The organism is Rhodovulum sulfidophilum DSM 1374, from assembly GCF_001633165.1.
Lineage (GTDB): Bacteria > Pseudomonadota > Alphaproteobacteria > Rhodobacterales > Rhodobacteraceae > Rhodovulum > Rhodovulum sulfidophilum.
In genome coordinates this window covers 777501-834275 of sequence record NZ_CP015418.1, presented here as the reverse complement: position 1 = coordinate 834275, position 56775 = coordinate 777501, and the positions used below count along the sequence as shown (strand labels likewise).

Annotated in this window: 45 protein-coding genes, 1 tRNA gene, 2 rRNA genes, 9 pseudogenes and 1 riboswitch (2 of these 58 running past the window's edge); of the genes and pseudogenes, 19 read left to right on the top strand and 38 right to left on the bottom strand. The window is 62.9% G+C overall.

Going from position 1 to position 56775, the window contains the following annotated elements; translation table 11 throughout:
• Both A6W98_RS04115 and A6W98_RS04110 read left to right on the top strand, forming a co-directional pair.
• Positions 1-1145 carry the 3' portion of an NAD-dependent succinate-semialdehyde dehydrogenase gene (locus tag A6W98_RS04115; RefSeq protein ID WP_042458243.1) on the top strand. 325 nt of this gene lie to the left of the window's left edge, so the window shows 1145 of its 1470 coding nt (coding positions 326-1470); its start codon lies off the left edge, out of view; it ends in the stop codon at positions 1143-1145.
• Positions 1146-1353: 208 nt separating this feature from the next.
• Positions 1354-1473: pseudogene (locus A6W98_RS04110) on the top strand (transposase); the annotation flags it as partial.
• Positions 1474-1534: 61 nt separating this feature from the next.
• On the opposite strand, the pseudogene A6W98_RS20845 reads toward A6W98_RS04110, so the two are convergent.
• Positions 1535-1666 (bottom strand): annotated as a pseudogene (locus A6W98_RS20845) (IS481 family transposase); the annotation flags it as partial.
• 74 nt (positions 1667-1740) lie between these two features.
• Here A6W98_RS20845 and A6W98_RS20170 point away from each other — a divergent pair.
• Positions 1741-2067, top strand: a pseudogene (locus A6W98_RS20170) (transposase); the annotation flags it as partial.
• A gap of 131 nt (positions 2068-2198) precedes the next feature.
• Here A6W98_RS20170 and kce read toward each other — a convergent pair.
• The 5 genes from kce to A6W98_RS04085 all read right to left on the bottom strand — a co-directional run bounded on the left by kce (position 2199) and on the right by A6W98_RS04085 (position 8803).
• A complete protein-coding gene (kce, locus tag A6W98_RS04105; RefSeq protein WP_042458239.1) occupies positions 2199-3128 on the bottom strand; it encodes a 3,5-dioxohexanoate:acetyl-CoA acetone transferase in 930 nt (309 codons plus the stop codon).
• A 1-nt stretch (position 3129) separates the two neighbouring features.
• A complete protein-coding gene (locus A6W98_RS04100; protein ID WP_042458237.1) occupies positions 3130-4077 on the bottom strand; it encodes a 3-hydroxyacyl-CoA dehydrogenase in 948 nt (315 codons plus the stop codon).
• A 13-nt stretch (positions 4078-4090) separates the two neighbouring features.
• Complete coding sequence (locus tag A6W98_RS04095) at positions 4091-6601, bottom strand: branched-chain amino acid ABC transporter ATP-binding protein/permease (RefSeq protein ID WP_042458234.1); 2511 nt, start codon at positions 6599-6601, stop codon at positions 4091-4093.
• A 6-nt stretch (positions 6602-6607) separates the two neighbouring features.
• Complete coding sequence (locus A6W98_RS04090) at positions 6608-7483, bottom strand: branched-chain amino acid ABC transporter permease (protein WP_042458231.1); 876 nt, start codon at positions 7481-7483, stop codon at positions 6608-6610.
• Positions 7484-7558: 75 nt separating this feature from the next.
• Complete coding sequence (locus A6W98_RS04085) at positions 7559-8803, bottom strand: ABC transporter substrate-binding protein (RefSeq protein ID WP_042458228.1); 1245 nt, start codon at positions 8801-8803, stop codon at positions 7559-7561.
• Between the two features lie 171 nt (positions 8804-8974).
• On the opposite strand from A6W98_RS04085, the gene A6W98_RS04080 reads away from it, so the two are divergent.
• Both A6W98_RS04080 and A6W98_RS04075 read left to right on the top strand, forming a co-directional pair.
• Positions 8975-9715 carry a GntR family transcriptional regulator gene (locus A6W98_RS04080; protein WP_042458224.1) on the top strand — a complete coding sequence of 247 codons (741 nt, stop codon included), beginning with the start codon at positions 8975-8977 and terminating at the stop codon, positions 9713-9715.
• A complete protein-coding gene (locus A6W98_RS04075) occupies positions 9712-10479 on the top strand; it encodes an SDR family oxidoreductase (protein WP_042458221.1) in 768 nt (255 codons plus the stop codon). The genes A6W98_RS04080 and A6W98_RS04075 overlap by 4 nt, the downstream gene beginning before the upstream one ends.
• Before the next feature lie 266 nt (positions 10480-10745).
• On the opposite strand, the gene A6W98_RS21820 is transcribed toward A6W98_RS04075, so the two are convergent.
• The gene (locus tag A6W98_RS21820) at positions 10746-11285 is read right to left on the bottom strand and encodes an ATP-binding cassette domain-containing protein (protein ID WP_052677914.1); all 540 of its coding nucleotides are present in this window, start codon (positions 11283-11285) and stop codon (positions 10746-10748) included.
• Between the two features lie 169 nt (positions 11286-11454).
• On the bottom strand, positions 11455-13119 hold the full coding sequence (putP, locus tag A6W98_RS04065; protein WP_207759088.1) for a sodium/proline symporter PutP: 1665 nt from the start codon (positions 13117-13119) through the stop codon (positions 11455-11457).
• A gap of 770 nt (positions 13120-13889) precedes the next feature.
• Between putP and A6W98_RS04060 the strand changes: the two genes are divergently transcribed.
• Complete coding sequence (locus A6W98_RS04060; protein ID WP_042456325.1) at positions 13890-14909, top strand: IS110 family RNA-guided transposase; 1020 nt, start codon at positions 13890-13892, stop codon at positions 14907-14909.
• Between the two features lie 547 nt (positions 14910-15456).
• Here A6W98_RS04060 and A6W98_RS04055 read toward each other — a convergent pair.
• The 4 genes from A6W98_RS04055 to A6W98_RS04040 are packed head-to-tail and all read right to left on the bottom strand — an operon-like array spanning position 15457 to position 19825.
• On the bottom strand, positions 15457-16749 hold the full coding sequence (locus A6W98_RS04055) for an NAD(P)/FAD-dependent oxidoreductase (RefSeq protein ID WP_042458214.1): 1293 nt from the start codon (positions 16747-16749) through the stop codon (positions 15457-15459).
• Between the two features lie 3 nt (positions 16750-16752).
• The gene (locus tag A6W98_RS04050; protein ID WP_042458211.1) at positions 16753-17172 is read right to left on the bottom strand and encodes a Rid family hydrolase; all 420 of its coding nucleotides are present in this window, start codon (positions 17170-17172) and stop codon (positions 16753-16755) included.
• A 47-nt stretch (positions 17173-17219) separates the two neighbouring features.
• On the bottom strand, positions 17220-18359 hold the full coding sequence (locus tag A6W98_RS04045; RefSeq protein ID WP_042458208.1) for an ornithine cyclodeaminase family protein: 1140 nt from the start codon (positions 18357-18359) through the stop codon (positions 17220-17222).
• 35 nt (positions 18360-18394) lie between these two features.
• Positions 18395-19825 (bottom strand): APC family permease, encoded by a 1431-nt coding sequence (locus A6W98_RS04040; RefSeq protein WP_042458206.1) that lies wholly within the window; start codon positions 19823-19825, stop codon positions 18395-18397.
• A gap of 91 nt (positions 19826-19916) precedes the next feature.
• Between A6W98_RS04040 and A6W98_RS04035 the strand changes: the two genes are divergently transcribed.
• Complete coding sequence (locus tag A6W98_RS04035; protein ID WP_168161808.1) at positions 19917-20990, top strand: AraC family transcriptional regulator; 1074 nt, start codon at positions 19917-19919, stop codon at positions 20988-20990.
• Between the two features lie 174 nt (positions 20991-21164).
• Here A6W98_RS04035 and A6W98_RS04030 read toward each other — a convergent pair whose 3' ends face one another.
• Positions 21165-21653, bottom strand: coding sequence for a phosphoribosyl-AMP cyclohydrolase (locus tag A6W98_RS04030; protein WP_042458203.1), 489 nt, complete (start codon positions 21651-21653; stop codon positions 21165-21167).
• 125 nt (positions 21654-21778) lie between these two features.
• On the opposite strand from A6W98_RS04030, the gene A6W98_RS04025 reads away from it, so the two are divergent.
• Entirely contained in the window at positions 21779-22030 is a 252-nt protein-coding gene (locus tag A6W98_RS04025; RefSeq protein ID WP_042458200.1) for a hypothetical protein, read from the top strand.
• Here the strand turns inward: A6W98_RS04025 and A6W98_RS20835 are convergent.
• The 4 genes from A6W98_RS20835 to A6W98_RS04010 are packed head-to-tail and all read right to left on the bottom strand — an operon-like array spanning position 21999 to position 24374.
• Positions 21999-22313, bottom strand: coding sequence for a hypothetical protein (locus tag A6W98_RS20835; RefSeq protein ID WP_155734716.1), 315 nt, complete (start codon positions 22311-22313; stop codon positions 21999-22001). The two genes, A6W98_RS04025 and A6W98_RS20835, sit on opposite strands and share 32 nt — an antisense overlap.
• Positions 22314-22366: 53 nt before the next feature.
• Positions 22367-23167 (bottom strand): metal ABC transporter permease, encoded by an 801-nt coding sequence (locus A6W98_RS04020; RefSeq protein WP_042458197.1) that lies wholly within the window; start codon positions 23165-23167, stop codon positions 22367-22369.
• A complete protein-coding gene (locus A6W98_RS04015) occupies positions 23164-23892 on the bottom strand; it encodes a metal ABC transporter ATP-binding protein (RefSeq protein ID WP_042458194.1) in 729 nt (242 codons plus the stop codon). Before A6W98_RS04015 ends, A6W98_RS04020 begins: the two co-directional genes overlap by 4 nt.
• Entirely contained in the window at positions 23892-24374 is a 483-nt protein-coding gene (locus A6W98_RS04010; RefSeq protein WP_042458191.1) for a Fur family transcriptional regulator, read from the bottom strand. Before A6W98_RS04010 ends, A6W98_RS04015 begins: the two co-directional genes overlap by 1 nt.
• A gap of 86 nt (positions 24375-24460) precedes the next feature.
• Between A6W98_RS04010 and A6W98_RS04005 the strand changes: the two genes are divergently transcribed.
• The 3 genes from A6W98_RS04005 (at position 24461) to A6W98_RS22105 (ending at position 26779) form a co-directional block, all read left to right on the top strand.
• Complete coding sequence (locus A6W98_RS04005) at positions 24461-25468, top strand: zinc ABC transporter substrate-binding protein (RefSeq protein ID WP_042458188.1); 1008 nt, start codon at positions 24461-24463, stop codon at positions 25466-25468.
• Positions 25469-25658: 190 nt separating this feature from the next.
• Positions 25659-25994, top strand: a complete 336-nt coding sequence (locus A6W98_RS21815; protein ID WP_231098360.1) for a phosphoribosyl-AMP cyclohydrolase — start codon at positions 25659-25661, stop codon at positions 25992-25994.
• 653 nt (positions 25995-26647) lie between these two features.
• The gene (locus A6W98_RS22105) at positions 26648-26779 is read left to right on the top strand and encodes a hypothetical protein (RefSeq protein ID WP_264580117.1); all 132 of its coding nucleotides are present in this window, start codon (positions 26648-26650) and stop codon (positions 26777-26779) included.
• Positions 26780-26894: 115 nt separating this feature from the next.
• Here A6W98_RS22105 and A6W98_RS03995 read toward each other — a convergent pair whose 3' ends face one another.
• The 8 genes and pseudogenes from A6W98_RS03995 to A6W98_RS20820 form a co-directional block, all read right to left on the bottom strand.
• Positions 26895-28526 carry a hypothetical protein gene (locus A6W98_RS03995; RefSeq protein WP_042458182.1) on the bottom strand — a complete coding sequence of 544 codons (1632 nt, stop codon included), beginning with the start codon at positions 28524-28526 and terminating at the stop codon, positions 26895-26897.
• A 61-nt stretch (positions 28527-28587) separates the two neighbouring features.
• Entirely contained in the window at positions 28588-30345 is a 1758-nt protein-coding gene (locus tag A6W98_RS03990) for a PhoX family protein (protein ID WP_042458179.1), read from the bottom strand.
• A gap of 254 nt (positions 30346-30599) precedes the next feature.
• A complete protein-coding gene (locus tag A6W98_RS03985; RefSeq protein ID WP_155734714.1) occupies positions 30600-30857 on the bottom strand; it encodes a hypothetical protein in 258 nt (85 codons plus the stop codon).
• 160 nt (positions 30858-31017) lie between these two features.
• Positions 31018-31478, bottom strand: a pseudogene (locus tag A6W98_RS03980) (transposase family protein); the annotation flags it as partial.
• Between the two features lie 275 nt (positions 31479-31753).
• Positions 31754-32131 (bottom strand): annotated as a pseudogene (locus tag A6W98_RS20155) (transposase); the annotation flags it as partial.
• 378 nt (positions 32132-32509) lie between these two features.
• Positions 32510-33397, bottom strand: a complete 888-nt coding sequence (locus tag A6W98_RS03970; RefSeq protein ID WP_042458169.1) for an SAM-dependent methyltransferase — start codon at positions 33395-33397, stop codon at positions 32510-32512.
• A gap of 24 nt (positions 33398-33421) precedes the next feature.
• Positions 33422-35422 (bottom strand): PatA/PatG family cyanobactin maturation protease, encoded by a 2001-nt coding sequence (locus A6W98_RS03965; protein WP_063491304.1) that lies wholly within the window; start codon positions 35420-35422, stop codon positions 33422-33424.
• Positions 35423-35453: 31 nt separating this feature from the next.
• Positions 35454-35600 carry a hypothetical protein gene (locus A6W98_RS20820; protein ID WP_155734713.1) on the bottom strand — a complete coding sequence of 49 codons (147 nt, stop codon included), beginning with the start codon at positions 35598-35600 and terminating at the stop codon, positions 35454-35456.
• A 590-nt stretch (positions 35601-36190) separates the two neighbouring features.
• Here A6W98_RS20820 and A6W98_RS20150 point away from each other — a divergent pair.
• Positions 36191-36681 (top strand): annotated as a pseudogene (locus A6W98_RS20150) (transposase); the annotation flags it as partial.
• Positions 36682-37449: 768 nt separating this feature from the next.
• Here A6W98_RS20150 and A6W98_RS03950 read toward each other — a convergent pair.
• A complete protein-coding gene (locus A6W98_RS03950; protein ID WP_081251758.1) occupies positions 37450-39579 on the bottom strand; it encodes a TonB-dependent siderophore receptor in 2130 nt (709 codons plus the stop codon).
• 131 nt (positions 39580-39710) lie between these two features.
• Here A6W98_RS03950 and A6W98_RS03945 point away from each other — a divergent pair, with 131 nt between their 5' ends.
• The 4 genes from A6W98_RS03945 to A6W98_RS20145 all read left to right on the top strand — a co-directional run bounded on the left by A6W98_RS03945 (position 39711) and on the right by A6W98_RS20145 (position 43662).
• Positions 39711-40841: an ABC transporter substrate-binding protein gene (locus tag A6W98_RS03945; protein WP_063490875.1), complete on the top strand. Its 1131-nt coding sequence runs from the start codon at positions 39711-39713 to the stop codon at positions 40839-40841.
• Between the two features lie 9 nt (positions 40842-40850).
• Complete coding sequence (locus A6W98_RS03940) at positions 40851-41828, top strand: extracellular solute-binding protein (RefSeq protein ID WP_052677909.1); 978 nt, start codon at positions 40851-40853, stop codon at positions 41826-41828.
• An 89-nt stretch (positions 41829-41917) separates the two neighbouring features.
• A complete protein-coding gene (locus A6W98_RS03935) occupies positions 41918-42892 on the top strand; it encodes a FecCD family ABC transporter permease (protein ID WP_081252024.1) in 975 nt (324 codons plus the stop codon).
• Positions 42889-43662, top strand: coding sequence for an ABC transporter ATP-binding protein (locus tag A6W98_RS20145; RefSeq protein ID WP_072071645.1), 774 nt, complete (start codon positions 42889-42891; stop codon positions 43660-43662). Before A6W98_RS03935 ends, A6W98_RS20145 begins: the two co-directional genes overlap by 4 nt.
• 353 nt (positions 43663-44015) lie before the next feature.
• Here the strand turns inward: A6W98_RS20145 and A6W98_RS03925 are convergent, their stop codons facing one another.
• From A6W98_RS03925 to A6W98_RS03910, 4 genes are all read right to left on the bottom strand, one after another.
• Complete coding sequence (locus A6W98_RS03925) at positions 44016-45062, bottom strand: homocysteine S-methyltransferase family protein (RefSeq protein ID WP_042458154.1); 1047 nt, start codon at positions 45060-45062, stop codon at positions 44016-44018.
• A gap of 120 nt (positions 45063-45182) precedes the next feature.
• On the bottom strand, positions 45183-45485 hold the full coding sequence (locus A6W98_RS03920) for a hypothetical protein (RefSeq protein WP_042458151.1): 303 nt from the start codon (positions 45483-45485) through the stop codon (positions 45183-45185).
• 102 nt (positions 45486-45587) lie between these two features.
• Positions 45588-45795, bottom strand: a riboswitch (cobalamin riboswitch).
• A gap of 439 nt (positions 45796-46234) precedes the next feature.
• Complete coding sequence (locus A6W98_RS03915) at positions 46235-47461, bottom strand: MFS transporter (RefSeq protein ID WP_052677908.1); 1227 nt, start codon at positions 47459-47461, stop codon at positions 46235-46237.
• A gap of 2 nt (positions 47462-47463) precedes the next feature.
• On the bottom strand, positions 47464-49539 hold the full coding sequence (locus tag A6W98_RS03910; RefSeq protein ID WP_231098359.1) for a TonB-dependent receptor: 2076 nt from the start codon (positions 49537-49539) through the stop codon (positions 47464-47466).
• Positions 49540-49714: 175 nt separating this feature from the next.
• Here A6W98_RS03910 and A6W98_RS03905 point away from each other — a divergent pair, with 175 nt between their 5' ends.
• Positions 49715-50662, top strand: a complete 948-nt coding sequence (locus A6W98_RS03905) for a helix-turn-helix domain-containing protein (RefSeq protein WP_168161806.1) — start codon at positions 49715-49717, stop codon at positions 50660-50662.
• 383 nt (positions 50663-51045) lie between these two features.
• On the opposite strand, the pseudogene A6W98_RS22280 reads toward A6W98_RS03905, so the two are convergent.
• Positions 51046-51171 (bottom strand): annotated as a pseudogene (locus tag A6W98_RS22280) (IS3 family transposase); the annotation flags it as partial.
• 66 nt (positions 51172-51237) lie between these two features.
• On the opposite strand from A6W98_RS22280, the pseudogene A6W98_RS21435 reads away from it, so the two are divergent.
• A pseudogene (locus tag A6W98_RS21435) lies at positions 51238-51405 on the top strand (transposase); the annotation flags it as partial.
• 36 nt (positions 51406-51441) lie between these two features.
• Here A6W98_RS21435 and A6W98_RS22100 read toward each other — a convergent pair.
• From A6W98_RS22100 to A6W98_RS20810, 4 genes and pseudogenes are all read right to left on the bottom strand, one after another.
• A pseudogene (locus A6W98_RS22100) lies at positions 51442-51543 on the bottom strand (hypothetical protein); the annotation flags it as partial.
• A gap of 125 nt (positions 51544-51668) precedes the next feature.
• Positions 51669-51962, bottom strand: a complete 294-nt coding sequence (locus tag A6W98_RS03900) for a transposase (RefSeq protein WP_042458148.1) — start codon at positions 51960-51962, stop codon at positions 51669-51671.
• Positions 51963-52255: 293 nt separating this feature from the next.
• Complete coding sequence (locus tag A6W98_RS20130) at positions 52256-52504, bottom strand: GNAT family N-acetyltransferase (protein ID WP_196760241.1); 249 nt, start codon at positions 52502-52504, stop codon at positions 52256-52258.
• A gap of 188 nt (positions 52505-52692) precedes the next feature.
• Positions 52693-52851: a hypothetical protein gene (locus A6W98_RS20810; RefSeq protein ID WP_425600702.1), complete on the bottom strand. Its 159-nt coding sequence runs from the start codon at positions 52849-52851 to the stop codon at positions 52693-52695.
• Between A6W98_RS20810 and A6W98_RS22275 the strand changes: the two genes are divergently transcribed.
• Complete coding sequence (locus A6W98_RS22275) at positions 52850-53887, top strand: recombinase family protein (RefSeq protein WP_414478771.1); 1038 nt, start codon at positions 52850-52852, stop codon at positions 53885-53887. The genes A6W98_RS20810 and A6W98_RS22275 overlap by 2 nt on opposite strands.
• Here A6W98_RS22275 and A6W98_RS03890 read toward each other — a convergent pair.
• The 3 genes from A6W98_RS03890 to A6W98_RS03880 all read right to left on the bottom strand — a co-directional run.
• Positions 53844-53920: transfer RNA gene (locus A6W98_RS03890), tRNA-Met, on the bottom strand. The two genes, A6W98_RS22275 and A6W98_RS03890, sit on opposite strands and share 44 nt — an antisense overlap.
• A gap of 96 nt (positions 53921-54016) precedes the next feature.
• Positions 54017-54131: ribosomal RNA gene (rrf, locus tag A6W98_RS03885) — 5S ribosomal RNA — on the bottom strand.
• Positions 54132-54210: 79 nt separating this feature from the next.
• Positions 54211-56775, bottom strand: a 23S ribosomal RNA gene (locus A6W98_RS03880) (it continues 261 nt past the right edge of the window).

Sequence of the window (56775 nt, the reverse complement as noted above, 5' to 3'; positions counted from 1 at the left end):
TGTCCGAGGCCCGCGGCGAGATCGACTATGCCGCCTCCTTCATCGAATTCTACGCCGAGGAGGCCAAGCGCCCCAATATCGAGGGCGTCACCTCGCATCTGCCCGATGCCGAGGTCGAGCTCTGGCTGGAACCCGTCGGCGTGGTGGCGCTGATCACGCCCTGGAACTTCCCGGCGGCGATGCTGACCCGCAAGGCCGCGGCGGCGCTGGCGGCGGGCTGTTCGGTACTGGCGCATCCCTCCGCCGAGACGCCGCATTCGGCCCTGGCGCTGGCCGAACTGGCCGCGCGCGCGGGCGTGCCGCCCGGGGTCTTCAATGTCGTGACCGGCGATGCCGCCACCATCGTCGGCCCCTGGACCGAGGACCCCCGCGTGCGGGCCCTGTCCTTCACCGGCTCGACCGAGATCGGCCGGCTGCTTTACCGCCAATCGGCCGCCACCGTGAAACGGCTGGTGCTGGAGCTGGGCGGCCATGCCCCGGTGATCGTCTTCTCGGGCGCCGAGCTCGATCATGCCGTGGCCGAGACCATCAAGGCCAAGTTCGCGACCTCGGGGCAGGATTGCCTGGGCGCCAACCGGATCTATGTCGAGCGTCCCGTCTATGACGAATTCTGCCGCCGCTTCACCGCGGCCACCCAGGCCCTGACCGTCGGCCGCGGCATGGACGATCCCGATATCGGCCCGCTGATGAACGAAGGTGCCGTTGCCAAGCAGGAGGAGCACGTGGCCGACGCCCTTGCAAAGGGGGCCAGGCTCGCCTGCGGCGGCTCGCGCCTGCCCCTGGGCGATCTGTTCTACGCGCCGACGGTGCTGACCGACGTGCCCCATGATGCGAAGATCATGCGCGAGGAGACGTTCGGACCGGTTGCCGCGCTGACCCCTTTCGACACCGAGGACGAGGTGATCGCCCGCGCCAATGACAGCGAGTTCGGTCTTGTCGCCTATGTCCACAGCCTGAATCCGCGCCGGATCTACAGGGTCTCGCGGGCGCTGCAATACGGCATGGTCGCGGTGAACCGGACCAAGGTCACCGGCGCGCCGATCCCGTTCGGCGGCATGAAGCAGTCGGGCATCGGCCGCGAGGGCGCCCGACGCGGCATGGAGGCCTTCATGGAAATCAAATATGTCTGCCGCGACTGGCACTGACACGGCCGCCGACCGGCCGACGGGGCGGCGCCAGGGGCGTGGGACGGCACCGGGATACTTGCCCTTCGGACATGAGGGCTGCTGATTGGGCGAAATGACGGTGTCCGCGGCCGGAATGATCCTGCCTGCTGTCGGGGATGGGTAATCCCCCCGGTCTTAGGTGGATGGGAGATAGAGTTTTCTCGTCAGGATGACTGAGGAGCTTCCGATGAAGAAGACTCGTTTCACCGAGGCCCAGATCATGGGCGTTTTGTGTCAGATGGAAGAGGGCGTTTCTGCCGCCGAGCTGTGCCGCGCACATGGCATGAGCAGCGCCACGCTATACAAGTAGCCGACGAAGTCCGGCGGCATGGACGCGAGCATCATCAACGGCACGGCCTGCTTAGCGCCTAGGTGTTCAGTCCCGGCATCTGTTGAATCGGATCGACATTGAATCTGTCTGGCTCTGAAATCCGGAGTTTGCAGATGTACTCGTAGGGCGTGAGACCGCTGAAGGTCTTGAGGCAGCTTGCGAATTTGTAGGTGAAAAGGGGTCTTGTTGCACAAAGCCTTAATGATGATTAACTTAGCAAATCCAACGTGTTAAATCCTCGGCATACCGAAGCCCCCTCCCATTCGATATCACATGACGAACTGGTCCGACGACAATTTCGCGCTCCGCCAGCGAGGCGCACTCTCTGTCTGGTTTGATCGCGACACAGTCTGGCACGCCGGAACGACCGGTAAGCCTGGGCGGTCCGAGAGGGTCTCTGATGCAGCGGTCCAGGTACGCCTCACACTGAAAGGGCTCTTCGGCCTTCCGCTTCGGCAAACGGCCGGGCCGGTCGAAAGCCTGATCCAGATGGCCGGGCTCGACCGGCTGGTGCCGGATCATTCGACGCCGGGCCGACGCCAGGCGCGGCTCGGGTTGCAGATCCCGTACATACCCTGTCCCGTCCGAGGGCGTTTTGCCGGACCGTGAAGAGATGATGCTCCGGGCCAGCCAGTCCAGCCTCGCGGCAAGAAGCGCGGCGCCGCCCGAAGAACTGGCCCGAGGCGCCGACCCGACCGAGCCTAGAAGCCGACCCTTTCCGCGCCCTTGAGGGCCAGCATCTCGCGGGCCTCGTCGGGCGTGGCGGGGGCGAGCCCCAGGCCCTCGATGATCTGGCAGGCCTTGGCGACCTGCTCGGCATTGCTCTGCGCGAACTGGCCGGGGCCGATCCAGAGCGAATCCTCGAGCCCGACGCGGATATTGCCGCCCATCGCGGCCGCCATCGCGGCAATCGGAAGCTGGTTCTTGCCGGCGCCGAGGACGGACCAGATATACCGGTCGCCGAACAGGCGGTCGGCCGTGCGCTTCATGTGCATGACATCGTCGGGATGCGCGCCGATCCCGCCCATCAGGCCGAAGACCGTCTGGATGAACAAGGGTCCCTCGACCAGGCCTTCGTCGAGGAAGTGCTTGAGATTGTAGAGATGGGCCGTGTCGTAGCATTCGAACTCGAACTTCGTGCCAAGCGGTCCCAGCGTCGTCAGGATGTACTCGATCTGTCCGAAGGCGTTGTTGAAGATGATGTTCTTGTTGCCGACATAGTCGCGCTCCCATTGATGTTTCAGATCGGGAAAGCGCTTGAGCATCGGGAAGAGCCCGAAATTCATGCTGCCCATGTTGAGCGAGGCGATCTCGGGCCGGTGGGTCTCGGCCGGGCGCACGCGTTCCTCGATGCTCATGGTCGGTGCGCCGCCGGTGGTGATGTTCACCACGCAATCCGAGGCCTGCTTGATGACCCCGAGAAAGGGCGCGAAGGCTTCGGGCGACTGGTCGGGACGGCCGTCCCCGGGGTCGCGGGCATGCAGATGCACGACGGCCGCGCCGGCCTTGGCGGCCCCGATCGCGGCATCCGCGATCTCGGCCGGCGTGACCGGCAGGAACTCGGACATTGACGGCGTGTGGATCGCGCCGGTGACGGCACAGGTGATGATCACCTTGCGGGGTTTGGCCATTCTACGCTCCTGAGGTTTGGGTCGTTTCGGAAGCAAGGTGCCGGCGCAAGGCGGCAAGCCGCCTGTCGCGCCGGTCCTGGCGTCTGCGGATATCCTGCGGGTCGCGATCCCGGGCCCAGGACGCCGCGATCCGGCTGGCGGTCTCGACCGAGAACACCTCGCGTCCCAGCGGCTCGGCCACGATATCGGCATAGAAATCGCCATAGCGGGCGACATAGTCGACAAGCCCGTCCGGCGCGTTCAGGTCGATGGTCTCGATCGGGCCCATCAGCGCCCAGCGCAGGCCGAGCCCATGCCGGATCGTGGCATCGAGCCCCTCGACGCCGACCACGCCTTCGCCCAGAAGCCGCAGCGCCTCGCCCAAAAGCGCGCCCTGCAGCCGGTTCAGCACGAACCCGTCGCGTTCCCCGGTCATGCGCACCGGAACCTGTCCGATCCGGGCATAGATCGCCTCGGCCCGGTCGAGGGTTTCCGCCGCGGTCCAGGGGGCGGGACAGAGCTCGACAACCGGGATCAGATGCGGCGGGTTCACCGGATGGGCGACCAGACACCGGGCCCGCCCCCCCAGATCGGCGGTGAAGCGGGAGGGCACGATGGCCGAGGTCGAGGAGGCGATGACCGCCCCCTCCGGGCAGGCCGCGTCGAGCCGCGCGAAAAGCTCCTGCTTGACCTCGATCCGCTCGGGCCCGTTCTCCTGCACATGGACAGCCTCGGCCACGGCCTCCTCGAGCGTCGGACAGACCCTGACCCGGGCCAGCGTTGCGGCCGGATCGTCCAGCATGCCCTCGGCCGACAGTGTCTCGCAGAGCGTTTCGGTGTCGGCCCGAAAGCGGTCGAGAACCTTTGCATCCGGGTCCCAGACCCGCACCTCGTACCCGCCCCGGGCGAAAAGCGCGCTCCAGGACCGGCCGATCAGACCCGCGCCGATGATGGCCACCGTTTCCGTCATGGGTTTTCCTTTCTCAGAGCCAGAGAACCTTGCGGCGAAGGTCGATATCGGTCGCCAGCGCAGCAGAGGGGCCTTCATGGATGATGCTGCCCCGTTCAAGCGCCACCGTCCGGTCCGACAGGGTCAGCGCGAGATCGAGATTGTGATCGACGATGATGATCGACACTTCCTGCCGCAGGCGGTCGAAGGTCTCGAAAAGCTGCTCGACGACGGCGGGAGAGAGCCCCTCGAACGGCTCGTCCAGCAAGAGAACGCGGGTGTCGCCGGCAAGCGCGCGCGCCACCGCGGCCATCTGCTGCTCGCCGCCCGAAAGATAGTCGGCGGGCGTGTCGATCCGTTCCTTCAGGCGCGGGAAATAGGAAAAGATGCGCTCGTCGGTCCAGTGAACGCCATGGCCCTTCCGGCGCTTGATCCGGCCGAGCTCGAGGTTCTCGCCCACCGACATGCCGGCGAACAGGCCCCGCCCCTGCGGCACGTAGGAAATGCCCGAGCGCGCCATCTCTGCCGAGGACAGGCCGGAAACGACCGTGCCATCCAGCCGGATCTCGCCGCTGCCGACCGGCGCGATGCCGATCAGGGCCTTCAGCAGCGTCGACTTACCCGCGCCGTTCCGGCCCAGAAGGGCAAGGATCTCGCCCTGCCGCAACGCGCAGCTGACATCGTGGAGGATATGGCTCTTGCCATAGCTGACATTCACCCCGTCGAGGGAAAGCAGAACCTTGTCATGCGCCGCGCTGACACGGGGCCGCGCCGCCACCGCCGATGTGCCCGAGCCGATATAGACCTCCTGCACGCGCGGATCGGACCGGGTCTCTTCGACCGTTCCGTCGAGCAGGACATGCCCCTCGTTCATCACCGTCACGCGGTCGGCCAGCTCGAAGACACGGTCGATGTCATGTTCGACCAGCAGGACCGGGATGTCGGCCGACAACGCCTTCAGCAAGCGTCCGATGCGTTCGCGTTCGGCCACCGACAGCCCCGCCAGCGGCTCGTCGGCCAGCAGGATGCGGGGGTGGTTTCCAAGCGCAAGCCCCAGATCCAGCAGCCGCTGACCGCCATAGGACAGCGACGCGGCCTCGGCCGTTTCCATGCCTGCCAGCCCGGCATAGTCGAGGATCTGCGCGGTCTGGTCGTTGACCTCCTCGAGCCCCTCGGCGCGGATCAGCGGGTTCATGCGCCGGGGCGAGGCCGCCTGCACCGCGAGGCGGATGTTCTCCTTTACGCTGAGCGACGGAAACAGATTGGTGATCTGGAAGCTTCGGCCAAGCCCGGCCGCCGAGACCTCTTCGGGGGTGCGGCCCGACAGGGGGGCGCCGGCAAGCGTCAGGCTGCCCGCACTGGGTTCGTAAAGACCCGAAAGCAGGTTGAAGGCGGTGGTCTTGCCCGCGCCGTTGGGCCCGATCAGCGCATGAAGCGAGCGGTCGCGAACCGCGATGCTGACCTCGTCCACGGCCTTGAAGCCGCCGAAATATTTCGAGATGCCATCGGCCACCAAAAGCGGCCCGTCGACATGGTCGCTTGGCTTCAGGAAGGCCGGAAGCGGATGGGTCTCGGCCTTGCGCCCCGCCATCGCGGCATGGCTTTCGGGCGGCGGGCGCAGATGGCGCCGGATCTGGCCGGGAATGCCGATCAGGCCGTCATGGGCGAAGAGGACGAAGCCCACGAAGACGAGACCGAACCAGAACAGCCAGTTGTCGGTGTAGATCGAGAGATATTCGCGGAAGAGGATATAGAACAGCGCGCCCAGCGCCGGGCCGAGAAAGCCGCGCATGCCGCCGATCACGACCATGGCCAGCAACTCGCCCGAAAAGACCACGGACATGGGTTCGGCCGAGGTCATGCGGTTCTTGTAAAGCAGAAGCACGCCCGCCAGCGCGGTGATCGAGGCCGACAGCACGAAGGCCGCCAGCTTGTAGCGGTCGACCCTGTAGCCGAGGAAGCGCGTGCGCTGCTCGTTTTCGCGGATCGCCCTGAGGACGGTTCCGAGGGGCGAGTTGTTGACCCGCCAGAGCAGGACCAGCATGGCAAATGCAATGGCCGCGACGAGCCAGTAATAGGGCTCAGACATCTCGAAATCGAGGCCCGCGAAAGACGGCCGGTCGATCCCGCCCAGCCCGTTCTCGCCCCCCGTCACCTCGGTCCAGCGGAACGCGATCGAGAAACCCAGCGCGGACAGCGCCAGCGTCATGAGCGAGAAATAGACCCCCGAGCGCCGCAACATGACAGAGCCGAACCCCGCCGCGATCAGCGCCGTCGCGCCGACCGAGATCAGCAGGGGCAGCCAGAAGGCGCCTCCCATCGCCAGCGAGCTGAGCCCGGCGACATAGGCCCCCAGCCCGAACCAGGCGCCATGGCCGAAGCTGAACAGGCCGGTCCGCCCGGCAAGGACGTTGAGCCCCATGCAGGCCAGGCCGTAGACCACGACCTCGGTTGCCGATGTGAATGTCAGGCCCGCGGCCTGGATGGCGAAGGGCAGCGCGATCAACGCGGCGCCCGCGATCAGAAGCGGATGGATGCGGGTCATGGGGATCTACTCGAAACGGAGGATGCGTTCGCCCAGCAGGCCGCGCGGGCGCAGCATCAGGACGACGAACATCAACAGATAGATGGCGGCGGTGGACCAGGAGGACAGCCCGACGGCGACCAGCAGGCCCTTGGTCAGCCCCACCAGCACCGCGGCGATGATGACCCCCCAGAAGGATCCGAGCCCGCCGATCACCACCACGACGAAGGCCAGCGTGATGATCTCGGCGCCCATCGCCGGATGGATCGTGTAGATCGGCGCCAGCAGCACGCCCGCGAGACCGGCAAGCCCGATCCCGATCCCGGCCACGACCGACAGGTAGGGACGCAGCGAGATGCCCAGCGCGCCGACGATTTCGGGGTTCTGCACGCCCGCGCGCACGATCCGGCCGAAGGCGGTCCGGTTCAGCAGCACCCAGAGCGCTCCGACCGTGACCACGGCCACGACGATCAGGAAGATCCTGTAGCGCGAATAGATGAAGTCTCCGAAGAAGACCTGCCCGCGCAGGATCTCGGGCATGTTGAAGCTTTGCGGCGAGGCGCCGAAGATCCAGCGCAGCCCCTGCTCGATCACCATGGCGAGACCGAAGGTCAGCAACAGCGAATAAAGCGGATCGGCCCGGTAGAACCTGGTGAAAAGCGTGCGCTCGGTCGCCATGCCAAGCCCCGCCACGAGAAGCGGCACCAGCACCAGCGCCCCGAAGAACCCGGCGAAGGGCGCGATCGTGATCGCCAGATAGGCGCCGATCGCGAAGAAGGCCCCATGCGCGAGGTTGATGATCCCTCCCAGCGAAAAGATCAGCGACAGCCCCAGCGCGATCAGCAGATAATAGGTCCCGTCAAGCAGCCCGTTCAGCACCTGAGCAACGAATAGCCCCAACATGGCGGTGCGATACCTCCCCGTGTCCTGTCCCGGAAAAATCGGGCGGGCGGCCGATGCCTCCCGCCTCTGGCGCGTTCAGAGCGAGCAGGTCCCGCCGGTGACGCTCGTGGCCAATGTCTCGAGCGGCTGATCGGGTCCGGGCAGCGGATCCGAGGTGGTGAAGATGTCCCACTTGTTCTGCACCTCGTCCGCGGGCAGCGCCGTGATGGCGTAGATCTCCTGGATCAGCTGGTGATCCGACGGGCGGAAATAGCCCTTGCGGGTCTTCATCAGGTCGAATTGCGCCTCGGGGCTTTCCAGATAGTCGGCCAGCGCGTCGCCACCGGCATCGCCCGCCTCGGCAACGGCCCTGGCCATGATCAGCCCGGCATTGTAATCGCCCCAGGCCTGGTTTTCCGGAGGCTTGCCATAGGCGTCGACAAAGGCCCTGACGAAGGCCTGGCTGGCATCGTTCGGCACAAGGTGGTTCCAGACATTCGGCCAGGTGCCCCTGAAGTTCCGCGCCCCCGCCGCCCAGGCGGAAACCGTGTCGAAGCCGAAGCCGCCCAGCGTGAAGTCGAGCCCGAATTCGCCGTATTGCTTCAGGAAGTTGGTGATCTGGGTCCCGGCGAGGTTCAGCGCGACGACATCCGGTTCGGCCTGACGGATCTTCAGCAGATAGGACGAGAAATCGGTGGCATCGGTCGGCACCAGCTCGTCGCCGATCAGATTGCCGCCATTCGCATCGAGGAAGGCCTTCGCCGCCGCCAGAAGATCGTGGCCGAAGGCGTAATCCGCCGTCATCGTGTACCAGTTCTTGCCGTCGACAAGCCCCTTCCCGTCAAAGAACTGGCCCTCGGCATTCACATACATCGAGTTCTGGGTCTCGACATGGAACATGTAGCGGTTGCAGTCCTTGCCGCGCAGGCTGTCGGAATTGCCGCCGGTATTGACGAAGCACTTTTTGTAGCGCGCGGCGACCTGGCTGATCGTCAGGCAGGAGGCCGACGAGATCTCGCCGACGATCATGTCGACCCGGTCGCGTTCGAACATGCGCTCGGCCTTGGTCGAGGCGGTCTGCGGGTTGACGCTGTCCTCCATGATCAGCTCGACCTGCCGCCCGCCGGCGCCGCCATTGTCGTTGATATGCTGGACCGCAAGCTTGATCCCCATCTGCGCATATTCGCCGAGAGGGCCGAGGAAGCCGGTCGTCGGCGTCAGGTGGCCGATCTTGAGCGGCGCGGATTGGGCACGCAGATAGGTCGGGGCCGCCACGCCCAGCGCCAGACCAGCCGCACCTGTCCGCAGGAAGCCCCTGCGGGTCGAGTTCGTCGTCGTCATGGTTTCCCTCCCTGGAACCGTTCGTCGGATCACAACGGATCGGGGAACCGGTTCGATGACCGATATTCCGCCTCCTCCTCAGATCGAAGTTGCACTTCGTCCCGATTCGTTGTGATCTGAGATCACAGTTGCAGAGCAAACATCGAACCGTCAACCGGAGTGTTCGGATTTATGACCCAGCCGCTTGATCGAATCCGCCCGGTTCGTCGAAAGACGCTTTCGGATCAGGCCTTTGATACCCTGAGCGAGATGCTGTTATCCGGGGCGCTGCGTCCGCGCGACCGGTTGTCGATGCGCGATCTCGCGGACCGGCTCGAGGTCTCGATGATGCCTGTCCGCGAGGCGGTGAGTCGCCTGGCCGCCAGCGGAGCCCTCGAGGTCAGCCCCAAGCGGGCGGTCATGGTGCCCCTGATGACGGCGGCCGAATTCGCGGATCTGACCCTGGTCAGGATGCTGAACGAGGGCCAGGCGGCCCGGCTGGCCGCCGAGCGAAGCTCGAAGACCGAGATCGCGGGCATCATCGCCCTGGCCGAGCGGTTCGAGGAAGTGCTCGACCGCGCCTATGGCAGCGCGGCGGCCGTGGCGGCCAACAAGGATCTGCATTTCGCGGTCTACCGGGCAGCGGGCTCCGAAACCCTGATGCAGCTGATCACCATGCTCTGGCTCAAGGCCGGGCCGATCATCAATTTCGACATCGGCGTCGAGGCAGGCCTGCCCGCCGAACAGCAAAGCGCGCATTCGCGCGGCCACCATTCCCGCAGGCATCACCGGATGCTGTGCGAGGCGCTTCTGGCCCGCGACGGAGACACAGCGGCCCAGGCGATCTCGGAGGATATCCGCTTCGCCTCGGAATTCATCCGCGCCCATGCCGGGATGGATCAGCAGGATAGCAGGAGGAGGATCATATCATGAAACTGGATCTCGAAGGCGCGCGGGTTGTCGTGACCGCGGGCGCGCAGGGCATCGGCCGCGCCATCGTCGAGGCCTATCTGGCCGAGGGCGCCCGCGTGGCGACCTGCGACATCGACGCGACCGCGCTGGAAACGCTTCCCGACGCGGTCTTTCGCCAGAGAACGGATATGGGCGATGCCAGTCAGATCGCGGAGTTCATGACCGCCGCCCTCGATCATCTGGGCGGGCTCGATGTGCTGGTGAACAATGCCGGGATCGCGGGCCCCACCGGTCCGGTCGAAGACATCGACCCTGCCGATTGGGAGACATGCCTGTCCGTCTGCCTGACATCGCAATTCCACTGCGTGCGTCATGCCGTTCCGGCGCTCCGGCAAAGCGCCAACGCCTCGATCATCAACCTGTCCTCCCTCGCCGGCAGGGTCGGGTTTGCGCTTCGAACGCCCTATTCCGCCGCGAAATGGGGGGTGATCGGCTTCACGAAATCCCTTGCGATCGAACTGGGCCGTGACGGCATCCGCTGCAACGCCATCCTTCCCGGCATCGTGGCCGGAGATCGTCAGCGCCGCGTTCTGGAAGCCAAGGCACAGCGGCGCGGCATAGCCTTCGCACAGGTGGAGGAAGAAGCGTTCTCTCACACCTCCCTCAAGGAGTATGTTCAGCCCGAACAGATCGCCGACCAGATCCTGTTCCTGACCAGCCCGCGGGGGCGCACGATTTCCGGACAGGCGGTCTCGGTCTGCGGCGACTGCCAGATGCTGACCTGACCGGCGCCCGGGCCGAAACAGGGAGGCCGGCGGCAAGAGGGGGTCCCTTAGGCGGTCGATCGGCTTTCCGCGCGCCGTAACACCCGGATCCAACGCGCCCGGACCCTCTGCATCAGGCGCGGGGCGATTGATGCCGCAGGCGAAACTCTCTTGCGGGCCGAACCTGCGCCGCGCCGGTCATCAGAGTTCCCTTCGCGCGCCGGTGCTATCTTTCCCCCGGGTGGTGGAGCGACAGGCACCGCCTCTGAAACAGCCGCCATGCCGGGTCATGCGTGACCTCGATAACGGCGCCCCCGGATTGCCAAGCATTCGCCGTCAAGACCGCCGAGGGCCTCGTCCAGGAGCAAGATATCGGGCCTGACGCTCAACGCGCGCAAGAGCGCGATGCGCTGAGCCTGCCCTTTCGACAGGGTGGCCGCCGGTCGGTCCGCCATGCCCTGAAGCCCGAACCGTCGCCGAAGCAGCACGCGGAACGGTCGGGTCATCTCGTCGAACTGCGGATCGACCGCGCAGAATCCTTCGGTAACCGCGACCTGAAAGACCCGCACAAGCAGGGCCGCGACGCTGAAGATCACCGTCCAGATACCGCCCTGCGTCCAGAGAATGGCCAGAACCGGCCGGGGTATTCTCATGGGCAGCAGGCGCAAGGGAGCCAGAAATGCTCCGGCCCCGGGCGACCGGTGCATGATGATCCCCAACGGAGCGCCGACCCCGGTCGCAAGCGCAAGCCCGCCGACCATTCGCAAAAGGCTGGTGGCGAGGGTGCCGTTCCAGCACGCGGGATCGATCAGGAAGGCCCCGGCCACCGCGCCCCGACCGTTACCGGGTCGGGCGACAGAGCGGGCAGGCTGTGCCGGGCTGTCACCTGCCATGCAGTCACCAGCAAGATGCAGCCCGGCATCAATCAACTTGCCCACCGTCGGTAGGGCGCTGGCCCAAAGGCAGAGGCCGATTTCGGGCCTCTGCCTGCAGGTCTCATTCAGCCGGTGCAGATATCGTCGAGCGGAACTCGCCCCGATCCTTGGTCGCGAGGCTGACGACGTAGATCGCGAGCCATGCGAGCACAAAGCCGGGGATGATCTCGTACAGGCCGGTGGCCGCTTTCAGACCGGTAAAGATCCAGAGCCCGACGGTTGCGGCGCCCACCACAAGGCCCGCCACGGCGCCGGCTCCGTTCATGCGCGGCCAGGTCAGGGACAGGATGACCAACGGACCGAATGCCGCTCCGAAGCCCGCCCAGGCATTGGCGACAAGGTCCAGCACCTCGCTCTCTGGATCGCCTGCAATCAGTGCGGCGACAGCCCCGACCGCAACCACGGAAATGCGTCCGATGGCGACAAGGGTCTTCTCGGAGGCGCCCCTGTTGAGCACGAGCTTGTAGAAATCCTCGGCCAGGGAGGAGGACGAGACCAGAAGCTGGCTCGATACCGTCGACATGATCGCGGCCAGAAGTGCTGCCAGAAAGAAGCCCGTGATCAGCCCGGGAAACAGGTTGTCGGCGAGATAGATGAAAATCGTCTCGCTATCCTCGATCACCACGCCGTTGCGCTCGACATAGGCGCGACCGAAGATGCCGACGCCCACCGCACCGATGAGGGCGATGCCCATCCATGCCATGCCGATATTGCGCGCGGTCGCGACTGCGGCGACGCTCTTCACCGCCATGAAGCGGACGATGATGTGCGGCTGGCCGAAATAGCCAAGGCCCCAGGCCAGCAGCGAGATGAACCCGATGAGCGTCATGTCGGGGGTCCAGAGATCCAAGGAGAACCCCTCGACCCCGGAGAGCGTCTCCTGGACCTGGGCGAAGCCCGCGCCCTTTCCGGAATACAGCACGATCGCGGGCATGATGATCAGCGCCAGCATCATGATCAGGCCCTGGCAGAAATCCGTGAGAGACACGGCCAGGAAGCCGCCGACCACGGTATAGGCAAGCACGACGCCGAGGGTCAGCCAGACGCCGAACTGGTAGCTGCCATCGAAGGCGCTCTGGAAAAGCTTGCCGCCTGCGACGAGGCCCGAGGCCGTGTAGACGGCGAAGAAGACCACGATGATCACCGCTGAAACCATGCGCAGCATGACGCCCCGCGACGGGAAGCGATTGGCCAGGAAGGCCGGGATTGTCAGCGCGTTGTCATAGCGTTCGGTTTGTTCCCTCAGGCGCGGCGCCACGACGATCCAGTTGACGAGCGCCCCCAGGAAGAGGCCGATCCCGATCCAGGCTTCGACGAGACCCGCGGCATAGAGCGCTCCGGGCAAGCCCAGCAGCAGCCAGCCGGACATGTCGGATGCCCCGGCGGAGAGTGCGGCGACGGCGGGAGGAAGGTTTCGTCCGCCAAGAATGTAGTCCGCCGACGTCGCTGTCGACTTCCTGTAGGCGTAGATCCCGATCCCGATCATCAGGATGAAATAGGTCGTCAGACTAATGATGGCTCCTATGGACACGTGTTCTCCGATCCCTGTTTTATATAATCGTGGGGCCCTATCCGATCCCGTCGCGCACAAGCAATACGGGTCATGGCTTCCGACCAGGCTTGCTATGCACGTCACGGCTGGCTCGATCTCTTGTCGTACAAAAATCTCCGCAGGGTCGAGGGCTGGTTTGCCGCGGTGCAGGTCTTCCGTAGCAAAGGTCCGCATCTGCAATCTAGGAGCGAGCTGATGCAGACGCGGCGACCTTCCGGGATTCGCTCTTCTTATGGGCGGCTGGTTGGATGCTGCGCCCAGCATCAGTGCATTCAAAGGGCTGCCCGCTGCCCGCCGGCTGGCTCGCAATTCGCCAGGGAAGGAGGGATGCGGCACCGCCGCAGGGCGGCACGGGGCGCTAGCGGGACGAGGCCCCGATCCTCGCCTGGCGGCGGCTCGAGAAACACCGGGCGGCGCAAAGTGCCGGGCGCGCGACAGTATTTAGTGACTATCGCCTGCGGGTCGCCAAGGTGAAGCGCGGCTACGGCATGAGGGCCCGCGATCAGGCCCCGCCGGACTCGCAAGCTCACCATGTCTCCGGGAAGGACGCGGCATGATGGCGTGATGATCGAGCTTCGCGGCGCGCTTGCGGCTCTGCTTCGGCTTGCGACAAGTGCGGAGGGACTGCCGCAAACAACGACTGCCGCGTCCCCTGGTGTGGTGCGGCTAGAAGGCACTGATAGTATTGGGGTTCGGGGGCTCGCAACCGCCGCAACTTACCGGAGCTCAGCTACGCCGTCTGACTCCTTTTCCAGAAAATCAACACAGGTCGAATACTGTTGAAAAACGCGTTTTCGTGGCCGCAGAGTACCAGTTCGTTGGAAATCATTCCGATTTTCGGTGATCTCGCCTCTTAAGCGGATGATGTGGATGGCCCCTGCTCCCCCGGCGTCGCGATGCGCCATAGTGCAGTTGTCATCGACTGCTGAGAGAGGAGCCACCCAATGACAGTCAATACGGTCGGCCTGGATTTGGCCAAGGATGTCTTTCAGGTTCACGGGATTTCCGCGAATGGGCGCGTCATTTTCAACAAGACGGTGAAGCGCGCCAAGCTTCTGCAATTCTTCGAGGCCCTGCCGCCCTGCGTCGTCGGGATGGAGGCGTGTGGGTCCGCCCATCACTGGGGCCGCGAATTGGGCAAGCTCGGTCACGACGTCCGGCTGATGCCTGCGGGCTATGTGAAACCCTATGTGAAGCGGGGCAAGACCGACGCGGTCGATGCCGAGGCGATTTGCGAGGCGGTGCGCCGACCCACGATGCGCTTCGTCGAACTGAAGACGGAAGATCAGCAGGCGATCCTGGCGATCCACCGCACCCGCGATCTTGTGGTCCGGCAGCAAACCCAGATCGTGAACATGATCCGCAGCATCTTGCGCGAATTCGGCCACATCCTGCCGACCGGAGTGGGCGCCATCCTCACCTTTGCCAAACGCCACCTCGGCGGGGACCATCCCGACATGCCGGAACTGGCCAACGGTATTCTCGGGACGCTGTGCCATCAGCTGGTGGGCCTCAACACCCGGGTCGTCGGCTACACCAGGATGATCGAACAGCACGCCATGATGACGGCAGATGCCCGGCGGCTGATGCGCATACCCGGGATCGGTCCGATTACCGCCTCGGCCATCATCGCCACGATCGGCGATGCGAAACAATTCCGGACCGGGCGCGATCTGGCGGCCTGGCTGGGTCTGCCCCCCCTGAACAAATCCAGCGGCGGCAAGGAGCGGCTCGGGAAGATCACCAAGAAGGGCGACCGCTACATCAGGAAGCTGCTGATCGTCGGCATGACGTCGCGCGCCTTGATGGCCAGGAAGCATCCCGAGCGTGCCGATCTCTGGACGGCGAAGATGCTGGCCCAGAAGCCGTTCCGGCTGGCCACCGTCGCCATGGCCAACAAGGCCGCCCGGATCGTCTGGGCCATGCTGACGAAGCAACAGGACTACCGCCAGCCGGGCACCTGACCGCCCGGCCGGCACGAGTTGCAAGACGCTTGGACCGTGATGATGCGGAACGAAGTCAACCAAAAGCAAGGACACTCCGTGAATGTCAGCGGCCCGCGAGGTCGCTAAGCCGATTGGAACCTCGCTTGCGGAACTCATCAGGGCCAGTGGCATCCCGAAGGTGTCACGCAAACAGGCCGGACAGACGACTGTACTGACAATGGCGCCGCAAAATCACAATAAAGCTCTTGCAAAGCAGGGGCCATCCACAGAAGATATCTTCCTCCTCTGTGAAGGATAATGCTCCAAATTCAGGCTACCTCTTAACCGCTGCCGGAGTTTTTCAACACAATCGGCGGCAAGCTGCCGTTCGGGGTATTCGCAAGGCCTCGCCTGGACTTTCCCGGAGCGGAGGCGAGGCCCCACTCTGACGGCGGCCCGGCCGCAGGTGCCACGCGGCCATGTACACCTTGCGGGCAGGGCCCGCGCCGCCGCCGCTGCCCGGGCCGGAGCCACCGCCACCACGGGACCTGAACCGTCCGCTGCAGCGGCGTTTGCGGGCCTGCTCTCAGAACCGCGAGAACCGGTAGGGGGCGGGATCGACGAGCGGCACGGCGCCGGTTGCCAGATCGGCGGCCAGTTGCCCCGCCGCCGGACCGGTACCGAAACCATGGCCGGAAAAGCCGGTGGCGACTGTCAGACCGGGCAGCCGGGCCACGCTGTCGATCACCGGATCGCTGTCGGGGGTAACGTCGATCATGCCCGCCCAGGCCGCAGCGGTGCGCGCATTCTCGAAGACCGGCCAGGCCTTGCGCAACGCGGCAAGGGCCTCGGCGTTGAGCCCGGCATTGACCGGCGGATCCATGATCCGGCACCGCTCGAAGGGAGTGATCCGGCCCTCCCGCCAGCGTGTTTCCGAAAGCAGCTCGTTCAGGAAATGCCGTCCGAGCCCCGTCTGCACCGCCCCCTTCTGCGTCCGCAGGACAGGCAGGTAGCGCAGGCCGAGCCGCAGATGGTCGGGCGTGAGCGGCGCATCGAGCCGGCCTCGCTGGGTGATGGTAAAGCCGCCGTCCAGCCGCTTGCGGAAGGAGAAGTCCGGGCCGCCCACGGCGGTCTCGCAGGGCCCCTCCATCGGCGCGGTGCGCAGGACCGAGCAGACCAGCGGCAGCGTCGGAAGGAAGAGGCCGAGGTTGCCCAGAAAACGCCGCGACCAGAGACCTGCGGCCAGGATCACCTGATCGCAGGCGATCTCGCCGCGTTCGGTGACGACGCCCGAGACCTTTCCGGTGGCGGTCGACAGCGTGCGGACGGCGCAGTGCTCGACAATCTGACCGCCCTTTGCAAGCACCGCCCGGGCCAGTGCGGCACAGGCCATCGACGGTTCCGCGCGGCCGTCCGAGGCCGTGTGCAGGCCGCCGGTCCAGCCGCCCGTGCCGCCCGGCACGAGGTGGTCGATCTCTGACGGAGAAAGCGCCCTTGCGCCCAGATCGAGGGGCGCGACGGCCTTCAGCCAGTCCTCGTAGACCGCCATCTGTTTCCGGGAACGGGTGACGAACAGGATCCCCGCCTGCCGGTAACCGCAATCGGATCCGGTCCGCGCGGGCATCGCGACCCAAAGCCGGTCGGCGGCCTGCGCGAGCGGCACATCGGCGGGCGCGCGCGAGGTCTTGCGCACCCAGCCGAGGTTGCGGCCCGATTGCTCGGCCCCGATCCGGCCCTTGTCCAGCACGCAGACGGGAATGCCCCGCTCGATGAGCGTCAGCGCGGCCGAGAGCCCGGCGATCCCCGCACCGATCACCACGACCGTGGTTTTCGCGGGAATGTCGAGGGTGGAAACGGGAAGATCTGCAAGCGGTTCCATCCCTCAGCCCTCCAGCGTGATCTTCTGCGCCCCGTTCGAGGCGCCGCGGAAGGCGGTCACCTCGATCTCGACCTTGTAGGCGGTCGAGCCGAGCGGCGGGCAGGTGACGGTCAGCGCGGGATCGATGCCGCGGAACATCTCGGCGAAGATCTCCATCACGGCGGGAGTGTCGGCCGGTTCCTGGATGAAGACCCGTGCCGAGACGGTATCGCCAAGGCAGGCGCGAGCGCCTGCGAGCGCGCGCGAGATATTGGCAAAGACCTGGCGGGTCTGCCCGGCCACGTCTTCGGGGATCAGCTTCGTCTCCGGGTTCCGCCCGGCGGTGTTCGAAACGAAGATCCAGTCGCCCGCCGCGACGAGGCGGGAATAGCTGCTCTTCTCTTCCAGCGCATTGCCGGATTTCAGTTTCAGGATCTGTGTCATTTGCATTCCATCGGGTCAGGCGGGGGGCGGCGGCCCCCCGGAAAATATCAGCGCAGGACCGGTTCTTCCCAAAGGTTGAGCTTTACGCCGATGCCGCGTTCGACCGCGTTGCGGTAAACCACGGTGCCCCAGGCCACATCCTCGACGGGCATGCCGCCTACCGACATGATGACGATCTCGTCATCGGTCCTGCGGCCGGGAGCGTCGCCCGCGACGATCGCGCCCAGATCCTCGAGATCGCTCCGGGCCATCTTTCCCTCGGCGATCATGTCCATGAACTTCACGCCGATCACCGGGATGGTGGCATGGGCGGGCTTCGGCACTTCCTCGTACCACGCCTCGTAAAGCCCGGTATTGTCGAGCACCTTGCGGATGTCCCGGGCCTGCATCCCCTCGTCGATGTTGCAGACGGCGGGCATGGCCAGGAAGGCGCCGGGCTTCACCCAGTCCCGCCTGACGAGCGGATAGGTGGACGGATCCCCGGTTTCGCCGGAATTGCAATAGCTTACCAGGTCCGAGCCGCGCACCACCTCCTCGATGCTCTCCACGACGGTGACCGAGGTGATCTGCGGGAAAGCGTCGGCCACCCATGCGAGGAAGTCGTTCAGGCTCTTTTCGCCGCGCCCCTTGACCTTCAGCGTGTCGATCCCCGGACAGGCGGCCATGAAGGCCGAAAGCGTCGTCTTCGCCATCACCCCCGGGCCGAGGATGCCTGCAATCTTCGCGTCCTTCCGCGCCAGGTGCCGGGCGCCCACCCCCGGCACCGCGCCGGTGCGGTAGGCGGACAGGAGGTTTGCCGACATATGCGCCAGAGGCGCCCCGGTCTCGGTGTCGTTGAGCGTGAACATCAGGATCGAGCGCGGCAGGTCCTTCTCGCGGTTCGCGACGTTCGAGCCGTACCACTTGACGCCGGTGGTGCAGAACCGGCCGCCAAGATAGGCGGGCATCGCCATGAAGCGGCGGTCGGCGGTGGGCTTGGGCATCGTGGGAAACGGGCTTTCCGCAGGGAACATCACCATCGCGCCGTGGCTGTCATTGTTCGCCCCGGCCATCCGGTAATCGCCGGCATGCAGCAGGCCGAACATCTCCTCCATGCAGTCGACGCATGCGGCCATGTCGGTGACGCCCGCCTTGATCATGTCGGGTTCGGACAGGTACAGGAAGTCGATACGCGTTGCGGCGTTCATATCAGTATCTCTCTGTTTTGAAATGGAAAGTGGGGTCAGTCGAAGGCTTGGCCCAGGCGGGCGTAGATCTCGGGTTGCAAGCGCTTGATCCGAAGCGCCAGAAGCCAGCCCGACGCGGCAGTGCCGAGAACGATCACGGGGAAGGCCCGCACGGCCGGGTTTTCCGAGCCGGTCAGCATCGGCAGGTTCGACCAGACGAGACAGAAGGCAGCGGCCAGTCCGGCCGTGGCCAGCGCCGGGGCGACCAGGGTGACGAGCGGCGAGCGGCCGAAACTGTCGCGCCGGAAGAAGGCGATCACGGCGGCCGAGACCATGGTCTGCACCGCGACGATGGACAGGACCGCAAGCGCCGACATCCACGAAAAGACGACGCCGTAGGGGTCGGCTCCGAAGAGCGCGAAGAGACCGAGGATCGAGACGACCAGCGCCGCCTGGACAAGTCCCGCCACATGCGGCGAGCCATGATCCTGGTGGACCTTCGCCACATGGGCCCAGATCAGCCCCTCATGCCCCAGCGCATAGAGATAGCGGTTGAGCGTGTTGTGGAAGGACAGCAGGCAGGCAAAGAGGCTGGTGATGAGCAATATGTAGGCAAGCTTCACGACCCAGCCGCCCAGAAGCGCCTCCATCGCATTAAAATAGAAGCCTTCCAGCGAGGCGGCGGCCGCGGCCTGCGCGTTTTCCGGGCCGTAATACTGCACGATCGACCAGGTCGAGAAGGCATAGAAGGCGGTGATCAGGATCACGGCCGTATAGGTGGCCCGCGGAATGGTGCGGTCGGGGTTCGAGGCTTCCTCGCCGAAGATCGCGGTGGCCTCGAAGCCCACATAGGACCCGAGCACGAAGACCATCGTCACGCCCAGCCCCGGCACCAGCACGTCTGAGGGCCGGAACCCCGCGGCCGAGATCCCGTCCGGGCCGCCCCCATGCGCCAGGATGGCGATGTCGAGGACCAACAGGATCACGAGTTCCGCGATCATGCACACGCCGAGGATATGCCCCGAAACCGAGATGTGCCGCCGCCCCAGAAGCACCACCGCGGCGAGCCCGGCGAAGGCCCAGACCCACCAGGGCAGATCGAGACCCAGCGATGCGGCAAAGCCCGAGACGAAGACCGCGAAGAGCGCGAAAACGGCGATCTGGATGGCGAAATAGGCCAGAAGCGCCGTCAGCGCCCCGCCCAGCCCCGCAGGCGAGCCGAGGCCGCGCGTGATATAGGTGTAGAACGCGCCTGCGCGGGGCACATGCCGGGTCATCGCGGTGAAACCGGCAGAGAAGATCAGGTAAAGGATGCCCGCCAGGATGAAGGCGCCGGGGACGCCCGCGCCATTGCCGAAGGCGAAAGCGGGCGGGGTTGCGCCGACGACAGCGGTCATGGGCGCGGCCGCCGCGACAACGAAGAAAACGATATGCGCAAGCCCTATCGAATTGGCCTGAAGGCGGTTCTCGCCCTGTCCTTTTTCCATTCTACCGATCCCTGTTGTTGTGTTCTTAGGATCGGTCTGCAAGCCGCCGGACAATAGCGGCCATTGCAATCCGCGCCAAAAATCCGATAGTTTGCGCCAAAGCCGCCGCATTGGCCGCAATTGCAGAAATAAGTCCCCGATGAGCACCCCGCTGCCCGGAATGCTGTCTGTCAGGGCCCTGATTTTTGGGCCAATTTTGGAATGCTTTGCTGACGATCCGGGCAGTTTGGAAGCTCTGCTCGCACGCGAAAAACTCTCGCCAGAGATCCTGGCCGACCCTTACGCGGCGATTCCCCTGCAAAGTTATCTCTCGATCATCGAGGCCGCGGCGGATCTGGCGGGCGACCCGCTCTTCGGCGCCCGGCTGGGCTTTTCACTCCGGCCCGGCAATCTTGCGCCGATCGGACTTCGCGCGGTGCAGGCGGGCACGATCCGCGGGGCGCTTTCGGCTTTCGCGCGCTGGTCGGGGGCGCTGCAAAGCGCCACCCAATCGAGCCTCGAGAGCGAGGATGGAAACCTCGTTTTCACATACCGGATCACCGCGCCGGTCGTGGCGCCGTCGCGTCAGGATACCGAATTCAGCCTCGCGGGCATCTGCCGACTGATCCGCGGCGCCTTCGATCCGCGCTGGCGGCCGTCCGAGATCCGCCTCAACCATCCGCCAATCCCCGAGAAGACCCGGCTCGAGGCGCTCTTCCGTGCCCCGGTGATCTATGCTCATCCCACCAATGCGATCGTCTTTTCCGCCGCTGCGGCCGAGCGGGTGCATCGCACGGAAGATCCCGACATGATCGCGCTGATCGAACGGCATCTGCAGGATCTGACAGCCGGCGCCAGCCGTTCCGAAAATATCGTCGACCAGGTCGAGGCGCTGATCGATCTCTATCTCGGGGTGCGGCCGGTCGATCTGCGCACGATTGCGGCAGCGCTCCGGATGCCCCCGCGCAGCCTGCAGCGACGGCTGGCGGAAGAAGGGCAAAGTCTGAGCGCGCTCCTGCGTCTGCACCGGCAGAGGCGTGCCCGGAGTCTGCTTGCCGAAAAGGGCATGAGCGTCGAGGCGGTGGCGACGGCTCTCGGTTACTCCGACGGCACGAGCTTCTGGCGCGCATTTCGCAGCTGGACGGGCGATGCGCCGAGCCTCGGGCGAGAAACGCGGTGTCGTTGATCCATGCCCGGGGCAATTGCTCAGGTGGCAAGGCATCGACCCAGCGCTGAAAGCCGGCGAGCGGCGCGCGCTGCCAGACCGTCGCAGCGATGCGGGGCCAGTGAATGGCCTCGAGACAGGCAGCGTTCGAGGCAAATTCCATGCATTTCTTCAGTTCTTCGGTCGTCCCCAGGATCATCGGTTCAGCTCCGGCGGCTGATAGGGCAGTGACGAGTGGTGCAGGACAATGCGCAGAGTGCCGGTATCGTCCTTCTTGTAGCCAAAGCTCTTGTCGACCGTCGTGATTGCCCCGTGCCTGTTGGTCAGCCTGATCCAACCCATCCACATGGCGACATCCCCCTGAAGAAACGTGGCCGAGTTGATGTGCTGCATTGCGCGCCAGCCCATGATCGCGAAGCCGTTGTCGCGTGGATACTCGGAGGAATGGCCGCAGAAATAGGCCAACGCACCGGCCTTTGTCGGGCGGAAGGTCTGTTCGCCGCTGGCCATGGTCGGCTTGAACAGCACCGGCCCCAGATTGTAGCCATAATAGGCGTCGAGGTTGGCCGAGGCGACCTTGCCGGCCGCCTCGATGCCGCCCTCCTCGAAGGCCTTGGAAATGGCGATCTTGCCATTGCCCCAGGTCACGAGGGCCTGCTTGATGTCATCTTCGGTGATCGTCATGTGGGAATCCTCCTGTCCGAATGTCTTGCGGCCGGCCGAGGTCAATCGGCGCCCGGTGCCCGAGCCTCGGCAACCAGTTCCTGCACGCCATCCTCAACCGAAACCGTCCGGGCCTTCTGCGCGCCATGGCGGCGGATGGTGACCGCGCGCTCTTCGGCCTTCGTATTTCGCTGGCAGGCATTCTTGCGACCCTGGCCATGGGGGCGGGCACGGCCGCCCTCAACGCGATTGCCATTTTCGGCGGCAATGCCATCGGGCGCATGTCGGCGCTTGAGACCCGCCTTGGCCTGGCCGCCGCGCCTGGCATCTCCGGCGCGGCCCTGCGGATCGCGGGCGGCCTAATCATCATCGTCCTGACCCTTGGCTTCGGTCTTTGAGGCGGCGTTTGCCCGGATCAAAGGCGGCGGGCGCGCGGCCGGGCACCAAACTCTGGCACGATGGCGTGCGTACCGCTTCGGTCGCGACCTCGACCTCATCCGTTTCCGGGGCCTCGACAAGACGAACCGGAACCCCGGCGCTGTCGTGATAGATGTTGAAGATCATGGGCAGGCCGGATCTGGCGAACGCCTCTTTCACGACCTCCCCCACAGGCCCCGCCCCGATCGCACCCCAAAGATGCCAGTTCAGGGCCTTTCGGCTGTCGCGGTCGATGATCAGCACGAGAGCTGCCGTCGCCTTGAAAACGCGCCCTGGCAGGACTGCTCCTGCCCGCCTCAGTGCTGCCGGACCATGCGCGACACCGAAAGCGACAGCATGAACAGAACGGCGACGACGCAGACGATGGTCGGCCCGGTCGGCGTGTCGAAGCTGTAGGACGCCCGGACACCCCCGATCACGGCCCCGGCGGCCAGCACCATGGCAAGCAGCGCCATCTGCAGCGGCGACCGGCTGAACGGGCGCGCCGCGGCGGCCGGAATGATCAGCATGGCGGTGATCAGCAGCGCCCCCACCACCTTGATCGCCACGGCGACCGTGATCGCCAGGGCCAAGGTCAGGACCAGTTGCTCACGCTCCGGGTTCACGCCCTCGGCGCGGGCAAGATCGGGGTTCAGCGTCGCCGTCAGCAGCGCGGACCAGCGCCAGGCGATCAGCCCCGCGACCAGGACGGCCCCCGTCCAGATCACCGCAAGGTCGCCCGGCATCACCGCCAGGATATCCCCGAAGAGATAGGCCATGAGGTCGATCCGGATGCCCGTCAGGAACGATGCCGCCACCAACCCGAAGGCCAGCGCCGAATGGGCGAGCACGCCCAGCATCGTGTCCATGGCAAAGCCGCGCCCGCCCAGAGAAGATACCGTCAGTGCCATCGCCAGGGCCACGACCATCACCCCTCCGAAGATCGACACCGAGAAGGTCAGCGACAGCGCCACCCCAAGGATCGCGGCATGGGCCGTCGCATCGCCGAAATAGGCCATGCGGCGCCAGACGACGAAGCAGCCCAACGGGGCTGCCGCGACCGCAAGCCCCAGCCCCGCCAGAACGGCGCGCATCATGAAATCGTCGAGAAGGCTCATTCGGCGGCCCTTGTCCTGTCATGGTCGTGATCGTGGTGATGGGTGTAAAGTGCCAGTGCCCCCTGCGTGCCCTCGCCGAAGAGCGCCCGGTATTCCGGGGCCGAGGCGACATGGTGTGGCGCGCCCTGGCAGCAGACATGGCCATTCAGGCAGATGACGCGGTCGCTGGCGCTCATGACGACGTGCAGATCGTGGCTGACCATCAGCACCCCGCAGCCGCGGCGGCGCCGGACCTGCTCGATCTGACGATAGAAGGCGGCGACGCCCGGCTGGTCCAGACCCTGCGTGGCCTCGTCGAGGACCAGCAGCCGCGGTTCGCCCAGAAGCGCCCGGGCCAGCATCACGCGCTGCAACTGGCCGCCGGAAAGCGCGCTGATCTGGCGTCGCTCCAGCCCCGCGACGCCCGCCTCTGCCAGCGCCTGCGCGATCTGCGCGGGCCGCACCTTCCGGCGCAGCGACAGCAGGTCCGCAGCTGTCATCGGCAGCGTCGGGTCGATGGCAAGCCGCTGCGGCACATAGCCGATCCGGAGCCCGCGATCGCGCGAGATCCGCCCCTCCGAGGGCGTCAGCGACCCGATCAGCAAGCGCAGAAGGGTCGACTTTCCCGACCCGTTCGGCCCGACGATGGTGACGATCTCACCCGGCTCCATCCGCATCGAGACATGGGACAGGATCGTGATATCCCCGATGCGCAGGGAGACGTCGGCGAATTCGAAAAGGTCCATCACACGGCCCCTGCCGCGCGGCAATTTGCGCAGACACCGATGGCCTCGACCACGGTCTGTTCGATCAGGAATCCGGCATCGCGCGCCGCGGCGCCGAGCATGCCGCGTGAGGGTGCAAAGGTGGTTTCCTCGACGCTGTCGCAGATACGGCAGATCATGACGGCGGGATCGTGGGTTTCGCGGGGTTGAAGGCAGGCAACATAGGCGCTCAGCCGCTCGATCCGTCGAACAAAACCATGTTTCACAAGGAAATCCAGCGCTCTGTAGGCGATGGGCGGCTGGGACCCGAGACCATCGGCGTCGAGCCGTTCGAGAATGTCATAGGCGCCAAGCGCCTTCTGCTCGTCCAGAAGGATCTCGAACACGCGGCGCCGGGCTGCCGTGAAGCGCAGCCGGTTCTCGGCACAGAAGCTTTCCGCACTGGCCAGCCTTTCGGCCGTGCTGGCCTCTCGATCATGCCCGACTGTTCCGACTGCCTTCATCCTGTGCTCCGGGAAATGCCTATTGATATGTTATAGTATTGCATATACGCGTCGGACCGATGTTACAACATTACATGGAGCGCCACATGCGTCGCAATCTGATCCTCGGAACCGTTTCCGTTCTCGGGCTGGCCACGGCCGCCAATGCCGAGGTGCCGTCGGTTGTCGCGGACATTCCCCCGGTCCACTCCCTCGTCTCCATCGTTATGGGCGATCTGGGCACGCCGGGTCTGCTGGTGCAGCCCGGGGCCTCGCCGCATGGCTATTCCCTGCGGCCCTCCGAGGCTGAGGCGCTGGACGATGCCGATGCCGTCTTCTGGGTCGGCGAGGCGCTGGAGCCCTGGCTGGAAGGCCCGCTGGACGCTCTGGCCGCAGATGCCCATGTGGTGGAGCTGATGGAAACCGACGGCACCACCGAGCTGGAGTTCCGCGAAAACGCGACCTTCGAGCCCCACAGCCATGACCACGGTGACGAACATGCCGAGGCTGGGCATGACCATGACCACGAGCATGCGGAAGATCACGACCATGATCATGAGGAGCACGACCACGATCATGACCATGAGGGGCACCACCACCATGGTCACGACCCGCATGCCTGGCTCGACCCGGAGAACGCCAAGGTCTGGCTGGGTGCGATTGCCGCAGAGCTTTCTGAACTGGACCCTGAAAACGCGGCCACCTATGCGGCGAATGCCAAGGCGGGCCAAGCGGAGCTGGATGGCCTGATCGGCGAGATCTCGGCCGAGCTGGCCCCGGTGCGCGGCAAGCACTTCATCGTCTTCCATGACGCCTACCACTATTTCGAGAACCGTTTCGACTTCCCTGCCAGCGGCTCGATCACCCTGAGCGACGCCTCGGCCCCGAGCCCGGGCCGCATCGAGGAAATCCAGAACAAGGTCCGCGAACTGGATGTGACCTGTGCCTTCAGCGAACCCCAGTTCAATCCCAAGCTGGTCGCCACCGTCTTCCGGGGCACCGATGCGAAAGCGGGCGTGATGGACCCGCTCGGCGCGGATCTGGCCATCGGTGCCGATCTCTACCCGCACCTGCTGCGCAACCTTTCCAGCAGCCTCACCGACTGCCTGGAATGAAACCCGGCGGGCACCACGGCGACGCGGTGCCCGCCTCCATTGATCTGGCAGCGGCCCGGCGTTCGCCCCTGCCGCGATAGCCATGACCTCGGCACGGCAAATCCGGACAGCCGGTTTCCAGCGTCGCATCCGGATCGCGGTGCCACGTGCCCCCCGGGTAGCCCCCACTTGGAAGCACCTCTGACCGGCCATGGCATCCTGCCGCCCATCTGCGGCACCATGGCCGTGGCTCCGGCCGCAGCGCAAGGCCAGCCAACCGCTTGCTTGGCGGCAATCCGCAGCGTCTCATCCGGCGTGGTGCGATCCCTCAGGAGCTCCCCCCAAGTCCCGCTTCTGTTCGCCCCGCCTCAACCTCGACCAGATCGAGGAAGGCAACGACCTGGCCCCGCGCTTTGACGCTGACGGCCTGCTGCAGGTTATCACCACCGATGCCGACAGCCGCAAAGTCCTGATGATGGGCGCCCTCACCCGCAGCATCGAGACCGGCCGGGCGCATTTCTGGAGCCGCTCGCGGCAATGCCTCTGACACAGGAGGACACCAGCGGTCTGGTGCATCACATCGTCGGGATGCGGATCGACGACGATCAGGATGCGGCCTGGCTGCGCGTCCGCACCGATGGCGACGCCAACTGCCATTTCGACGATCGGTCGCGCTTCCATCGCAGCGGGCCAATGGGTCGACCCGAAGGAGGTCTATGGCGATGCCCTGCCGCCCACGCAGCTCTGACGCGGATCGCCGCTGGATGGAACGCGCTCTGCCCCTGGCCCGCAGGCGGATCTGGCCCCCTCTCCGGTCGGCTGCGTCCTTGTCAATGACAAAGCGTGGCAGGCAGAGGCCGAGACCCAGCCTAGCAGTCGGCTCCATAACAAGGCGCGGACGCACCCACGGCCGGGCGCGGAACTGCACGGTCTACGTGATGCTGGAGTCGTGCACCAACTGGGGGAGAACGCCGCCCTGTGCGGAGGCGATCATCGCGACAGGCATGGCGCGGATCGTGGTCGCGATGATGCAGGCCCCGTATCCGCGCATGCGCGGGTAGGGCCTTGCGCGTCTGCGGAAGGTGGGCATCGCCGTCGACATCGAAGAGGGGGCGGAAGCCGCGCGCGGGACCATCGCCGGTTTACTTCAAAGGGTGACGGCAGGACGATTTCGAGGTTGATCCCCACATCACCCACAACATGACGCGTGAGCAGATCAACACCGCCTTCGACCTGCTGCATGCGGGCAAGTCGATCCGCTCGGTCATCCACTTCCAGCGGGACGAAACGACGAAGACAAACAGCCTGCCCGGGATCATCGTCCCGGCCTGAACGTCATCGCAAGGAAAGAGAAAGGCCCGCCACCGGGGCGAGCCTCTTGCGGTTCTTTCTACCATGGTCGGCGGCATGACCGGGACAGAGAAGCTGCCCGCCCCCCCCCGGGGATCTACCAGCGTGAGGCGCCGACCGGTATTTCGATGCCCGTGGGCTGGTTCTGGTCAACCTCTTTCAGGACGTGGCTTGCGGGTTCGGCCACGGCATCGCGGCCTTTGGCAAAGCTCTGCTCGAGGACGATCTCGCGATAGGCCTTGTTCAGCGTCCGGGCGCGTTCGGGCGAAGGCATGATCAGCGTGGTGATGTCGTCCCGAAGGGCTGCCGCTGCCTCGGGCTTCACCGAACCGTCGGAGGCGATGAAACGCGCCTTGACCTCGGCGTTGTTGCGGAATTCGTCACCCGCACCGTTTTCCTGCAAATAGGTCAGCAGCTCGCGCCGGCCATCGGCCCGGACCGGGTCGGGGGTGCCTGCCAGCGACTTCTGCGACCAGTGATACCAGCCGCCCGCATGGGCATCGGCCACACCGAGCTTGCGCGGGAAGGAAATCGTGGCGTCGTCGGTCAGCCCGATCCCGCTGTGGCAGCCGATGCAGAACACGGTTTCCTCGAAGCTTTGAGGGCGCAGATCGCCCGAGGCATCCTCGATGAAGGCCTGATAGCGCCAGCCCATGCCGTTGGCGATGCCGGTTTCGAGGCCACCGTCGAACAGGTCGATCCGGTCGGGGAAGTCGTAGCGTTCCTTGGCCTCTTCGAGCCCGCCTTCCTCAAGGTCGGCATAGGTCTGCCAGCGGGTCTTGATACCGTAGCGGACCTCTTTCATCCGCGGCGCCATCACGGCCTCGCCCGAGGAAACGTCGATATAACGTACCGTGTGCAGGAACTCGGTCCCGACCGGGAACAGGCCCGCGGCCAGCATCTCGCCCTTCGCGGCGCCCACCCAGGACATGTCGCGCCCCTTCAGCGGCGCCCAGTCGAAGGTGACCTGCGTCGCGGTGCCGAGGGCACCGTCGCGGTCCAGATCGACGCCCAGACGGGCTTCATCGACCGGCGCAACCGGCACGTCGGCGCGCTTGATCAGCGCCTCGGCGATGGCAAGGTTCACCTTGTAAATCGTGGGATCGTAGCTGCCGTCCGTAGTGCTGCGGAAGGGGGCGGCCAGACGGATCAGCACGTCGTCGGTCGATCCGTTGGTGGGCCAGAAGACGCCCGGCAGGGGCACATAGGCAAAGGCGCGCCAGCCGGTGGGGGTGCCATCGGAAGCGTGATCGAATCCTTCCGCGTCGAAATCATAGTAGCAGTCGGGCACATAGCCCGCCCAGGCGCCATCGCCATCCTCGTCCCAGGCGGCCGGGGGAGGGGCAAGCTTGCGCGCCAGGGTGATCGTGCCGTCGGGATCGAAATAGTTGTCTTGCGCGACATAGGCGTCGATCTCGGCATCGGGGATCGCCGAGATCCGGGCCGAGCGATCGACGAAGAGGTTCGTCCAGGGGTTCTTCAGCGCCGGCCCCGGCAGGCTGTATTCGGTCTGCAGGTCGGCATCGCCGATGATGTAGTTCGGCGCGCGCGCCCGGACGTGGCAGGTGAAACAGGGGTTATGCGCATTGCCCTCGGCATCCATGGTGTCGGTATAGCATTGCGGCGGGATGTAGGCGGTCGGGTTCGACAGCCTGTGGCTGGCCAGATCCGCGGCGGCAACCGGGGTGGCGGCCAGCAGGGCGGCCAGGGCGGAAGAGAGGCGGCGCATGAAATACCTTTCAGCTGGAAAGGGAGAGGCGCGGCCGCCTCTCCCGAACTTGGCTCTGGCCTTACTTGCTGGCCGGGAATGGACCGAAATAGCCCGCATAGGCCATGGCGTCGGCCGGATCGGCCAGCTTGTCCGCGTCGGATTCGCCATAGGGGTGCTGGATCACGCCCATCAGGTAGCCGAAGCCGTTGATGTCGGGGTACCAGTAGGGCGAGGTGGTTTCCGAGCCGTAGGGCGTGGTGAAGATCCGGGTCAGCGCGCCCGAGGTCATGTTGTAGGCCCAAATCGCGTCATTCTGGTGGCCCGAGCCGGTATCCTCGCCGATGATCAGCGTGTCATGGCCGGTCATGTAGGTGAGGTTGTCAGGATTGGCGATGCCGTCGATTTCGCAGGTATTGCCCGCGAATTCGCTGTCGGCGCCATATTCGGTGGGCGTGCCCTCGACCAGCGGGGCCATGTCCTGCAGGACGAAGTCCGAGCCGATGGCAGCATCGGGGGCCACGCTCAGCTGATAGACGGCGCCGCACTTGTTCTCGGCCACCTGCACGCTGTCGGGACCGCCGATGTCGTATTTCGTTTCAGGCCCCATGCCCTTGGCGACCTCGGACATGGCCAGGAACATGCGGTTGTTCTCGGGGTCGAAGGTGATGCCCTCTTCCTTGCGCAGCTCGGTCGTGGCGCCCATCATCGCGGCATAGCGGCGGGTTTCCAGGCGCGAGGCGGCCAATTCCATGCCATCGCGGATCTTCAGGCATTCATGCCCCGAGGTGGTGTTGATCGAGGTGAAACCCTCGCCGCAGGTGCCGCCCTCGGCCGGATCAGCAGCTTCGAAGATGTCGAGGAAGCCGGGCTTGTCATCAATGATCTTCTTCACCGCGTCGCTGGTGGCATGGCCCAGATCGACCCAGTCCAGATCGAAGGCCCCGGCGCCCTCGTCCGAGGTCTGGGTCAGCTTCGCGGCATAAAGCGTGCCGGCGTCCAGATTGCCCGCCTCGTCGGCCACGAACATGTAAAGGCCCACATTGGTGCCGTCGTCGGTGATGTAGGTCGTCCTGCTGTCGGGCATCACATAGGGCAGCTCGATCGAGAGACGGCCCATGGCGTAATGCTTGGCGGCGGTGGCATTGCCGTCCTCGGTGACCGTCACCTCGGTCGGATGGCCGAAGCTGTAGGGATTGAACGCCGCGCGGAACTGGTCCAGCGTCATCTCGGACGGGCTCAGGCCGAAATAACGGGCCATCGGATAGAAGTAGTCGTCGATATCGGCCAGCTCTTCGGCCGCCGCAACCTCGCGCGCGTCGGGTTCGTATTCCTCGGATCCGATATGGGTGCCCCAGGGCGTCACCGACCCCGCGCAGGGAACCCAGAGCCCGCCCACATCCGAGAAATCCACCGGCTTGGTCGAGACCGGGGTCAGAACACCGGTTTCGGGGTCCTGAGACAGTTCGGTCAGGTACATCGCGCCGGGACGCGATTCGAAATGGCTGATCGAGAACAGCTTCTTGCCCACCGGCAGCAGCGACGAGAAGTCGGTATCGACCGAGATATGTTCCGAGCCGTCCTCGCTGCGCACCGGCTTGCCGGTCTTGTCGACCAGCAGCCCCCAGGTGCCGTCCCCGATTTTCTGCCCGCTGCGGGCAAGGATGTGATAGCCGATCTTCACGGTCTCGCCGCCGATGGTGACGCTGTCCGACGCCTGAACCGCGCGTTTCTGTGCGTCTGTCGTCGGGGCGGAAACGGAAGAGAATTCGAAGCTGTCGGCGAAGGCCGGGGTTGCAAGCAACGCAGTCGTCGCCAGCAGAAAAGTGATACGGGTCATCGAGGGAACCTCTGGGTTTGCATGAATGCCTTGAGGCGCGGCAAGAGGGTGCCACACACCGCCCCATGGACGGATGCCAGAAGTCTAGAAATGAGGGTTAACGAATTTGTGACGTTATAACCTGCGATCCCGCCAAGGGGGCATGACGGTACCGCAGGTGCGTCCTGTAAGTCATTGAAATCAAACTTTTTATTCTGGAAGGGCGTCGGTTGCGACCGGTTGGCTCAGCCTGGGCGGTCGGCATCGCCGGCCAGTCAGTCACCGGGCGCGTAGGGCGGGAAATGCTCGGCCAGATAGGCCACCACCACGTCGAGATTTTCCGGGCGGTTTTCCAGATCAGTCATCCGGACAATGAAGTCGCGCCATTGGGGCGCGGTGAGCCCGTCGCTGTCCACGATGTTCCGCAGGGGGTGGCAGCGGGTACATTCCTTGCGGATCACCTTGAGCCCTTCGCCCTTTGGCAGGGGGGCGGCCGCCCCGCCCTCCGCCAGCGCCCCGATTGCGCCAGCCATCGTCGCATATCGCCACAGTATCATCCGAGTCCCTCGGGGCCGTCCTACTCCGCGGAAGATGTCACCGGTTCATGACAACCTTCAGACATTGCGCACAGTAAAGCGCCTCAGTTGTCCACTTAACTTTCTTGAGTAACGAATGACATGACGGTTTCGATGGGGCATCGGGCTGCTTGGAGACGTGCAGGGAAGCCGAAGGCATAGCTGCCGAAGGTGTCGACGACCGCGTGCAGGTAGACCTTGCCGATCCCTTTCAGCGTGCCGACAAATAACGTGTCCGCAGAAAGGAGCTCGCCGGGAGTGCCTGATTCAACGTGTCTTTCCCGGAAGCAGGGGGTCTGCTTCTCGAGGAAGGCAGCCTGCGCGGCGGTGATCTCGATGGCCTTGCCCGCATGGGCCTCCTCGAGCGCCAGCCAGCGATCGTAGCGCGTGCCCAGAGCGTCGCCAGCGACTCGGACCGGTGGCGCCACGCTGGCGACTATTGAGTATCTTCTGGATGGTGATCGAGGAGACCCGCACGCCCTCGAGCGCCAGCATTGCCTCGAAGCGGTTGCAGCCATGGGCCGGACGTTCGAGCGCCAGCGCCTTGATCCGCTCGACTGTCTCGGCCGGGCTCGTTTGCGATGGCCACGTTCGATTTCGGGATGGTATTGCTGCATGACTTCCGCAGCGAGATCCTGCAACCGGGCCATGGTGCCGCGCCTGGACGCCTCGCTGACGGCCAACCCTATGTTCGTGTAGTTCCTGATCGTGAAATGCGCGTGGATCGTGCTTTCATCGAGGAGAACAACCAGAGCCTCAAGCGCGGTGTTCAGCTCTGCCGCGATGGCTCTAGCGAGGTCCCGGAAGACGGTATCGTGCCGGTCCGGCGGCAGGGTCCCGAACATCTGCGCCGCCTTGTGGCCGGTGCTGTCCACAAGCAGGTGAAGCGCGCCTCTGGAGCCGCGGTACGGGATGGTCATGTTCAGGGTCTTCTGCCGCCGGGACAGGGTGCTGAACTCCGGAACAGCCCAGCCCAAGCCGGACAACTCCAGCAGGCTCGCCACGAAACCGGTGGCCTGGAGGAGCGGCAGCCCGAGGAGGGCCTTGAGGGTCAGGCAGACCTGGATCGCGGCGTCGCTGCAGGCCTGCTGACGGCCACGCCTCCCCGACGGGATGGCCTACCATTGCATCGAGGGATCGAACCAGACGGTCAGTGATCCGCGCTGCCTCAAAGCCCGATTATAGCGACGCCAGTTGGTGGTCTTGTAAGTGGTCTTCGCAGGTCTGCTCATGCCGACTGGGTAGCACGCTACATTCGCGACACGGATCCACACTGCATTTGCGCAACAACGCCCGTCGCACGCATCAACCGCTTCAATGCCCTCTACACCGCCGTGATCGTCCGCGTAGCATGATCCCGAAGGGGAAAAGGGAAGTCACGACTCAAGCCTCCTTTCTGCAACAACGCCGACCAATAGCGCAAAATAGCCGCCCCTCATGCCCTAAGAATACATCTGCAAGGCTTGGGCTTCAGAGTCCGAAAGATTCAGCATCAATCCTCTCCGCCATATGCTGAGACTGAACAACGAGAGATTCCTTCCATTCGAAAATTTCGACCTATTATAAAATCATTTGACCAAATATACGCAACCTCAATCGAGGTGGAAAATTTATTTTTCCTCCGTGGAAGGTTGATCCGAAGAAATATGCATTTTGAAATCCAATCGAAGTTTTCCCTTATGCGCATAGTCGGGCGCACGTGGAACCAGAAGGGAACTTACGAGCTGACGGCCCGGCTGATCGAGATCTTTCAGCTCAATAGTCTCGACCACAGCGTTCACGCCGCTTTCACCTGAGCCGGATGCTGCCTTGACGTGGTGGATCCTGTGATCCGGCGGGTAGAATTTCAGCAAGTGATCCCGCAATTCCGCAACGGTTGTCGTTCTCGCGATTTCAAGATTCCTGCTGGCATCGGGACCACTTTTCACGCCATATACATTGGCCTGTGGCAACAAGAGGTTCGCAGAGGTGTCGGGGACGATTTCCATTGTGACGAAGGCCGTGGCCTCCCAAATCTGAAAGCCGAAAAAGGGCTCGATGTTGAAGCGCGACCAGATGCCGTCAAACGAGGAAACCGTGTTGCTGACATGGGCCCTGAGCCCGCGCGAGGCCGCTTCCTCGAGAATCAAATGCGCCGGCAAAGTGCCAACCATGGCGCTACCATAGGTGGCAAAGACCACCGGTCCGTCTGCCTCTGCCGCATCGAGCAGGGTGTCGACCATTTCCCGATAGGTTACCGAGCGCTTCTTGTCAGGGCCGTAGAGCGGCAGCAGGCTCTCCATTTGCGGTATGCCAAAGGCCGATGCGTCGATGGGTGGCACACCGAAAATGCGCTTGGCCTGCTTCATGACGGCGACGGTCTCGAGCGTGAAATCATTCGGCGCTCGCATACCATATCCCACCAGATACACGTCGGCGACCGGGACGACCAACTCATAAGGAAGCACAACCGTGCCGACCGTGTTCGGATCGCTTTCTGTCGGGGTAGTCCGGTTCATGACTTTCTCCTCCTCTGTGTTCGGTTATTGCGGCGCGGTCCATGTACGGACCTCGCCGAGGGTTACGGGCATTGTGTCGCTGACATCGATAGTGAAGCGGTAGACGCGTCTTGCGCGGCGGCTGTTCTCGGGGTCGAAGAAGCGCAGCTGGACGTCCCAGCAATCGCTGTCGAGACGGCAGAACGGGCTCTTCTCGACGTTGATCGTATCCACGGCCATGCCCCTTGACAGCGCGCTGGCAAAGGTCTGTGCCGCCTGGAACGCGTTCGTTGCCGCGAAATTCAAGGCCCGGTCGCGCGACATCGTACCCAGGTTGCGCAAATCGTAATAGATCTTGGTCAGGAACTCGCGGAGGTTCTCGGTGATGGTGGCGACCTCCGCAGCGCCGTCTCCATGCGCCTGCGCGGCGCTGACCGCGGCCTCCACCAGCTTGTTGACCTCCCAGCCATAAAGCCCGCGGATCTGCTCGATCTCGACGATCGGCACCACCTGTCCGGAATAGAGTTTCACCGACCGCCCGCTCAGCACGCCGGGGATGGCGACGCGCTCGATGTGAGCGGGGTCATCGTCTGCGGCGACCGAGCCGGTCAGCAGGCGGGTGAGCAGGCCGTAGATCTCGGCGGCGAACGAGCCGCTGGCTTCGAGCGCATAGATCGGCGTCAGTTCGAGGTTGAGCGTCCAGATCAGCGAGCGCGCTTCCGACGGGTTGTTCGCGAGATGGTCGACCATCTGGCGGGCATCATAGGGGTTGGGCGGAAGGACGGTGCCGTCGATCTCCTGCGGCGCCATCAGCTGCTTGAACGTGTCGCGCCGCGCCTCGGTGCCGAAATCATAGCCAAGCTCGCCAAGCGCATAGACCCGTTGCCGCATCCCGCCAGGAAGAGATGACAGAATCGGACCGTCGATCATTGCCAGAGGCCCCGATTGTGGAGCATTCGCCTGTTGCGGTGGCTTCGACTGTTCCGAGGCAGCTGTTTCCTGTGCTGATTGCACAACAAGAGCCGCCTCAGGGACAACGCTTTGCTCTGCCGCCGCCACTTCCGCCGCGACGCTCACACCCAATTCAGGATCACCGGACTCCGCGCGCTTTTTACAGCCGCATGCGCTGGCCTCGGCCCCTTCGCCATTCCGAAGCATCTCAGACATAATCCTTGTTGACCTCTCTATGTTTATGGCTCCGCTCAGAAAGCGGTCGCAATATCCGCTTCCGTCAGGCTTGTGCCCGGCTTCGCCTATGTCGCACTTATCTGCAGTGGAGATCAGCAACGCGCCGACACCCAGTGGATCCGGCTTGTGGCCAGCCGCCACCTGCATACTAAGCAGAACGGCCGCGACACCCGAAACGACGGGAGCCGCCATGCTGGAGCCGGTCATCTGAACCAGCCCGCCGCCAGGCTCGGCGCCCAGCAGGTTTTGCCCCGGCGCCAGAATTGCATGGCCTTTATACGCGGCACCCCAATTGCTTTGCGGAAGCGGCAAACCGTCGTCGCCAAGAGCGCCAACCGCAAGAACCGTGGACACTGCCGCGGGAACATGGTTGCAAAAGCAGCCGTTGTTGCCGACCGCAGCCACCACCAGGATATTCTCTTCGCCGCAAAGCCGGAGTGCCCTCCCAAGCGCATCCTCCGGGTCTCCCGACTGTGAAAACTGACCTCCGCTGATATTCACGATATGTGCGCCGTGCTCGACCGCGAGTTCGATTCCACGTGCTATTTCCAGTTGCGAAGAGCGGCGCGTTACGTCGGAAAAAGCCGGAACGTTAATTCCGGAACACCCTGGGGCAATCCCCGGTACCGGCCCTCCCGGTTGTCCGAAAATGAGACTGGCAACATGCGTTCCATGACCAACACTGGTTCCACTCGACAAGTCCTGCCAAACATTGTCCAGACAGGACAGCTGCGCACCGTGAAATACCGGGTGATCAAGGTCGACGAGGCCGTCGACAACGGCCACGCAGATCTCTGGCAAGCCCGTCGACTTTCGCCAAAGCTCCCGCACACCGGCAATTTCTTCGACTTTGACCACAGCGCGCAGCTTTCCTTAGCAATGCCGCAGATCAGGCTTCGTCTTCAAAAGCCAGGATGATCACGACCGTCGTATCGGAGAATTCAGCGCCATCTTCGCCAACAGCCGCGCCGGCATTCACGCGCTTCACCGGAACGGAGAGCTGAGGCTCAACGCTTTCCATCAGATTTTTGGTCATATTTTGCTCCTCAATTGAAATTGATGCACCCTCCGTTTCGAAAGGCGATCATGCTATGTTGAGAGACATCAGGCCAATCTCGAGGCCAGAAAATTTACCGGAAAAGGACCACCGAAAGGCAATCGTCAGCTTCAATGCTCAAGCCGACCTGACGGGTTAAAGGTAACACGCAAAAGGTGTGCGGTCTACAAGTAGTCACGCGAAGGATTTGGACGCATCAGCGAACGGCGATGCGCGTGGAGCCAGGGGCCGAAAAGACTTTGAGGTGGCTATTTGGGGCAATCTTCATTTTCGGACATCAGTCTCTGGATTTATTTATTTCAAGCTTTTGGCCTGTTTCAGGCGTCGCAAGGAGACCTGATCGATGAGCATACCCTATTGGTTGGCTTCTCTGCCCCCAAGGGAGGATTTGGGCCCATAAAGAGGAACGAAACATGAGCCAGAGGACTCACGAATCCGATGAAGTCCCGGCATACTCAGGCGGGTGGAGTTGCTGGTCTGTCAGGCCGATTCGTCGCAGAGGCGTGACGTGCTCCCCTGAACAGTCCGCGGTTTGAGGTTAGCCTGTTCTCCAAACGAGGAGACAGACGATGCGGAAAAGCCGTTTCAGCGAAGAGCAGATCATTGTCATCTTGAAGGAGCATCAGGCCGGGATAGGTGCCAAGGAACTGTGCCGCAAGCACGGCATCAGCGATGGCACCTTCTACAAATGGCGCTCGAAGTATGGCGGCATGGAAGTGTCCGAGGCCAAGAGGCTGAAGGCCCTGGAGACTGAGAACGCCAAGCTGAAGAAGATGCTGGCGGAGCACATGCTCGACGTCGCCACACTCAAGGAAATGCTGGGAATGGGAGCAGGCGAACGCCACGCGTTCGAGTGAGCCTGCGGACGCTTCTGAAGCCCGGTGCTCGGAGACGTGCCGTGGACTGGGCCATGACAGAGAAGAACTATAACCAGCGGAGGGCGTGTGCCTTGGCCGGGCTTGATCCGCGCGTCTATCGGCGAAGGTCAAGCAGGCCGCAGGACCAAGGGCTGCGTCAGCGTTTGAAAGAGTTGTCCGGAGAACGCAGGCGGTTCGGTTATTCGACAGAGCTGCAGCGTGATGCGTCAATCGAAGATCAGATCCGGGCCTACCGCACCCAGACAGATCGCCAGGGATATGAGGTGGTGAAGGTCTATTTCGACCGTGCGGCATCGGGTGCGAGCCTGATGCCGCCGGGGATCCCCGAATTGCGCATCATCGACGATGAACTCTGGCAGGCGGTACGCAGCCGCCAAGGGGCGCTGATTTCCAGAGGAACGCGGGTTCCGGTATGGGACCGGCGGCGGCCGAGGTTCCTGTTCTCGGGCCTGATGCAATGCGGCGGCTGCGGCGGCTGCGGCGGCGGATACGCGAAGGTCAGCCAGGACGCCTCCGGCTGCTCCCGGGCCCGCAACAAGGGCAGCGCCATCTGCACGAACATGCGGACGATCAAGCGCGTGGATCTTGAGCGCAGCGTCCTCGATGCGCTGGAACACCACCTTATGGATCCCGGTCTGGTGGAAGCGTCCTGCAAGGAATACACGGCCGAGCGCAACCGGCTGCAGGACGCGGCCCTGGCCGGTCGAAGCAAGCTGGAAAAGGAACTGGCGCGCGTGAGAGGCGGCCACGCGAAGCTTGTGGACGCGATCATGGCGGGGATCCCCGCGGAGCAGGTAAAGGACCGGATGCTGGCGCTCGATGCGCGGCGCAGGGAGTTGGAGGCGGCGCTTTCCTCGGTCCCGCCCCCGGCCCCGTCCGGTTTCACCCGTCGATGGCGCTGACTTAAGGCAACCGTGATCTGAGCAATTGAACCGCGGCACGATCACTCATCACCATCGGAATCCGAGCGAGGCTGAAACGGTTCGTCGTCCGCCATATTGGCAATACCGGGTGCTCGCGCACTGACCGACATAGGTTTTGTCGAACAGGTTGCTTGCATTGACCCTCAAGCTCAGGCCTGCAAAATCGGGACTCAGGTTCTCGAAATCATAGCGGAGTGAGGCATCGACCAATGTCGTTGCCGGCAGATCCATGCGGTTGGCCGCATCGCCGAAACGCCCGCCGATATAACGCACACCAGCGCCGATTTCCAGGCCAGCCAGCGGACCACCATCCGGGAAGGTGTAGTCGCCCCAGAGGCTTGCTACGTGATCCGGTATCTGAGCCGGAACGTTCCCCAGATAGTCGTTGCTCTGTGTCACCTTGCCGTCCATGTAGGTGTAGCTGGCTTTCACGTTCAAGCTGTCGCTGAGGGCGGCGACACCTTCCAGCTCGATACCCCGTACCCTGGTTTCGCCGGTCTGGACATCGAATCTGGTATTGACGGGATCGGTCGTCGTGACGTTCTGTTGGGTCAGCTCATAGGCGGACAGGGTCACGAAGCCGTCGAAGCCGACCGGCTGATACTTCACGCCGATTTCAAATTGCTCGCCGGTTGTCGGCTTGAAAGCTTCTCCGGCGAAATCGCTGCCGGGTGTCGGCTCGAATGAGGTCGAATAGCTGGCGTAAGGAGCGAGGCCGTTCTCCGCCAGATAGACTACGCCTGCCCGCCACGTGAATTTCTCGTCATCTTGGTCGACGACCGTGTTCGTCAGCCGGTTCCGGGTCGAACTGCTGACGACGTCGTAACGACCGCCGAGCGTGAACGCCCACCGCCCCAACCGCATCTGGTCTTGCAGGTAAAAGCCGGTTTGATGCTGATCTGTCTCTTCACTGCGGGTGGTCGGCGGCATTGAAACCGGCGCGCCGTAAACCGGGTTTTCGATGTCCAGGCTGGAGGCGGCCGCCGTACCGAACCGGAAGGCGGAGTCTATGTATCGGTAATCCAGACCCACCATGAGATCGTGGGAGACACGTCCCGTTGTGAACTCCGCCTCGGCCTGGTTGTCGACAGCGAAGGACTCGAGGGACTGATCGACAAAAGAGCGTTTGCGCGGCATGGTCGTGCCGGCCAGGGCGGCACCGGAATAGCTCACATAACGGTAATCCGCGTCCTGCCTGTCAAAACGAAGGTTTTGCCGGACCGTCCAGACGTCATCGAAGTGATGTTCGAACTCGTAGCCGATCGAGCGCGACGTGCGAATGAATTTGTCGAACGAGGGTTCGCCCGCGTAGAAACTGGTCGGTATCTTTCCGAAGGATGCTGACGTCAGTGTGCCGACCGGCGGCAACACGTTGACTTGGTTCCCAAGGTCCTCACGAAGATAGCTCCCCAGAAGCGTGAAGGTGGTATCGGACGTTGGCGTCCAGCGCAGGGAAGGCGCCAGGTACTGGCGATTGTCCCTGCCGTGATCGGTCTGGGTGCCGCTATCGCGAGCCAGGCCGACCAGCCGGTACTGGAACTTGCCTTCCGCGTCGATTTCTCCGCCGAAGTCGAACGAGCCCTGGCGACGCCCAAAGGTGCCGACCGAGGTGTTGATCTCGCGAATGGTCTCGGACGTCGGCTTCTTGCTGACAAGGTTGACGAGACCGCCCGGAGCATTTTGCCCGTAGAGCACCGAAGACGGTCCCTTCAGCACCTCGATGCGTTCCAGGCCGAACGGTTCCGGCCGTCCCAGGCCCGCGAACCTGCCTTTGCTCAGCTTGAGCCCGTTGAGGTATTGGGCGGAATCGAAGCCGCGGATCAAAGTCTTGTCGTATCGCAGATCGGCGCCACCCCAATAGTCGCCGAGGACGCCGGAATTGTAGCGGATGGCCGCACCGACGGACTGAACCTGGCGCGTTTCCAGCTCGGCCTCGGTGACCACGGAAATGGCTTGCGGTGTCTCGATCAGTGGCGTGGCTGTCTTGGTGGCGGCGCGCGACGTTTCGGCCACATAGCTGTCCGAATCCTCCCCCTCACTTGTCAAGACGACCGGCGGGAGCACGACGACATCATCCTGCGCCCGCGTTTCCGAGGCTGTGGACATGAGGTTCAGACTGGCGATCAAAACAAGAGCGAACGCACGAAAATGACCCACGACACCTCCTAATATACGATAAATTTCAAGGCTTTGCGCCTTTGCCTCAAGCGTGTTGCACCCCCCATAAGAACTATGATTAAAACAGTCAAGATTACAAAGGGCATCGGAAACGCGCGACGATGAGTGACATGGATACGATTACGCGGCGTGGTTTCGTTTGCGGCGCGATGGCGCTTGCGGCCCCGGGTCTTGCCAGGGCGAACCCCGGTATCGTGGTTCGCGATCTCCTGGGCCGTGAGGTCAGGCTTGCGAGGCCGGCCAAGCGCGTCGTGCTGGGGCAAGGGCGTTTTCTCAGCATGATCGGCATGGTTCATCCGGATCCAATCGCAATTCTTGCCGGCTGGGCTGACGATCTGAACAGGACGTTTCCGAACGAGGCCGAAGCATGGAGCAGCCGGTTTCCCGCGCTCAAGTCACTGCCCGTCATCGGCCGGCGAGTCGGCAGCGACTACGCGATCGAAAGGCTGCTGATGCTTCAGCCAGATCTGGTGCTGATCAGCCGTTTCAATGCCGGACCGGTCGACAACGACGGGAGCACGTCCTTCATCCGCAGCCTCACCCAGGCGGGTCTCACTGTCGCGGTGGTCGATTTTGCACAGGATCCGCTGAAGGACACGGTTCCGAGCCTTCGAATCCTCAGCCAGTTGCTCGGGCAGGAAACACGCGGCGAAGACACGATTTCCTTCTACCAGGCGACGCTGAAACGGATCACCGGGGCGTTTGGCGATCGATCCAGAGCCCCCACCGATCTGGTCTTCCACAGCCACGCGGGGGTGATGCCCTGCTGCGCCAGCATCGCACGGGGCAGCTTTGCCGATCTCGCCGCCCTGGTGGGTGGCCACAGTATCGCGGCTGACGTGTTGCCGAAAGCGGTCGGTCCCATCAATCTCGAATACATGCTGACGCGCCAACCTGATGTCTATGTCGCAACCGGCGGACTGAAAGGGGACGCCGCAGGCGGTATCTCCATCGGTGCGAACGTCACCGAAGCCCAAGCGCGCGAAAGCTTGATCCGGATCGTCTCGGATCCCGGCATCGCGGAACTGAACGCGGTGCGCAACAAGCGCGCCTACGCCGTCTGGCATGGTCTCAATGAGACGCCGCTGCATCTGGTTGCTCTCGAAGCACTGGCCGGCTGGCTCAACCCGGGCATCAAGGATGGTTTCGACGCTCGAAAGACGCTCGCCGCATTTCGCAAGCGCTTCCCGTTGCTCCCGCAGGACGGTGTCTACACCGTTGCCCTCGATCTCTCAGCATGAGCGGACCAGATGACCAGCCGTAAGCTTACCGTATATTCCACCCGCCACCGCGAATTCACGCAGTTGTTGGCCGACGGTTTCCGCCAGGAAAGCGGGGTCGAGGTGACGATCCGGGACATCAAGTCCGACGCAGCTCCGCTGATGCAGGAGGAAGGACCTGATTGCCCCGCCGATATCGTGCTCACGGTCGATTTCCGACGGCTCCTGAAACTCGCGGACGCCAACCTTGCACAGCCGGTCAGATCCGGCACGCTTGATCGACTGGTGCCAGCCTACCTGCGCGATCCCGAGGGCCGCTGGTTCGCGCAATCCATGCGCGCGCGCCTCATCTTCGTGGAAAAGTCGCTCGATGTGACGCGTCTCGACTATGACGACCTCACAGACCCGCGCTGGCGCGACCGGATGTTCATCCGGTCGGCTGACCACATGTTCAACACGGGTTTGATTGCCGCCTACCTGGCCCGTTACGGGCAGGAGAAAACCAAAGCCTGGCTGGCGGGCATCGCCGCCAACAACCCGCTGGGCAATGGAGGTGATCGGAACGCCGCGCGGGCGATTGCCGAGGGGCGGGCCTTGATCGGTGTCGCCAATTCCTACTACTTCGGTGAAATGCAAGCTGGCGCAGGTGGTTCGGAGCAGAAGGCCTGGAGCGAAAGCCTGCGGGCCATTGTGCCGACATTCGATGACGGCCGAACCCCGATCAACATAACCGGCGCCGCTGTCGCAACACATGCACCGCATCGCGAAGAGGCCGTCGCCTTCCTGGAGTACCTTGCCGGAGACAATGGCCAGCAGATCTACGCGGACGTCGGCTACGAATACCCTGTTTCGGAGAGGGTCGCTCCGAATCCCATCATCCGCAAGGCCGGTGAACTTCGGCCGGACACCCGCCCCTTCCCGGCTATCGCGGCGTTCAGCGAGACGGCCGAGGCTTATGCCCGGAACAGGCCGTGGAACCAAATTCGCATGAAAGACCCCCTACTTTGAGACATTCTCTGCAGATACCGGCCGCGGCTCGGTCACTCGCTCAAGGTTATGCCAGTTTCGTCAGATACAGGTTTCTGATCCTCATCCTCATGCTTGGGCTGCTGGTCATCGCGTTCATTTGCGATGTCTTCACAGGACCGGCCGCCTTGTCACCCGGCGTCGTGATCACCGGCCTTCTGGATTCCGCCGGGTTGCCGAGTTCGATGCACTACATCCTGTTCAATGTCCGCCTGCCCTATGCGGTGATGGCGATCCTTGTCGGCGCGTCGCTTGGATTGGCGGGCGCGGAAATGCAGACGGTCCTCAACAATCCGCTCGCCAGCCCCTTTACGCTGGGTGTCTCCGCCGCCGCTACCCTCGGGGCCGCTCTGGTTCTGGTGACGGGCCTTTCGGTGAGCTGGCTTCCGCAAGAAGCACTTTTGCCGGCAAGCGCTTTCCTGTTCGCGGCGATGGCCGCACTCCTCATCCACGTGCTCGCGCAAACGCAAGCCAATGGTGCCGACAGCGTGGTCCTGTTCGGTATCGCCCTGGTCTTCGCGATAAACTCTGTTGTGGCCCTGCTGCAATTTCTGGCCGATGCCGACACGCTGCAACAGATCGTATTCTGGGGCATGGGCAGCCTGGGCCGGACGACCTGGCCGAAAATCGCAACCGTGGCAGGCGTTCTGATCGTTGCAGTCCCCCTGTCCTTGCGAAATGTCTGGAAGCTGACTGCTCTTCGTGCTGGCGAGGCACAGGCTGAAAGCCTGGGGATCGATACGAAACGGCTTCGGCTGACAGTAATGTTGCGCGCAAGCCTGTTGGCAGCTGTCGCGGTCTGTTTCGTCGGCACGATCGGTTTCGTCGGCCTTGTCGGGCCGCATATCGCGCGGCTGCTTCTGGGTGAAGACCACCGCTTCTTCCTGCCAGGCGCTGCGTTTGCGGGAGCGCTGATCCTTTCGCTGGCGTCGATCGGGTCCAAGATGGTCATTCCGGGAGTGATAATCCCACTCGGTATCGTCACCTCGATCGTGGGAGTCCCGCTGTTCCTGTCGCTGCTGATCGCCAGGGAGCGTCATGCATGACAGGTCTCGCAATCCACAATCTTTCAGCCGGTTACAGGCGCCGACCGGTGATAGAAAACCTGTCACTCTCATCGGTGGCACCAGGATCACTGGTTGGCCTTCTCGGCCCGAACGCCTCCGGCAAATCGACGCTTCTGCGCGCCATTGCCGGCCTCGGCGCAGGTTCCGGCCGCGTCGAGTTGAACGGCGTGGATCTGGCGGCCGCCGACCACAAGACTCGCGTCGAGACAATCGGTTACCTGCCCCAATCCTTGCCGCCTGCCAGCCCTCTGCTGGCTTACGAAGCGGTGCTGGCCGCCTGCCGCGCGGTCAGGGCGCTGGATACGCCAACCGCGGAACAAACCGTCGAAAACGCATTCTCCGCCCTCGGCATCAGCCATCTCGCACTCGAGCGCATGGATCGGCTGTCGGGAGGACAACGTCAGATGGTTGGCCTTGCTCAAGTCACCGTACGGAACCCGAAGCTTCTGCTGCTTGACGAGCCCACCAGCGCGCTTGATCTGAAATGGCAACTCGCGGTGATTAACGCCGTTAGAGACCTCCTGCGTGAAACCGGCGCCATCGCCATGATCGCCATCCACGATATCAATCTCGCGATCAGGTCCTGTGATCAACTCGCTGTGCTCTCGGAGGGCTCGCTGATCGCTTTCGGCCCCCCGGAAGAGGTGATTTCTTCCCCGGTAATCTCCCGTGCTTACGGGGTCCCCGCTCGTATCGAGCATTGCGCCGCAGGCATCCCATTGGTTCTGGTGGATCACGCAACGCCGTAGGTTGTCGGCTGAAACGCTCGGCGTTCAGTCCCGGCATCTGGTGGATCGGATTGAGGATGTGACCTTCCCCCGCAATCAGGGCCGGGTTGATCCAGGATCTTCCGGTTGGATTTGAGTGTTGAGCGGCAGCGACATTGAGATCCTGCTTGCCCAGATGATACTTCACCGCGACCAGCCGCGGCGGCTCGTGGCTACGACGGAAGGAAAATACTAGGCGGCAGTGATTTCGCCGCGTTGGCCCCGGTCCGAGCGGGTGGCCGTTGAGATTTCGCCGCGTCGGCTTCGCTCATTTCGCCAGGTCATGACCGTCAGGAGGGATCGGCCCGCCGGCAACTGCCGACGGGCCGGCAGGATCAGGCGCGCTCGCCGAGGGCTCGGATGTGGGCGGGCAACCGATCATGGCTGCCATACATGAAATGAGCTTCCATCCGTTCGGAGTAGCGGCTGGCCTCGGTGGTGCGCCCCACGGCCTCGGCCACCTCGCGGATCAGCATCGGATTGGCCCCGCAGCAGACCCCCAGGTAATCGACCCCCATCGCATGGGCCTCGCGGGCGAAGGCGCCGATCTCGTACCGGCTGCATTGAAGCGGATCGAGCGCGGTCGGGAAGGTCCGGCCGTGGGGCGCGGGGCAGGAACAACCGGGATCGGAGAGATTGAAGAAAGTCGGCTCTGCAGGCGTGGTGCGATAGGGAACCGGCAGCGCGCCGACATGGCACGAGACGGCGGCGCGCACTTCCTTGAGCCATGGCAGCATCGTCTCTGGCCCACGGAAGCAGTTCAGCCCGACCACATCGGCGCCGCCCTGTTCGAGCTGCTGGCAGGTTTCAACGATGCCGACGCCATCCATCATCGCGTTCGCGGCCATCGGCGCGATCGTGAGGACCACGGGCAGGCCGCTGGCCTTAGCAACCTCAAGCGCCAGAAGCGCCTCGCCGGCATAGTAGAAGGTCTCGCCCACGATCATGTCGGCGCGTTCCTCGACGGCCCAGCCGACCATCTCCTCGAACATGGCACGAACCTCGGCCTGCTTGCCGGCATCGACGGGGTCCCAGATATTGGTGTTGGAGATGTTGCCGGCCATCAGGTTGCCGGGCTGCATATCCGCGACCTCGCGGGCGATGCGCAGGGCGGCGCGGTTCAGCGGCTCTAGCAGGTATTCCTTGCCGATGACCCGCATCTTTTCGCGGTGGCCGTTGTAGGTGAAGGCCTCGACGATGTCCGAGCCGGCGTGCTGGAAGTCGAGATGGAGCGCGCGCAGTGCCTCCGGGTGATCCAGCGCGACCTCGGGGACGAACTCGCCCGCAGCGAGATAGCCGCGACGTTCCAGCTCGAACAGGAAGCCTTCGGCACAGATGACGGGGCCGGCGTCGAGCGCGGCGGTGAGCGGGTTGGCGGTCATGACCATGATCCTTCTTCAGAAGTGACGACCATCGTTGGGGGAGCGCCGAGTCTGACTGGTCGCGGGCCGCGGTCCGGCGCAATTGATCCTCGGATCGGCGCGGGGCGCGCGCCGACTGTCTCAGAGGCGGGAACGTCGTACAGCTGCGCCTCCGCGCCGTCGCGGTCGGGGCAGGGCAAGATCAAGGCGGCGGAGCGGCTTACGCAGGGAGGCCCGGATCAGTTCGCAGAACACCGCGACGGCCGGTTTCGATCGCTCCAGATCCATGGCCGCGATACAGGCGTAGATCGCCTCGTCCTTGTAGGGCGCGTTGCCGGGCATCGAACCGAGCCATTGCATGTAGCCCAACTGTCCCTGTTCCCGGGCCCGTTCAGGACTTTCGGGCGCCATGATGGGTCCGTTGATCGTGGTGTGAAGATGCATTGCGCCCTCCGCGCGAATGGGGCGGAGTCAACCGGCGGTAGCAATAGTCTCAGGACGGCATGGTCCATCTTATCTGCTCCTCGTCCGGGGCACCCCGCCCGGGTTGGTATCGAACAGATGGCAGGTCTCCTGACTCGCGGGTCGCCGCTCCCCCGATCCTTCCCGGGCCTTGCTGCCCAGTGGTCGCTTCGGGGTCGCTCGCCGCCTACAGTTGCGGGGGCAGTCACGGCGTTGGGCCTAAGCCCGCACCGCGTTCCCTTTTAAGGTTGGCCGGACATACCGGATAACCACCATCTACTGTACCATGTCTGGGTCTCCTTGTCGGATCAATACCGAATATAGCTGGTTCAGTGTCGCGGTCACCTGCAATTGGAATGGGCTATGTTACGCAAATCGGCTTGGAGATTTGTTGCTTGAATCCAGAGTGATAGCTGGGAGGCGTAAGCGACTATTACCGCCGACCTACCAGATCAAGAACTGGCGGGCCTATAGCCACGCCAGGTGGTGGTCTTCGCAGGTCTGCTCATGCCAACTGGCTAGCACCCTGGATTCGCAACATGAATCCATACTGCATTTGCGCAACAACGCCTGTCTCAATGCTTCATTGCAGGACGACCAGTTCGTGGTCTTGTCGTTTTCGGGGGGGGCAACTGCTTATGGTCTCCCCGCTATCGTGCTGGATTCAAGTAGTGACTCCCCAGAGGCGATTTGTGCAACAAAGCCATATGAGCCAGAACCGCTCCAACGCTTCATCCTGCGGCTCGGCTTCGACCGAACCCCACGGCTAGCAACAAAGCCACCGATCCGGCGCCGAGAGCGACACCCAGAACGCCTCCATACCCAATCTGAGCGGCCATGGCCGCACCTGCAGACATGGCCGCAATCGCGGCGAATTGTCCGGACGTAAACTGCAAGGTGAAATCCGTGGCGGCGCTTTGCGGCGCGGCGCGGTCCATCATCATGGTCGCCATCACGACCGAAACCGGATTATAGCACAGGAAATAGGCGATCGCACCAAACGCCGCTGCTTGTGTGAGCCCCCAGGCCGGCAATAGAAGCGCTGCGACACCGGTGATCTGAAGGCCCACCCCCATAACCAGCGCGTCGCGACGACTGAGGCGATGCATGAGCCATCCGCTGATCAGGGCAGCGACGAGACCGGCAATGGAGCCGAACACATTCACCACCAGGCCGATCCGGGCTGGCCCCCATCCCTGATCTACCAAAAGCGGCATCAGAACAGCATAAGCCATTCCGCTCGATGCCGAAACGAGCAGGACTATTCCCAACCAGCACCTCTGTCCCGGCTGCCACCAGAACACCGTCATCCTGCGATAGAGCTTACCCGTCGCATCCCCGTATCTCTGCCAGGCGGGTTCCTCGAAGCCAATGAGCTGAACCGCGGGAATCGCCGTGAGAACCGCAAGGAGTGTCAAACAGCCTTCCCAACCGATCTGGGGGTAGAGCATCAAAATCAGACCGCCTCCCACCATATTTCCCACCAGGCCACCAGCGATCTGCAATCCGTTCCCCAAACCACGGCCGGTCTCTGGCAATAGGCGACATGCCAGCCCATCCACGGCGATGTCCTGGGTCGCGGCCAGTAACGCCACGCCAAGACAGAGCGCATAGACGAGTGGAAAATCGTCGATCACATCGAACCTGCCAATTGCCAGCAGAAGCAAGACCAAAAGTCCCTGCGTCAACAGCAGCCAGCCGCGGAAATGGCCGCCTCGGCCGATCGTGAAGCGATCTATCATCGGAGCCCAGATCAGTTTAAGCGGCCAGATCAGTCCCAGCATGTAGACCAGCCCCAATACATCGAGCTGGGCTCCCTCGGTCCGAAGGATTGCCACCAGGGCGACCACGAAAAAGTTAAGGCCGAGATATTGCGTCGAGTAGAGGCTTGCGAGAAGAGTCCATTGACGCATGCCCAGGACATCGGTGCCACCCTCACACCGCAAATCATCCGCCATGATCAGAACCTGTGCGTCAGGCCGACGGTCACTGCGCGCCCACGGGCGATCCCACCATAACTCGCGCCACTGTCAGGTGCATAGTAGCCGTAAAGCTCGATCTGCTCATCCAGCAGGTTCTCCACGGCGACATAATACTCGGTTTGCCCTTGCGTCAGCTCCAGTCGCATATCGAGCTTGTGATAAGGGTCGAGATCGAAATGGTTCTGTGGGTCAGCTGGGCGGCTCCCGACGAAACTATAGTCAAGCCGCGCGTCAAGAATCGGATTTGCAAGCCCTAGAAACGACTGCACCGTTCGCCTGTAATTCGTCGAGAGATGAGCGGTCCAAGGGGCGACATCGGGCACCTTGTTTCCGGAATTGACATCCCCGTCGCCGATCCCGAATACATTTGAGGTGATTTCGGCATCGACATAGCTCACACCGGCCGAAATGGAAAACGCGGGGCTGGCATGCCAAGTGCCCTGAAGCTCCAGGCCGCGGCTTTTGGTATCGGCATTCAGAGTGCTGACGACATAGGTCACTGAATCGTAGCTCAAAAGGTGATTGTTGTCGACCTGACTGGCGAACAAGGCGCCGTTCAACTCCAGTGCGCCATCCGCGAAAGCAGTCGAAAAACCGACTTCAACAGTGTCGTTCGTTGCACCATGATAGGGGTCGCTATCGGCCGGTTGTGTGGCGTAGATATTATAGCCACCCGGCACATGACCACGCGCGATTTTTGCGTGGAGCGTGGTTGCAGGAAAGACATCCCAGGACAGGCCAAGCTGCCCCGTCAGAAAGTCTTCGCTACGCGAGCGGCTCTCATACACAATCGAGCTGCCGCCGTGATAGGCGCCATCGTAGCTGGACTCCGTCCAGTTTTGCCTCAGCCCGGCACTCAGATCCACCTCGCCCCCCAGAGGGATCGTCACGTTGCCGTAAAGCGCATAGCGTTCACTTTCGAAATCGCGGAACGTCGCGCTGGACGTCCCGTATGTATTTCGCGGCGTATCATAAGACCCATCGAAATGCTCAAAAGAGGCCCCGATGACCCAATCGAATGGGGCCCCTTCCGAGGACGCCCACCGGATGTCCTGATTGAAGACCTTTTCCCGCGCCTCATCGATATTCCAGAACTCTCCCGGTGTGCCATAAAGGGCCTCGTAGAGGATCCGGTCATACGCCGCGACCTCTGTATTATCGCCGGTCAGATAGGAGGTGAGCGAGGTGATCCGGCTCCCCCCGAGATCGTGCGTAATCTGAAGCGATGTGCGATCAATCGACTTTTCGACCTGATCGTAGAGGCCCCGGGGAAGATCAAGCTTGCCGTAGCGATCATAGGGCTTGAGCATGATCAGATTGGGCAATGCCTCTATCTTCTGGTGCTCATATGTCAGCAAGGCCGATGTTCCCTGTTGCCCCTCCCACAGAAGCGAGCCACGGAACGCAAACTCCTTCGGGTCGCTCACCGGCCCGCCCGTCTGCAGGTTTTCCACCCAATGTTCACTGCCAGAATAGCGGAGGGCCACCCGACCGCTCAACGTCTCGGACAACGGCCCACCCACGGCCCCTTCCAGAAGGTACTGCCCCTCCTGTCCGATCTCGCTGCGCAGATATCCTTCCTGCACACGGCTCGGTTTTGCAGTGATCACATTGACAGTCCCGGCCAAAGCCGCAGCGGAGGATTTCGTACCCTGAGGCCCTTTCAGGACCTCGATCCGCTCCGCGTCGAGTGTTCCCAGCGAGATATGCCGCGCGCTCAACGGGCTGCCGTCCAGTGTAAATGTTGCCGCACTGTCATCGAGGCTCATGGGATACATCGACCCGACACCGCGGATGTAGATAGTCGAGAGGTTCGTTCCCCCCGACGAGTTCACACCAATCCCGGGGGTTGCCCGCAGAACATCTTCGAAATTTCGCAACCGCCCCTTTTCGATATCTTCACCCTCATGCACGGAGGAGAAATTGAGGGGATCATCCTGCCCGTTGATTGTGATCGGATCGAGTTGAACAACCCCCAGGAACTCGGATGACACCTGCTCTTGGGCCTTGGCCATGGGGGGCAGGAAGGTGACCGTGCTGATCGTCAGGATCACAACGAGGCCCCGCGGACGGGAATAAGGGCGTGCTGGCAAGTGCATAGGACGTTTCGGGCTCCATGACTGTGATCTCACGCGGGACAAATCAGATCACGCCTTGCCGTGCCGCCCGATTTCGATCAAACACAATCCTGATACAATCAATCAGGTATAATTCCAAATGGGGCAGGCGATGGGACATGCATTTGGGGAGGCGCGTGGTTTCATACCGGTTTCCAAGGCCTTACGTGACACCGGTCTGTTCCACCCCACGCAGGGCCGTCAATGTCGAGCCGTCTTCCTCAAGTTGCAGGACGGGGTAGACCTCCTTTACTGGGCTGGCAGTTTTCAGGGCGGCATGGAGCTGCCGCTGAAAGACGACAGCGACCGTGTCAGCCTGAGCTTCACCACGAATCTCAAGGGCACTGCCTCGCGGAGCTTCACTGACAAGCCAGACGCCGTCCTGCCTGTGCGATGCAACACGGGTTCAATAGAATATCGGCCAGGGCGCAGTGGCATCTACCGGCAGAAGGGGGCGCTCGAGAACCTGACGATCATGGTCGAAAACAACCTGTTCAACCAATGGGTGGATGATGACGACACCGAGCTTGTAGAGCTCACCAAACATGGCGGCTCAAGCGGGGGTTATCTCGGGGGAGAGCTGTCCGCCGTCATTCATATGCTGAACCGCGAGCTTGCATTTCACGATCGTGACCAGCCATCACAACGCCATCCGCTTTGGTTCCAGGCACAGGCGCTATCGATCGCAGGCTTGTTTCTGGAATGTCGGACGCCTTCGCGCGTCGAAAGCGTGAACCCCGATTTGAGACGTCAGCTTTTGCACGCGAGAGATTTGCTTCTGGCGGATTTGAGTGCTGCGCCCAGTATTCCTGCACTTGCGCACGAGGCTGGTCTGAGCGCCCCCTCACTCACACGCGGTTTCAAAAAACTCTTCGGCACGAGCCCCTACAAACTGTTTCAGCGAGAGCGAATGCACGCAGCGCACCATCGACTTTCGATCGGACGCGCTTCTGTAACTACGGTCGCGGCAGATCTCGGCTATATTAATCTCAGCCATTTTTCGGCAGCTTTTCGCAAGGAGTTTGGAGTGTTGCCAAATAAAATGAACCGAAAGGGATGAAAGCATAGACCCGCGTCTGGCCTGTCCGCTGAAAAGTGGTCCTCCCCGAAGTAGGCTTTCGAGCTAAATGGAGGACGAATGAATGGGCCAGAAGAGGGCTGTTATTGCACAATCGAAGAAATCAGCGGCTGCAGCGGCTTGTACGAAGGGTTCCTGCTCGCCAAGCAGCGCAATGTCCGGCCTCGAGAGCCACTCGGCGACGCGAGATCCTTCGATTATACAACAAAGCGCAGAAGAGGCACAAGCCGGAGGAGATCGGCGCGAAGCCTAGGCAGGTCGACTTGCTGGTATCGCAGGGTCGATCAGTGGCGGAGGCGGTGCGGTCCATCGGGGTGACGCAGTTTACCCATTACCGCTGGCGTGCTTGACTTACCACTGAACTTTCATCCAGCCGCGACCGGAGCCCAATTTGTGTTTACGCCGGTTGGCGCAGGTTGAGCAATCGCCCGACGCGCGGAGCTTTCGTCTCGCGCAGCAGGGCGGGCGATTGCGGTGATCTGGGTCCGCGCTTAGGGTCAGGGCCCATTGATTTGGTTCGGCGTGCATGATTCACCGTTCGAAAACGAGTGGTGACCATGTCTGATCTTTTCTGGTTGAGCGACGCACAGATGGCACGTCTGGAGCCTTACTTTCCGAAGTCGCATGGCAAGCCCAGAGTTGATGATCGACGTGCTCTGAGTGGCATTATCTTCATCAATCGCAACGGCTTGCGGTGGCGCGAAACCCCAAGGGAGTATGGCCCCCACAGTTGTAGGGGACCGTGGCCCCAGCCGCCGGATGCGCTTTACGTTCACGGCATGGCCCTCGTTCTGTAGGTGCCAAGTCATCTGCTGGACGCCGTAGAACGGCGTTTCCAGGAATTGCCGGTCGATCAGTTGCATAAGCGCCAGGTTCACTGCGGTCTCGCCCTGCGGTGTGTAGTAGAACGACGACCGCGAGATCGACAGCGGGCGGCATTGCTCACCGACCGACAGCGTGGGCTGAGAGCGTTCGATCATCCCGCGCCTCACTTGCCGGTCCAGGGCTTGAGCTTTCGTGACAAAAAATCGTTGGCGACTGCCAGTTCCCCGATCTTGGCGTGCAGCGACCGCGCCGTCTCGCCGTCGACCTCTGCCTTCTTCTTTCCGCCGCGTTCAAAGATGTCCGACGCCCCCTCGAGCAGCGCCTTCTTCCATTGATGGATCATGGTCGGATGCACGCCGTATTCCGCGGCCAGCTCCGACACGGTGCGCTCGCCCTTCACGGCTTCCAGCGCCACGCGAGCCTTGAAGCCCGCGTCATGGTTCCTGCGTTTCGACATGCTCCGATCTCCTCGTTCTTGGAGACCAGCAGACGTCAGATCGTAGCTTACATCACTGTCCGATTCTCGGGGAGGAGCTCATACCTCCAAATCAGAGGTGACGGCAAAGGCTCGGAGCGGACCTGCGGCGGTGCAGCATGGCCTTGGAGCGCCTCGGGCCGCCCGCTCGGGCGCGCTCTGCCGATAGCCGCCGTTCGACACCTCAAGCCCGCGCCGTCCGAGGATCACGGAAGCGGCCGTTCATCGCGGTTGCAGCATGCCCTGTAGACGCCAAGGGACGGAGTGGGCTCCCATTACAGTCCCTGGCGATCCTCCCACTCGGCTTTCAATATTGCATAGATGAACTCATCGCCCCAAGTGCCGTCGAACCGGTCGTTCTGTAGAAGGTGGGCTTCGCGACGAAACCTCAGCCTCTCGACCACACCGACAGAACCTGCATTGAGCGGATCTAGGCGTCGATGATGAGCCGACACATAGACCGGATACAAATCAGCGATATCTGCAGCCACGCCAAAAGCTCTTGCGAACAGCAGTCGGCACATACATTCCCGCCCTTCGTAGCAGGGCAGATCGTCATGCTGCGCCGGACGTGAACGGTATCGCCACCGTGACACCCGCCATCTGCAGCCTTCAGTCAAAGCGGCAGCTATGGTCTTGGCCGACCTAAAGGGCCCGCTCTTGGCGGGCCCTTTCTGATTGCTTTGCTGACTCTGTCCCTTGCAGAGGGCGATCACGCGGGGACGATCACACCCGGCAGATTGTTGTTCAGCATGGTTTCGCTCGGCTGGAAGTGGATGACCGACCGGATCGACTTGCCGGCGTGCAGCAGGTCGAACGCCGTGTTGATCTGCTCATGCGTCATGTTGTGGGTGATGTAGGGATCGACCATCCACGGGAACCGCGAACGCGGCACCGGCATCCTGAACAACGAGCTCTACGTGGGCAGGCAGGTCTGGAACCGGCAGAGCTATGCCAAGGACCCGATGACCGGCAAGCGGGTCAGCCGGATGAACCCGGAAGAGGAGTGGGAGATCACGGAGGTCCCCGAACTGCGCATCGTCGACGATGAGCTCTGGCAGGCGGTACGTAGCCGCCAAGGGGCGCTGATTTCCAAGGGGACGCGGGTTCCGGTATGGGACCGGCGGCGGCCGAGGTTCCTGTTCTCGGGCCTGATGCAATGCGGCTGCTGCGGCGGCGGATTCGCAAAGGTCAGCCAGGACGCCTTTGGCTGCTCGCGGGCCCGCAACAAGGGCAGCGCGATCTGCACCAACATGCGGACGATCAAGCGCGTGGATCTGGAGCGCCGGGTCCTGGATGCGCTGGAACACCACCTGATGGATCCCGGTCTGGTGGAAGCGTTCTGCAAGGAATACACGGCTGAGCGCAACCGGCTGCAGGACGCGGCCCTGGCCGGTCGAGGCAACCTGGAAAAGGAGCTGGCGCGCGTGAGAGGCAGCCACGCAAAGCTTGTGGACGCGATCGTGGCCGGGATCCCGGCGGAGCAGGTAAAGGACCGGATGCTGGCGCTCGATGCGCGGCGCAGAGAGTTGGAGGCGGCGCTTTCCTCGGCCCCGGCCTCCGGCCCCGTCCGGTTTCATCCGTCTATGGCGCTGACTTACCGGGACCGGGTGGGCGCACTGATCCGCGGTCTCGGGGACGCCGCGGGGATGGAAGAGGCGAAGGAGGCGCTTCGGGCGCTTGTGGACCGGATCGTTCTGACACCGGCTGCGGAGGGGGAAGGCCTGACGATCGAGCTTCACGGGGCGCTGGCGGGTCTTCTGCGTCTTGCGACAGGTGCGGAGGCCCTGACGCCGCCGACAACGGCCGGCACCCCGGAAGGGGATCGGCTGGAAGGCATTGATAGTCTTGGAGAATTAGTGTTGGTTGCGGGGGTAGGATTTGAACCTACGACCTTCAGGTTATGAGCCTGACGAGCTACCGGGCTGCTCCACCCCGCGCCAATTCTGCGCTTGGCGAGAGCCATGCGCGTCCGTCCCATGTCTTTTTGATATAGGGACGGAACATCGAACAGAGAGTTATATGGCTCTTTCTAGGTTTGGCGGCGACCTACTCTCCCACGTCTTGAGACGCAGTACCATCGGCGCGACGGCACTTAACGGCCGGGTTCGGAATGGAGCCGGGTGTTTTGCTCGTGCTATGACCACCAAACCGAGGAAGAGCCATTCTCCAAGTCGCGTACACTGGGGTTGTGTTGCTGATGACCAGCATAGCTTGGCTATTACTGGATCAAATCAAGCCTATCGGACAATTAGTACCGGTCAACTGAACGCATTGCTGCGCTTACATCTCCGGCCTATCGACGTGGTGGTCTACCACGGTCCTCAAGGGATACCTTGTTTTGAGGGGGGCTTCCCGCTTAGATGCCTTCAGCGGTTATCCTGTCCGATCATAGCTACCCTGCACTGCCGTTGGCACGACAACAGGTCCACCAGTGGATCGTTCACCCCGGTCCTCTCGTACTAGGGGCAACTCCTCTCAAGTATCCTACACCCACGGAAGATAGGGACCGAACTGTCTCACGACGTTCTAAACCCAGCTCACGTACCTCTTTAAACGGCGAACAGCCGTACCCTTGGGACCTGCTCCAGCCCCAGGATGAGATGAGCCGACATCGAGGTGCCAAACACTGCCGTCGATATGGACTCTTGGGCAGTATCAGCCTGTTATCCCCGGCGTACCTTTTATCCGTTGAGCGATGGCCCTTCCACTCGGGACCACCGGATCACTATGGCCGACTTTCGTCTCTGCTCGACTTGTCAGTCTTGCAGTCAGGCTGGCTTCTGCCATTGCACTCAACGAGCGATTTCCGACCGCTCTGAGCCAACCTTCGCGCGCCTCCGTTACTATTTGGGAGGCGACCGCCCCAGTCAAACTACCCGCCACACAGGGTCCCGGATCCGGATAACGGACCGCGGTTAGACATCAAGCAGGAGAAGGGTGGTATCTCAAGGGAGGCTCCGCCAGAACTGGCGTCCTGGTTTCAAAGCCTACCACCTATCCTGCACATCGCATGCCTGATGCCAGTGTGAAGCTGTAGTGAAGGTGCACGGGGTCTTTCCGTCTAACCGCGGGAAGCCTGCATCTTGACAGGCAATTCAATTTCGCTGAGTCGATGTTGGAGACAGCGGGGAAGTCGTTACGCCATTCGTGCAGGTCGGAACTTACCCGACAAGGAATTTCGCTACCTTAGGACCGTTATAGTTACGGCCGCCGTTTACCGGGGCTTCAATTCGAGGCTTGCACCTCTCCTTTTAACCTTCCGGCACCGGGCAGGCGTCAGACCCTATACGTCGTCTTGCGACTTCGCAGAGCCCTGTGTTTTTAGTAAACAGTCGCCACCCCCTAGTTTGTGCCCCCGGCCCATGGTTGCCCACGAACCGGGCCTCCTTCTCGCGAACTTACGGAGGCATTTTGCCGAGTTCCTTCAACATCGTTCTCTCAAGCGCCTTGGTATGCTCTACCAGTCCACCTGTGTCGGTTTAGGGTACGGTCTGATGGAGGGCTATTTCCAGGAACCGCTCAGCGGCAAGACCAATCCGATAAGGTCTCACCACACCTGCGATCCGTCACATCCTCCTGGCCCACGAATATTAACGTGGTTCCCATCGGCTACGCTTTTCAGCCTCGCCTTAGGGGCCGGCTTACCCTGCTCAGATTAGCTTTAAGCAGGAACCCTTGGACTTTCGGCGTGAGGGTCTCTCACCCTCATTGTCGCTACTCATGTCATCATTCTCGCTAGTGATCGCTCCACCGGTGCCTCACAGCCCGGCTTCACAGCCAAACCCGTTCCTCCAATCCGCCCGAGGGCGGTAAGGAGGAGTGGGTTTTTTCACACTACGCTCCGCTACCACTGCATATGCAGTCCTAAGCTTCGGCTCGTGGCTTGAGCCCCGTTACATCTTCGCCGCAGGACAACTTATTTAGACCAGTGAGCTGTTACGCTATCTTTAAAGGATGGCTGCTTCTAAGCCAACCTCCTGGTTGTTTTGGTCGTCCCACCTGCTTTCCCACTTAGCCACGAATTGGGGGCCTTAGCTGTAGGTCAGGGTTGTTTCCCTCTCCACGACGGACGTTAGCACCCGCCGTGTGTCTGCCATCTAGTACTCCCGGGTATTCGGAGTTTGGTTAGGATCAGTAAGCCTGTGGGGCCCCATTACCCATCCAGTGCTCTACCCCCCGGGGTATTCGGATGACGCGCTACCTAAATAGCTTTCGCGGAGAACCAGCTATCTCCGAGTTTGATTGGCCTTTCACCCCTAGGCACAACTCATCCCGACCTTTTTCAACAGGTGTGGGTTCGGACCTCCAGTTAGTGTTACCTAACCTTCATCCTGGTCATGCCTAGATCACTCGGTTTCGGGTCTGATCCCACGAACTCGACGCCCATTTAAGACTCGCTTTCGCTGCGCCTACACCTATCGGCTTAAGCTTGCACGTGAGACCAAGTCGATGACCCATTATACAAAAGGTACGCCGTCAGGACTCGAGGTCCCTCCGACTGCTTGTAGGCGTTCGGTTTCAGGTACTGTTTCACTCCCCTCGTCGGGGTGCTTTTCACCTTTCCCTCACGGTACTGGTTCGCTATCGGTCAGCAAGGAGTACTTAGCCTTCGAGGGTGGTCCCCCGATCTTCAGACAGGATTTCACGTGTCCCGCCCTACTTAATACGTCCGATCATGCTTCCCATACGGGACTGTCACCCACTATGGTCAGTCTTTCCAGACTGTTCTGGTCACATTCACGGCTCGGCTGGTCCCCGTTCGCTCGCCACTACTAGGGGAGTATCTGTTGAT

Coding starts and splice junctions, on each gene's coding strand:
- putP (WP_207759088.1), bottom strand. CDS start 13,119: ATGCGGACCTTTGCTACGGAAGACCTGCACCGCGGCAAACCAGCCCTC.
- A6W98_RS03990 (WP_042458179.1), bottom strand. CDS start 30,345: ATGACCCGTATCACTTTTCTGCTGGCGACGACTGCGTTGCTTGCAACC.
- A6W98_RS03985 (WP_155734714.1), bottom strand. CDS start 30,857: ATGGCTGGCGCAATCGGGGCGCTGGCGGAGGGCGGGGCGGCCGCCCCC.
- A6W98_RS20130 (WP_196760241.1), bottom strand. CDS start 52,504: ATGTGCCGACTGCTGTTCGCAAGAGCTTTTGGCGTGGCTGCAGATATC.
- A6W98_RS04025 (WP_042458200.1), top strand. CDS start 21,779: ATGGCGGCGGATGGTGACCGCGCGCTCTTCGGCCTTCGTATTTCGCTG.
- A6W98_RS04040 (WP_042458206.1), bottom strand. CDS start 19,825: ATGGAAAAAGGACAGGGCGAGAACCGCCTTCAGGCCAATTCGATAGGG.
- A6W98_RS03905 (WP_168161806.1), top strand. CDS start 49,715: ATGGGACATGCATTTGGGGAGGCGCGTGGTTTCATACCGGTTTCCAAG.
- A6W98_RS03935 (WP_081252024.1), top strand. CDS start 41,918: ATGCTTGGGCTGCTGGTCATCGCGTTCATTTGCGATGTCTTCACAGGA.
- A6W98_RS04010 (WP_042458191.1), bottom strand. CDS start 24,374: ATGAAGGCAGTCGGAACAGTCGGGCATGATCGAGAGGCCAGCACGGCC.
- A6W98_RS04080 (WP_042458224.1), top strand. CDS start 8,975: ATGACCCAGCCGCTTGATCGAATCCGCCCGGTTCGTCGAAAGACGCTT.
- A6W98_RS04020 (WP_042458197.1), bottom strand. CDS start 23,167: ATGAGCCTTCTCGACGATTTCATGATGCGCGCCGTTCTGGCGGGGCTG.
- A6W98_RS04060 (WP_042456325.1), top strand. CDS start 13,890: ATGACAGTCAATACGGTCGGCCTGGATTTGGCCAAGGATGTCTTTCAG.
- A6W98_RS03900 (WP_042458148.1), bottom strand. CDS start 51,962: ATGTCGAAACGCAGGAACCATGACGCGGGCTTCAAGGCTCGCGTGGCG.
- A6W98_RS20145 (WP_072071645.1), top strand. CDS start 42,889: ATGACAGGTCTCGCAATCCACAATCTTTCAGCCGGTTACAGGCGCCGA.
- A6W98_RS04095 (WP_042458234.1), bottom strand. CDS start 6,601: ATGACCCGCATCCATCCGCTTCTGATCGCGGGCGCCGCGTTGATCGCG.
- A6W98_RS04045 (WP_042458208.1), bottom strand. CDS start 18,359: ATGAACGCCGCAACGCGTATCGACTTCCTGTACCTGTCCGAACCCGAC.
- A6W98_RS20820 (WP_155734713.1), bottom strand. CDS start 35,600: ATGACCAAAAATCTGATGGAAAGCGTTGAGCCTCAGCTCTCCGTTCCG.
- A6W98_RS04075 (WP_042458221.1), top strand. CDS start 9,712: ATGAAACTGGATCTCGAAGGCGCGCGGGTTGTCGTGACCGCGGGCGCG.
- A6W98_RS04005 (WP_042458188.1), top strand. CDS start 24,461: ATGCGTCGCAATCTGATCCTCGGAACCGTTTCCGTTCTCGGGCTGGCC.
- A6W98_RS03995 (WP_042458182.1), bottom strand. CDS start 28,526: ATGCGCCGCCTCTCTTCCGCCCTGGCCGCCCTGCTGGCCGCCACCCCG.
- A6W98_RS04090 (WP_042458231.1), bottom strand. CDS start 7,483: ATGTTGGGGCTATTCGTTGCTCAGGTGCTGAACGGGCTGCTTGACGGG.
- A6W98_RS04085 (WP_042458228.1), bottom strand. CDS start 8,803: ATGACGACGACGAACTCGACCCGCAGGGGCTTCCTGCGGACAGGTGCG.
- A6W98_RS22105 (WP_264580117.1), top strand. CDS start 26,648: ATGACGCGTGAGCAGATCAACACCGCCTTCGACCTGCTGCATGCGGGC.
- A6W98_RS03920 (WP_042458151.1), bottom strand. CDS start 45,485: ATGCATCTTCACACCACGATCAACGGACCCATCATGGCGCCCGAAAGT.
- kce (WP_042458239.1), bottom strand. CDS start 3,128: ATGGCCAAACCCCGCAAGGTGATCATCACCTGTGCCGTCACCGGCGCG.
- A6W98_RS03925 (WP_042458154.1), bottom strand. CDS start 45,062: ATGACCGCCAACCCGCTCACCGCCGCGCTCGACGCCGGCCCCGTCATC.
- A6W98_RS03915 (WP_052677908.1), bottom strand. CDS start 47,461: ATGGCGGATGATTTGCGGTGTGAGGGTGGCACCGATGTCCTGGGCATG.
- A6W98_RS03940 (WP_052677909.1), top strand. CDS start 40,851: ATGACCAGCCGTAAGCTTACCGTATATTCCACCCGCCACCGCGAATTC.
- A6W98_RS04100 (WP_042458237.1), bottom strand. CDS start 4,077: ATGACGGAAACGGTGGCCATCATCGGCGCGGGTCTGATCGGCCGGTCC.
- A6W98_RS04030 (WP_042458203.1), bottom strand. CDS start 21,653: ATGACGATCACCGAAGATGACATCAAGCAGGCCCTCGTGACCTGGGGC.
- A6W98_RS04055 (WP_042458214.1), bottom strand. CDS start 16,749: ATGGAACCGCTTGCAGATCTTCCCGTTTCCACCCTCGACATTCCCGCG.
- A6W98_RS03945 (WP_063490875.1), top strand. CDS start 39,711: ATGGATACGATTACGCGGCGTGGTTTCGTTTGCGGCGCGATGGCGCTT.
- A6W98_RS03970 (WP_042458169.1), bottom strand. CDS start 33,397: ATGAACCGGACTACCCCGACAGAAAGCGATCCGAACACGGTCGGCACG.
- A6W98_RS04015 (WP_042458194.1), bottom strand. CDS start 23,892: ATGGACCTTTTCGAATTCGCCGACGTCTCCCTGCGCATCGGGGATATC.
- A6W98_RS20810 (WP_425600702.1), bottom strand. CDS start 52,851: ATGGTCGATCCCTACATCACCCACAACATGACGCATGAGCAGATCAAC.
- A6W98_RS04050 (WP_042458211.1), bottom strand. CDS start 17,172: ATGACACAGATCCTGAAACTGAAATCCGGCAATGCGCTGGAAGAGAAG.
- A6W98_RS21815 (WP_231098360.1), top strand. CDS start 25,659: ATGGCATCCTGCCGCCCATCTGCGGCACCATGGCCGTGGCTCCGGCCG.